The sequence below is a fragment of the Bacillus sp. FJAT-22090 genome (assembly GCF_007676755.1).
Lineage (GTDB): Bacteria > Bacillota > Bacilli > Bacillales_A > Planococcaceae > Psychrobacillus.
In genome coordinates this window covers 341,394-399,064 of the sequence record NZ_VEBK01000002.1, presented here as the reverse complement: position 1 = coordinate 399,064, position 57,671 = coordinate 341,394, and the positions used below count along the sequence as shown (strand labels likewise).

The following is a 57,671-nucleotide window of genomic DNA, read 5'->3' as shown; positions in this document are numbered from 1 at the left end:
CTTTTTGTTCCGGACAAGATTTAGCAGAAGTGGACAATCAAATGGATCATGGGCAAATATTAAGAGATTATTACGGTCCGATGATTAAACAAATTAGGCAATGTGAAAAGCCAATCGTTGCGGCAGTAAATGGAGTAGCTGCTGGAGCAGGCTTCAGTCTCGCACTTGCTTGTGACTTTCGACTTGTTTCAGACCGCTCTAGCTTTATAAATGCATTCATACATGTTGGACTGATTCCAGATTCGGGAAATCTTTATTATTTAACCCAACTAGTTGGCCAAGCTAAAGCAACAGAACTAGCTATTTTAGGAGAGAAAGTTTCAGCGGATGATGCTGTGGCTTTAGGTCTTGCAAATCGTCTTATACCATTCGAAAGATGGGAAGAAGAAATATCATTATTTGCAGCAAGTATTGCTACTAAGCCAACAAAGGCAATAGGACTGATCAAACGATCGTTGAAAGCGGTTACAGAACTTTCGTTTGAAGACTATCTAGAACAAGAAGCACAGGGACAGCGGATTGCTGGTCTTACAAAGGATCACCTAGAAGGTGTGCATGCATTTATGGAAAAAAGAAAACCTGTTTTTTCAGGGAAATAGGGAGAGCTGATCACATGGCAACAATTGGAGAAAATAAAGTCGAGCAAGAAGCGATGAAACGAGACTTTTATCATTTAATTATTAACGGTGAAAAAGTAAAGAGTAGTACAGGAGAAACGATTAAAACATACAATCCTGCAACGGGTGAGCTTGTTGCGGAAGTGGCAAAAGCTTCAAAGGAGGATGCGGCAAAAGCTATTACAGCCGCTCGTAACGCTTTTGATAATGGTAAATGGAAGATGTATCCTATTGGTCGACGAGCACAAGTACTGAACAAAATTGCCGCTATAATGCGAGCACGATTCAACGAACTTGTTGAACTGGAAATACTAGATACTGGTAAATCACTTCATGCAGCACAAGGTCAAGTGTCACAAGCAATCGAAGATTTTGAGTTTTATGCTGGTGCCATTGTGGGTCATCGTGGAACCGTAAACAATGTCCCTGGGCAATTTCACAACTATACAGAAAAGGAGCCTGTGGGAGTATGTGCACAAATCATTCCATGGAATTATCCATTGATGATGGCTGCCTGGAAAGTAGCACCTGCCATTGCAGTTGGCTGTTCGATAGTAGTAAAACCGGCATCCCTTACTCCACTCACTGCTATAATTCTGGGAGAAATTTGCCTTGAAGCAGGTGTTCCAGCAGGCGTTGTAAACATTTTGCCAGGTTCTGGATCTGAAATCGGAAATTATTTAGTAGAGCATCCGCAAGTGGATAAAGTAGCGTTCACCGGCTCAACCCCTATAGGTAAAGACATAATGGGGAAAGCGTCTCAAACATTAAAGCGTGTCACACTCGAGCTTGGGGGGAAATCTCCAAACCTTGTATTTGACGATGCAGATATTGATGCAGCAGTGGATGGTTCTTTGTTTGGTATTTTCTATAACTCAGGTCAATCTTGCGAAGCACGTTCACGCCTATATGTCCATGAAGCTATATACGATGAATTCATGAACAAATTTGTAGAAAAAACAAAAAAACTACAGCTTGGAAATCCTTTTGATAAAGCAACACATGTCGGAGCAATTATCGACCAAGGCCAACTTGATACAATCAATGGTTACGTTCAAACCGCACGTGAAGATGGTGCAGAAATTCTTGTAGGTGGCAATGTTGCGAAACCAGAAGGCTACGAAAATGGATACTGGTATGAGCCAACAATCATTACAAACGTTCAACAAGATATGACCGTAGTAAAAGAAGAGATCTTTGGTCCGGTTGTTGTTGTGATGAAATTTAAAGATGAAAAAGAAGCTATCCAACTGGCAAATGATACGCAATTTGGTTTAGGTTCTGCCATTTGGTCAAAAGATGGTGCGCGTGCTACGCGTGTGGCAAATCAAATCCAAGCGGGAATAGTTATGGTAAATTGCCCGTTTTCTGCTTTTCCTGGAACCCCATTCGGTGGCTATAAGCAATCCGGATTCGGGCGTGAGTTGTGCATCGAAACACTGGATCTCTATACAGAAACGAAAAGCATTTTATCTTATTATGGCAGTCGTCCTCTAAATCCGTTCGGACTGTAACATAAAGTAGAATTACGGACAGTGAATCTATTATAACCCTGTCCTTCTTCTTTCATATAAAAGGAGGTTTGAAATGATGATCCATCACATTGTTGTTATAGGTTCAGGTGTCATGGGAAGAGAAATTGCATATGTAGGAGCGATTGGCGGGTACACGGTAACAGTCGTTGACAATAATAGTTCTGCTTTACAACATGCAAAGCAGGAAATGAATACAATTTTAGAAAAAGGACTTGTGCGCGGTAAAATTTCAACTGAACAGGCTAAACAAACACGAAAAAATATAATTTATGAAAGTGATATAGCAAAAGCGATTGGAAATGCAGACTTAATTATTGAAGCGGTGCCAGAAAAGGTAGAGATTAAAAAGCTGGTGTTTGAAACAATGGAGGAACATGCCCCTACGCATTGTTATTTTGCTACAAATACATCCACAATGAGTCCGACGGAAATTGCCTCTTTTGGTAAACGTCCAGAGAAAACAATTGCGATGCACTTTTTTAATCCTGTACATAAGATGCCTCTTGTCGAAATTATTCGCGGACTGGAAACGAGCGAAGAGACAATAGACGCGATTAAAGAAGTAGCTATAAGAATGGGTAAAGAAACGGTCGTTATCAATGAGTTCCCTGGGTTTGTAACGAGCCGGATCAGTGCGCTCGTAGGCAATGAAGCCTTTTATATGCTTCAAGAAGGCCTAGGGACACCAGAAGAAATTGATAAAGCGATTAAGCTAGGTTTGAATTATCCGATGGGACCATTCGAACTAGTGGATCTCGTTGGGCTAGATACTCGGTTGAATAACTTGAAATATTTACATGAAAAGCTTGGGGAGAAATATCGTCCAGCTCCATTGTTAGAACAATATGTCAAAGCGGGGCGTCTAGGACGAAAAAGCGGTAAAGGGGTATACGACTATACAATAGAGGAAGAGTTGATGAAAAAGTGAGAGAAATTGTTATTGTGGATGCGGTCCGTACACCTATAGGAAAATATAATGGAGCATTAAAAGATGTACGCCCTGACGATTTGGGAGCTGTCGTTATAAAGGCACTTATTGAACGGAACCCAGAGCTCCCTCCACAGCAAATCGAGGAAGTCGTTTTCGGAAATGCTAACCAAGCTGGTGAAGATAACCGCAACGTTGCCCGTATGTCTGGCCTATTGGCAGGGCTTCCTGTAGAAGTGGCTGGCACTACTATTAACCGTCTTTGCGGGTCGGGTATGGACGCGATCATGTACGCTGCAAGAGCAATTGCAGTTGGAGAAGGGGATATTTTCATTGCAGGCGGTACGGAAAGTATGACTCGCGCCCCACTTGTCATGGCAAAACCTAATAGGGAATTTCCACGGGGCAATATGGAACTACGAGATACTACAATTGGCTGGCGTTTTACAAACAATAAATTGAAAGAAATGTACGGTGCACATACGATGCCGGAAACAGCGGAAAATGTGGCCCAGCAATATTATATATCAAGGGAAGATCAAGATATATTTGCATTTGAAAGCCAACAACGGGCAAAAAAAGCGATGGAAGCAAACCGTTTCGCTGAAGAAATTGTTCCGGTTATTTATAAAGATCAAAAAGGGAATAATATTATCGTCGATCAAGATGAACATCCCCGGACAGAAACAACGCTAGAGAAACTTAGCAAACTAAAACCATTATTTGATGGAGGCACAGTTACAGCAGGCAACGCTTCGGGCGTCAATGACGGTGCAGCTGCCCTTCTTTTGATGAGTGCTAATAAAGCAAAAGAATTGAATTTGAAGCCAATAGCAAAATATATAACAGGTGCAACGGCTGGACTTGACCCTTCGGTGATGGGACTCGGTCCTATTTTCGCTTCAAGAAAAGTGCTAAAACGTGCGAAATTAACTATAAATGATATTGGTCTAGTTGAATTGAATGAAGCATTTGCTTCTCAATCTTTGGAATGCATGAGACAGTTAGATTTAAATAGTGAAAAAGTGAATGTCAATGGTGGAGCAATTGCATTTGGACATCCTCTAGGTGCGAGTGGTGCTCGAATTGTGACGACACTTTTATATGAAATGAAGAAAAGAGACGTTCAATATGGATTAGCGACTATGTGTATTGGAGTAGGGCAAGGAATTGCAACAATTTTTGAGAATGTATTGGAATAGAAGGAAACATAAACAAACAAATAAAAAAATTGCTCTCCGTTTTCTTATTACAAAATAATGAAAGAAGGGTAAAATCGTGATATATTGGTAAATAGGTAAAAAGAAAAGAGTGAACCTTTATGTCGAATACACAATCAATGATATTTACCATATACGGTGATTATATACGTCATTATGGAAACAAAATATGGATTGGGAGCTTGATCCGGTTATTGAAAGAATTTGGCCATAACGAACAATCAGTGCGAGTTGCTGTTTCCAGAATGATGAAACAAGGTTGGATCGATTCAGAAAAGAAAGGAAATAAAAGCTATTACTTCCTGACAAGTCGGGGAGAAGCACGAATGGAAGAAGCGGCAATTCGGATTTTTAAAATGATGCCGAATGAATGGGATGGTAAATGGCGGATGCTTATGTATACAATTCCAGAGGAAAAACGGCAAATTCGTGATGAACTTCGTAAAGAGCTTTTGTGGAGCGGATTCGGCAGTTTTTCAAATGGATGTTGGATCTCCCCAAATAATCTCGAAAAAGAAGTAGAATATCTCATTGAAAAATACGATATTCAAAATTATGTAGATTTCTTTGTCTCGGAATATAAAGGACCACAAGCAAACAGAACACTTGTCGAAAAAAGTTGGCATCTTCAAGAGCTTGAGGGAAAATATCAAGCTTTTATCTCGACATACAGCAAACAGTATATAGTTCATCAAAGCATGATGAATAGTGGTCAGATGACTGATGCAGAGTGTTTTGTGGAGCGGACGAAGCTTGTGCATGAATATCGGAAATTTCTTTTTACTGATCCAGGCTTACCAAAAGAATTGTTACCCGAAATATGGAGTGGGAACCATGCCGCTCTGTTATTTGAGCAATATTATAAATTGCTCGCACCACCCGCAAGCCATTTTTTTGAAGAAGTTTTTCAAGAAGAGAATGATATGCGTCAAAAAGATAGAGAATATGACGCGGGGGATCACCCTTTATTTAATGATTGATGCTTTTTGTGCAATATAGAATGATTGTATAAGTGGGCAGACAGAAAGTTAATTTCTGCTGCCCACTTATCATTTATGAAGTAGGAAATCTACTTACCATCTAAAATTTCACGATAATCATATCCTTTTTGAACATATGTGTCGATGGAAAGTTGGATAATCTCAAAATCTTTTTCGTTCAATTCCCTCACTACCTTTCCAGGTGAACCGACGACTAGTGAACGAGACGGAATCTTCTTACCGGGTGGAACTAACGTGTTTGCTCCAATAATACACTCTTCTCCAATCTCTACGTGATCCAATATGGTAGAGCCCATTCCAATAATAGAGCGTTTCCCAACTTTACAGCCATGAAGAATTACATTATGTCCAACGGTCACCTCATCATCTATTTCAACTGGTGCATCTTCATATAAATGAATAGTCGAATTATCTTGAATGCTACACCTTTTTCCGATTTTGATAGAGCCTTCATCTCCTCTCAAAACTGAATTGAACCAAATAGTAGACTCATCTCCAACTTGCACATCGCCTATAATTTTGACACCTGGCGCAACAAAAACCGTCGGTGCAAGCTCAGGTTTTTTCCCTTTAAAATTGATAATCATCCATATAACCCCCATTTTTTAAAATTATCTAAAGAAGTCTTCCAGTTCCCCATCTTTATGTTACGGTTCGTTGATTAGGAATAATGCGATGATGCTAGTGACCGCTATGATTTTCTCTGCCCATGGACGCTCACTCTCCCTATACTAGGGCTTCGCATATCATTTTAAATATACTCCCAGTTTGGAAAATTTAATAGTTAATAGCTGAATTTTCTTAATTGTTATTCTTTAGATTTTACTATAACATATTTTAAGAGGGGTGGATAAAAAATGATATGTATTTGTGAGAAACTGCAAATAGACTATCCGATTATTCAAGGGGGGATGGGAAATATAAGTAATGCACAACTTACCTCAGCTGTTTCAGAGGCAGGAGGTCTCGGTACAATAGGATGCGGAACTATGACACCTTCTGAAGTAGAGACAATAATACTGAAAACCAAACAGCTAACTAAAAAAAGAATTGCGATCAACATAGCAATTAACGTCTCACCTTATGTTAACGAATTGATTGATCTTGTTATCAAACATAACATTCCAATTGTGTCTTTATCAGCAGGCAATCCTGCACCCTATATTCCTAGGCTGCATGAGCATGGCATAATAGTTATCTCTTTAGTGGCGTCCGTAAAGCATGCAAAAAAAGCCGAAGAAGCAGGAGCTGACATACTAGTGGCTGAAGGGTTTGAAGCAGCCGGCATAAACTCAAATTTGGAATTGACGACATTCACGCTTATACCACAAATTGTTAAACACGTAAAAGTTCCAGTGATTGCAGCAGGAGGTATAGCAGATGGCAAAGGATTAGCAGCTGCGATTATGCTTGGTGCCAGTGGTGTCCAAATTGGTACTCGTTTAATTGCAACAAAGGAGGCACCTTTTCATAATACTTACAAACAAAACCTTGTGAAAGCAAGTGATACAGAAACTTTAGTTATTGGACGTAGCTTGGGGCGTGTTCGAAGAATTTTAAAAACACCTTATGGAGTTGAGCTTGATAAATTAGATAAAAAGGGGATAACTCTTGAATTTTACAACGAAATAACTTCTGAAGAACGTCATATTAAAGGGGCAATTGAAGGTGATATGGAAAATGGGTTTTTAAATAGTGGGCAAATTGCGGGTCTTATTGAAGATATTCCAACAGTTAAAGAGTTGATAAATGAAATGATGGAGGAAGCAGAAAATAAGATGGCTAAATCTCTAGAAAGGATAAATAAAATACGAGCAAATAATAAGCATTAAAAAATAGTGAGAGTTCATCTCATTATTTTTTTTTCGATAAAGTCACAGAAAGATGTGATGATTATACACAATGCTTTCTTTTTTATAAATAAAGTTCAGTAAATTCAAAATAAATAGTTTTATATCAAAAATAGTATTGACTATAGTATTACAGATTGTTACGATTACGTTGTAATAGTGTTATGTAAATAAGAATATAGTTATTAATGTAAGCGGTTACACTTATTTGAGTAGGTAAACTAAGAAAACTTCATTCAGATTTACGGGCAATCAAGCATATAGTGAATAGAGGTGTTTTGGTGAAACACGGAATGGAAGTTGGAAGAGAAGAGACGATAGAAATTAAAGTAACGAAAGATATGTTTGCTTCTTTTGAAGGAAGGATCGTACATCCCGTTTATTCAACGGTAGCGATGACCTACCATATGGAATGGGTTTCTCGAAAAATAATTCTACCGTTTCTAGAAGACCATGAAGAAGGAATGGGCGCTTCGGTAAAGCTCAATCATATAGCGCCATCCCCACTTGGTTCCACAGTTACATTGAAAGCAACATTAGTAGAACTACATAAGAATGTTGTGGTGACAACAATCACTGCGTCTAATCAAAAGGGGATTATTGGGGAAGGAGAAGTAAGGCAAGTAATATTATCAAAAGAAATGATCAATGAAAAACTTAGAAGTGCTTCATCATTTTAAGAGGAAATAGATTCTAAAAGGGGGCATAACAGGTGATAATGGCTGAAAATCTATCAATGATTAAAGAATATGATCTTTTCGACAAAATGGCAAAACATGAACAAGTGGTATTTTGCAATGATCCTGCAACTGGATTACGTGCAATTATTGCGATTCATAACACTACTCTTGGACCAGCGCTCGGAGGATGTAGAATGCAACCTTATAGTAGCATGGAGGAAGCTCTGGAAGATGCTCTTCGCCTTTCAAAAGGAATGACCTACAAATGCGCAGCTGCCGATGTTGACTTTGGAGGCGGAAAAGCTGTCATTATCGGTGATCCTACAAAAGATAAGTCCCCTGAATTATTCCGTGCTTTCGGTCAATTTGTCAATTCACTAGGAGGCCGTTTTTATACAGGAACGGATATGGGAACGACGATGGAGGATTTTGTTCATGCTACGAAAGAAACTAACTTTATCAATGGTCTTCCAGAAGAATATGGGGGTGGTGGTGATTCATCCATACCAACGGCTGCAGGAGTTTTATACGGCATCAAAGCTACCAATCAGACGCTTTATGGTAATGACGAATTAGGTAAACCAGTCTATGCGATTCAAGGACTGGGGAAAGTTGGATTTAAAGTTGCATGTGGGCTGCTTGAAGCTGGTGCCAAAATTTATGTAACAGATATTAATGAAGAAAGTCTTCGGAAGATTGAAGATGTAGCATCAAAAACAACCGGAGAAGTTCAAATCGTTTTAAAAGATGAAATTTACTCTCAAGAAGCTGATATCTTCGTACCTTGTGCATTTGGTGGAATTATTAATGACAGTACAATTCCTCTGTTTAAAGTAAAAGCAATTGTAGGTTCAGCTAACAACCAATTACTAGAAGACAGACATGGTAGAATGCTACGAGATAAAGGGATTTTATATGCTCCCGATTATATTGTGAATTCTGGTGGACTGATTCAAGTTGCGGATGAATTGTACGGTATTAATCATGCACGAGTCCTTGCCAAAACAAAACATATATACGATTCGATTCTAGAAGTTTATAAAGAAGCTGCTAGTACAGATATGACTACCGAAGAATCAGCGAATGCTATGTGTGAAAAAAGAATAGAAAATCGTGGAAAAAGGAATAGTTTTTTCTCTGCACCAACGAAACCAAAGTGGACATTTAACAAACTAACTTGATTGGAGGGAGCCGAGTGGAACATAACTATCCAATAAAAAGAATAATAGATGACCAAGGCTTTCTTATTGATACCAGTTTTAAGGAACAGATAGATAGTCAACTTGTTCAAGATCTCTATTATCATATGTCCAGAATTCGTGCTTTTGATAGAAAAGCGATTAACTTGCAACGTCAAGGACGTTTAGGAACATATGCACCTTTTGAGGGGCAAGAAGCAGCACAGGTAGGTAGTTCACTAACTTTAAATACTAGTGACTGGGTTTTCCCGACTTATCGTGATCATGGGGCGACAATAACATTTGGTAAGAGTATGGTTCGAACATTTCTTTATTGGAATGGGCGTGTAGAAGGCTGTGTGGCTCCACCAGATCGAAATATGTTCCCACCTGCTGTACCAATTGCAACTCAACTTCCACATGCTGCTGGTGCTGCCTGGGCTGAAAAGAAAAAGGGAACTCGAAATGTATCCATTGCTTACTTCGGAGATGGTGCTACATCAGAAGGAGATTTCCATGAAGGATTGAATTTTGCGAGTGTACTAAAATTGCCTGTCGTCTTCTTTAATCAAAATAATGGCTATGCAATTTCTGTTCCAATTGAAAAACAAATGAATTCCAAAACGATAGCCCAAAAATCGGTTGCCTATGGAATTGAGGGAATTCGAATCGATGGAAATGATTGTTTTGCCGTTTATTTTGAAACGAAAAAGGCCGTTGAACATGCCCGAAATGGTAGTGGTCCGACTTTAATAGAAGCTGTTACGTGGCGAAAAGGTGCCCATACGACCGCGGATGATCCTTCAAAATACCGTCCAAAAGAACAAGGAGAAAATATTGTAGACCCAATCATGCGACTAGAATTGTTTATGAAAAATTACGGCTACTGGGATGAGGAGTGGATCCAATCTACTCATAAAAAAACGAACAACGAGGTGGAGAAGGCGGTTGAAGAAATGGAAAAGTTTCCACCGCCTAATGTAGAAGATGTTTTCAATCACATATATGCTGAAATGCCAGCTCAACTTGTTGAACAAAAAGAAGCATATCTCGCACATTTAGGGAGGCAGTGATGAATGACACAATTAAAAAGTACAGAGCACAAAGAGGAAACCACCAAACAATTAACATTGATACAAGCGATTAATGATGGTATGCGCGTAATGCTACAGGAAGATGAAAGAACCATCATACTTGGGGAAGACGTTGGTAAAAACGGCGGTGTGTTTCGTGCAACAGAAGGCTTGCAGGAGATGTTTGGAGAAGACCGAATAGTTGATACTCCCCTTTCCGAAGCGGGAATAATCGGTACAGCAATCGGTCTTGCAGTAAATGGTTTTAGGCCAATTGCTGAAATCCAGTTTCTTGGTTTCATTTATCCAGCATACGAACAAATAATGACACATGTTTCGCGTCTTCGCATGCGTTCGATGTCTCGGTTTACAGTACCTATGGTTATTCGGGCACCCTATGGAGCAGGGATTCGAGCTCCTGAAATACATTCAGATAGTACAGAAATCTTATTTACCCACATGCCTGGCATTAAAGTAGTCTGTCCATCCAACCCTTTTGATGCAAAAGGATTACTAATAGCAGCGATGGAAGATCCGGATCCTGTGTTAATTTTGGAGCCAATGAAAAACTATCGTGCAAACAGGGAGAAAGTTCCTAGTGGTAAGTATTCCGTCGAAATCGGAAAAGGAAAAATAGTACGGAAAGGTTCGGATGTCACGCTTATCGCTTGGGGGGCAATGGTTTCAATCGCGGAGAAAGCAGCAGAACAGGCTCATAACAAAGGGATTAGTTGTGAAATTATTGATTTACGTACATTGTATCCAATTGATCGTGACATAATTGCGGAGTCTGTGCAAAAGACAACAAGAGCAGTCATTATTCATGAAGCCCATCATACCGGGGGGCTTGGCAATGATATCGTATCAATCATAAACGATACCGCTTTTCTTTATCTGCGTGCTCCAATTGAACGTATTACAGGTTTTGACGTACCAGTTCCATTTTTTGCATTAGAAGAACATTATCTACCGACATCGGCACGGGTCGTTGAAGGAATAGAAAAAGTGGTTCATTTTTAAGGAGGAAATGGAATGATCGAAGTAAAATTACACGATGTCGGAGAAGGAATGACCGAAGGGGAAGTGATTAACTATTTGGTGAAAGTCGGTGATTCAGTTAGACTGGATCAGCCTCTTGTCGAGGTTCAAACTGACAAAATGGTTGCAGAACTAACATCACCCTGCTCGGGCATCGTGAAGGAAATCCCTATTGAAGAAGGAAAAGTTGTACAGGTCGGGACTAGTTTACTTTATATTGAAACGGATAAGACAGATCAGTCGGAAAATACATCAAAAGTAGAAAAGGATAAAAAGGACGCTCCAGTTCCTTCGAATGAGCTCCTTCCTACTTTTAATCGAGTGCTTGCTACTCCATATACACGCAAATTAGCGCGTGATAATAATATAAATCTGGAGCAGGTACATGCTACTGATCCCTCAGGAAGGGTAACTGAGGAAGATGTATTACGTTTAATAAAAGATTCAAAGACAATAAAGAAGCAAGAAACAGAGGTTAAGCAACTTACTGTCAGTCAGGGTATTTCTGATGAAATTCCTTTTAAAGGGATACGGAAAAAGATTGCAGAAAAAATGACAAAGTCTCTTTTTACCATTCCCCATGTCACTCATTTTGATGAAGTTAATATGACAAACCTGTTTGAACTGAGAAAAAAAATGAAAGCAGAAGGGGAAACAGTGGGGATTCCGGCTTTTCTAATGAAAGCACTTGCCATTTCACTGAAGGATTTTCCGATATTCAATGCGGAATTAGATGAAGAAAATAATCGAATATTGCTTAAGAAAAACTATCACTTCGGTATTGCAACAAACACGGAAAGCGGGCTTATCGTACCCGTTATCCATGATGTTGATAAGAAATCTATCAAAGAGATAAATAAAGAGGTAAAAGGGTTAACAGAAAGAGCAATTGCAGGTAAATTACAGCCATTTGAAATGCGAAATAGTACATTTACAGTGAGCAATGTTGGACCTTTGGGCAGCATTGGAGCAACACCAATTATTAACTATCCAGAGACGGCTCTTATCGCTTTCCATAAAACGAAAAAACAACCGATAGTCAATGACCGCGATGAAATTGTCATCGGCCATATAATGACATTTTCGTTTGCCTTTGATCATCGTGTTGCTGATGGCGCAACTGCAGTTAAATTTACGAATCGATTTGCAAGTCTAATAGAATACCCTCATAAATTGATGATGGAGATGATATAAAATGGTTGTTGGCGAAATAAGTCAGGAGCGAAATCTCATTATCATTGGTGGAGGACCTGGAGGGTACAGTGCCGCTATACGAGCCATACAACTTGGGCTATCGGTTACGTTGATCGAACAGTCCGATATGGGAGGGGTCTGTTTAAATGAGGGATGCGTTCCTTCTAAAATTTATACGCATGCAGCAGCCAAGCGCTCAGAAACGGCCCACTTAAATGATATAGGAATTAGCACAATGGATAATTCATTTGATTTTCATAAGCTAAGTGCCTATAAAGCGAAAGTTATTAATCAGCTTAAGGCTGGGATTGAAAATCTATGTAATGAAAATAAGATTGAAATTATACGTGGAAAGGCAACATTTCTTGCCGTCAACAAAATTGGTGTTGAAAATGGACATCAATTCGATATTTTTGAATTTAAACAAGCAATCATAGCAACGGGTAGCAATCCACAATTGCCAGCAGAGATGAGAGAAAAAGGGAATCGAATTTTATTGCCACATGAACTTTTTCAATTGGAAGAGGTACCTGTGCACTTAATAGTAAGGGGGCAAGATTATATTGCCCTTGAAGCTGCCTCTAGTTTTGCCGCATTAGGGGCGAAGGTCAGTGTTGTGAAGGATTGCGATGTAAATTACCTTTTCGATGATTCTATCAATAAAGAATTAGATCGTTTGTTTAAAAAACGAAAAATGAAAGTGTATAAAGAAAAGAAATTTATTTCAACTAAAGAGACAGAAGATGGGATTTACTTAACATTCCTAACAGACAAAGATGAAGAGGAGACAATACAAGGATCTCATCTATTTGTTTCAGGAACAAGGAAACCTGATTTAGAAACGCTTGGTATAAGCCGTTTTGGAATCGAACAGACGAGTGATGGCTTTATCAAAATTGATGGTAATATGCAAACCTCGATTTCTTCAATCTTTGCAATTGGGGATGTAGCGGAAGGTCCGATGCTCGCAGTAAAAGCCATTAAACAAGGAAAAGCAGCTGCCGCTTTTATTGCAGGGCAACAAGTGGAAGTAGATTTTACGTTTATGCCTGTTGTTGCACATACTATTCCACCGGTCGTTTCAGTAGGTCTATCGGAACAAAAAGCAAGGGATTTTGGGATGGAAATTCGTACAAGTAAATTTGCTTTAGGTAGCAATGGTTATGCAACAATTACCGGTAAAAGGGATGGTTTTATAAAAATTATTTCTGATGCTAATACAGAAGTTATACAAGGTATTCATATGGTTGGGGACGGGGCGGCTGAAATGTCAGGCTCCTTTGTACAGCTACTCGAAATGGCCGCAAAAGAAGAGGATGTAAAATTTCCTAATTATATTCATCCAGGAATTAATGAAGGTTTACTAGAGGCTGTAGAGGGTTTAATCGGACAGGCGATTCATAGTGCGCCTAATTTAGAATCACATAAATACAAAATAAAACATCGTTAAAAAGGGGGAAATGTAATGACAAGCGGATGGAAAAAAATGATGACTGTTTTTTTAAGTGGCACCTTACTACTTGGGGCATGTAGTGAAAAAGGCGAAGAAAAGGTGGAAGCCTCAAAGAAATTTAAAATAGGTGTGACTCAAATCGTCGAACACCCATCACTTAATGCAGCGTATGATGGTTTTAAAAAGGCATTAGCCGACGGGGGAATTGATGCTGAATATGTAGAGCAAAATGCGCAAGGTGATAATAGTGCTAATACAACAATAGCGACAAATCTTGTTAGTGAAAAAGTGGATCTCATTTTCGCTAACTCTACTCCTAGTGCTCAAGCAGTAGCTAGTGCTACAACAGAAATTCCGATTATATTCACCTCTGTAACAGATGCAGTTGGAGCAGAACTAGTTGATTCTATGGAAAAACCTGGAGGGAATGTAACAGGTACAATTGATGCACATCCAGATGCAATCTCTAATACGATGAAATTTTTAAAAGAAGAATTGGCTGCTAAAAAAGTTGGTATGGTGTTTAACTCTGGAGAACAAAATTCACGAGCTCAAGTAGATGCCGTAAAAGAAATGTTAAAAGACATGGATATGTCCGTTGTGGAAGCGTCTGTTGCTACCTCAGCAGATGTGAAACAAGCGACGGAATCATTGCTTGGAAAAGTAGATTCTATGTACATTATTACGGACAATACAGTAGTTTCCGCACTTGAATCTGTAGTATCCGTTGCAAATGACAATAAAATCCCAGTAATGGTAGGCGAATTCGACTCTGTAAAGCGTGGTGGCTTAGCAGCATATGGCTTTGAATACTTTGATATCGGGTACGAGGCAGGCCAAATGGCGGTCAAAATATTAAAAGGGGAAAGCAAACCAGCGGACTTACCTGTTCAAATTCCTCAAAAGTTAAAACTTATTATGAATAAAGAAACTGCTTCGGTATTGGGGCTCGACATCAAAGATGAGTGGAAAGCGGAATTTAGCGAATAAATAGGAGGTGATTCTACATGTTTGCAGCAGTATTTGGCTCTGTGGAGCAAGGAATCATCTATGCGATTATGGCACTTGGTGTGTATTTATCATTCCGTGTGTTAGATTTTCCGGATCTAACGGTTGATGGAAGCTTTGTAACAGGTGCTGGAGTTGCTGCCACAATGATAATTCTTGGTTATCATCCAGCACTTGCTACAGCAATAGCTATAGTTTGCGGGTTTCTTGCTGGATGCATAACTGGTTTTCTTCATACAAAAGGGAAAATCAACGCACTTTTATCTGGGATTTTAATGATGATTGCTCTTTACTCTATTAATTTACGAATAATGGGATTGACCTCACCTAATTCGATTGGTCGTCCCAATATACCTTTACTAAATGCTGACACACTATTCGCCCAGTTCCATTCTTTTTGGAGCCATTTAGGTATTGATACTGTTATTAATAACTTTTTTAGCATGTTGGGGGTTCAATATTTGCCCTCAACATGGGGTATATTGTTCCTTGTGATAATTATTGTTTTACTCATCAAGTTTATCGTAGATTGGTTTTTGAAAACTGAAGTAGGCCTTGCAATACGAGCTACTGGTGATAACAAGAAAATGATACGAAGTTTATCGGCCAATACGGACACACTCGTTATTGTTGGTCTAGGTTTTTCTAATGCACTTGTTGCCTTTTCGGGAGCTTTGATCGCGCAGTACGCAAAGTTTTCTGATATAGGAATGGGAATTGGAATGATTATTATCGGTCTTGCTTCCGTCATTATTGGTGAGGCAATATTCGGTACGAAAACAATATTGCGTACGACTTTTGCGGTAATTGCAGGAGCTATTATTTATAGGATTGTACTTGGCCTTGCACTTAGAGTGGACTTTTTAGACACGGGAGATATGAAACTAATTACCGCTGTAATCGTTATTTGTGCTTTAGTTTTGCCTCAATACTTTGAAAAGAAACGTGAAAAGAATAGAAAAGCTAAGCGGCTAACAGAACGATTAGCATACGAACATTTGCAAAGGAAGGAGGAGAAGGTCATTGCTAAAGCTCAGCCAGATTAATAAATTATTTAACGAAGCAACACCGGACGAAAAAATTGCTTTAGACCAAATTAATCTGCAACTAAATCCAGGCGACTTTATGACTGTGATCGGAAGCAATGGAGCTGGAAAATCAACAATGTTGAATATGATTTCTGGTGCTCTTTCTCCTGACTTTGGTGTAATTGAGATTGCCGATAAAGATGTAACAAAAGTCCCGGAATATAAACGTTCCCAAATGATTGGAAGGGTATTTCAAGATCCAATGGCAGGAACTGCACCGACCATGACTATTGAAGAAAACTTGGCGATGGCTTATTCCCGAAACAAAAAACGCAGATTAATAAAAGGAGTAGACAAAAAACGTCGGGAGTTGTTCCGATCATCACTTGAAACGCTTCACTTAAATCTTGAAAATAGATTGAATGCGAAAGTGGGAATGTTATCTGGTGGAGAAAGACAAGCGCTCTCATTATTGATGGCAACTTTTACCCAACCTTCTATTTTGCTTTTGGATGAACATACAGCTGCTTTAGACCCGTCACGTGCAGAACTAATTACAAACTTAACAAAGCAATTGGTCGACAAAGATAAGCTCACAACACTCATGATCACACATAATATGCAACAAGCATTAGACCTAGGGAATAGGCTGATTATGATGGATAAAGGACAAATCATTCTAGAAATAGAAGCAGAGGAAAAGAAAAAGTTAACAATCCCTAAACTAATGGATGAATTCCAACGTATTCGTGGCGAGAAACTAACAAGTGATAAAGCACTATTGTCAATCTGAAGGAGTGAGGCTTATTACTAAGGTAGAGATGAAGGTGTTGGGAGAACGTGAATTAGTAGCGGCCAATGTGAATTTTGAAACGAATACTGCTGAGATAAGTTGTAATGAAGTAAAGGTCAGTGAAATACAATTCGATATTCCCATCAAAGGTACAGTTTATAGTACATTGTTGAATTATAAAGGGGCGCTTGCAGAATTAGGAGATACAGTAAATAATACACCGTATAATTCGCCGCCTATCGCCCCTATCCTTTATATAAAACCAGCAAATACGTTCAATTGTCATAGAGCGGCAATTCCTATGCCAGTGGGTATAACGAAACTAGTAGTGGGAGCCGCTCTTGGAATAGTCATTGCTAAGAAAGCGATCGCTGTGAACGAAGCAAACGCTCTGAACTATATTGCGGGCTATATAATTGTAAACGATGTATGCATACCACATGACAGTGTTTATCGTCCAGCGGTTCCCTATTATGCAAGGGATGGATTTTGTCCTATCGGTCCTTGGATAATTGATCGCCATGAAGTGGTTAACCCAGATGATTTAGCTATCCGAGTATTCATCAACGATAAACTCCAGCAGGAAAATTCAACTGCTAATTTGATACGACCGATTTCCCGGTTATTGGCTGATGTAACCGAATTTATGACATTATATCCTGGAGATGTTTTACTTGTTGGAACACCTGAAAATGCCCCCCTAGTAGAGGTAGGGGATAAAGTCAGGATTGAAATTGCAGGTATTGGCATCTTGGAAAATGTTGTTATGGAGGAAAAAGAGAGAGTACGGTGGTTGGCGATATGAAAAAAGCTCGAATAGCATATGGTGGGTCAATCCATGAAGTAATTGAACGTGAAGGCGAACTCCTTTTAGATGATGGTCGCATAGTGGAAGAACAAAACGTAATTTGGCTACCGCCAATAGAGCCGCGTACGGTGTTTGCATTAGGACTTAACTATGCGGACCATGCAGCAGAATTGGCATTTGATGCCCCGTCCGAACCTCTTATCTTTTTAAAAGGACCTAATACGTTTATAGGACACTTAGCTTATACTCGTCGTCCCGGTGATGTAACTTATATGCATTATGAATGTGAATTGGCTGTAATTATAGGGCAATCCGGTAGGAATATAAAAAAAGAAGACGCTTATCAATATATTAAGGGATATAGTGTCGCAAACGACTATGCAATAAGGGATTACTTAGAAAATTATTATCGCCCTAACTTACGAGTAAAAAATCGTGATACTTGTACACCATTCGGTCCATGGATTGTTGATGCAGCTGATGTGTTAAATCCAATGAATTTAAAATTGACTACACATATTAATGGTGTGCTTGTTCAAGAAGGGTCTACAGCAAATATGATTTTTGATATCCCTTCTATTATTGAATATTTAAGCAGTTTTATGACGTTAAGTGAAAATGATGTCATACTAACCGGTACTCCTAAAGGATCAGTTGATACAGTCGTTGGGGATGTTGTTGTCACGGAAATAGAAGGAATAGGACGACTGACAAATACGATTATCGGTGATGAGTCCTTCTTAAATCGATAGAAAGGGAGGGATTGGTTTGCCACATTTTATTGTAGAATACACTGATAATATTAAAGATGAATCGAATATTCCTAAACTATTAGAAAACATTCATACAATTCTTATGGAAAATGATACTATTTTTCCGATAGGGGGTATTCGTTCGAGGGCAATTGAATTAAAAGATTATCGAGTGGCAGATGGAGCAGAGAATGATGCTTTTGTCCATGCAGTATTGAAAATTGGCGCTGGCCGTTCCGAAGAAACAAAGAGAGAAATTTGTCAGATGTTATTCACAGTAATAAAGAATCATTTCTCGGAATTAATGGAAAAGCGTTATTTAGCATTATCATTGGAACTAGTGGAGTTTAGTGAGGCCGGTACGTATAAACTTAATAATATTCATTCAAGATTTAAAGTCCGATAAAAACTACAATTAGATAAATTCGCATTAATAATTCTGAATATTTTATTTACTTTAATAGAAACCCTTAAACGAAATGAGGAGGGAAAAGAAATGGGAGCACGAACTGGACAGGAATATATAGAAGGTATAAAAAAACGTAAAACAGAAGTATGGATACACGGAAAGAAAGTCGATGATGTTACAACACATCCAGCATTTAAAAATGTAGTAGAAAGTGTTGCTGGTCTGTACGATCTTCAACACGAAAAACCGGAAAAAATGCTGTATACCTCTCCCACTTCGGGAAAAAAAGTGGGGCTTTCTTTTATTGCACCTAAAACGAAAGAAGACTTATTTAAAAGACGCGAAATGCATAGCGAATGGGCAACATTCTCAGGGGGGATGATGGGACGTTCCCCGGATTATTTAAACACAAGTATTATGGCATTTGGTACCGCTAACCAATTTTTTGCACAAGCAGGTGGAGGTAGTGCTCAATTTGCTAAAAATGCGGCGAACTACTATGAATATGCTCGAGAAAACGATATCAGTTTAACGCATACTTTAATACACCCACAAGTCAATCGATCAAAACTTACGCAATCAGAACAAAAAGATCCTTTTCTCTCTGCTCGCATTACGAAAAAAACGTCCGATGGAATTATTGTTAATGGTTGTCGCCTTTTGGCCACATTAGGGGGTATTACGGATGAACTCGTAGTTTTTCCTTCTACTATAAATAGGACTCCTGGAACTATAGATGATCCTTTTGCATTTGCGTTTGCTATTCCAAATAATACACCGGGGTTAAAATTCCTATCTCGTGAATCATTCGATTATGGAAAAAGCAAATGGGATCACCCACTCGGGGCTAGATTTGATGAAAGTGATGCAATCATCTCTTTTGAAGATGTGCTCGTACCTTGGGAAAGAGTTTTCGTTAGTGAAAGCACCGATATATGTAACCGAACGTATGCAGAGACAAATGCAGTTATCCATATGACCCATCAAGTCATTTGCAAAAACATTGTAAAAACGGAGTTCATTTTAGGCGTAGTTATCAGCATGATGGAAGCAATCGGTATAGATCAATTTATGCATGTGAAGGAAAAAGCAAGTGAGATCATGGTGATATTAGAAGTAATGCGTTCCCATTTATACAAATCGGAGCATAATGCCCAAATTGATCAATATGGTAATATGACGCCGGACTTTGAACCATTAAATGCGGCTCGCAATTGGTTCCCCAAAATGTACCAACGCATGAATGAAATTATTAAAATACTGGGAGCTTCTGGATTGATGGCTCTTCCAACCGAAGCGGACTTTAGTAACACAGACGTAGGTCCATTAGTGCATCGTTATACGCAAGGTGCAAATATAAACGGGGAAGAGAGAGTTCAGCTATTTCGCTTGGCATGGGACATTTCCATAAGTGCATTTGGTAATCGACAAGCACTCTATGAGTATTATTTCTTTGGAGATCCGGTGAGAATGTCAAATGCCTATTATGATGGATTTGATAAACAGCCATATAAAGACATGGTCACAAACTTTTTAAATAAAACAAAAAAAGAAGCAGGCATAGTTTAACATATTTTCGAAAGCAAGGAGGAGAATGAATGATACGGCAACCAGACCGGGAAATTGACGAGCGAATCTACCGGGATGTAATGGGTAGTTTTGCAACAGGCGTGACAGTAATTACAACTAAAGTAGATGAAGCAGTGTATGGTATGACTGCCAATGCTTTTATGTCCGTTTCTTTAAAACCAAAGCTTGTTGCGATTAGTATAGGAGAAAAGGCAAACATGCTACAGCACATAAATAAATCTAAACAATTTGCGATTAATATTCTATCGTCTAATCAACAAAATGTATCGAAGCAATTTTCGGGTCAGTTGGATACTGAAGCTAGTATTCTCTTTTCTACTTATAAAGGGTTGCCAATTTTAGAACAGTCTTTGGCTGTTATCACATGTGAATTGCATAGCCAATATGTAGTCGGTGATCATACAATTTTTATCGGTCTAGTTACGGGAGTGAAGCTAGAACCAAAAGATCCTTTATTATTTAGCCAAGGGAAGTATAGGGAGCTATCGGAAAAAGAAAGTTAAAAAGTTGGATACTAAAGGGGTAGATTCATATGGCATATGAAGAAGCAAAAAAGAAGTTAAGAGGCTCTATTTGTCCAGTAGTAACGCCTTTCACGGAAAATGGCATGATTGACGAAAAAGCATTTATCGAATTGATCAATTGGCAGATTGAAAGTGGGAGTCATGGGATTTCTGTTACTGGGACGAGCGGAGAACCAAGTTCCTTAACAATGGAAGAAAGAAAGAGAGTTATGTCCCTTGCGAAAGAGACCATTGATGGACGCGTGTTTTTTGCACCTGGTACAGGTTCAACAAATCACGATGAAACAATGGAGCTTACGAAGTACGCAGAAGTAATTGGTGCAGATGCCGCAATGGTTATCGTGCCATATTATAATCGACCAAATCAAGAAGCGCTTTATGAGCATTTTAAAACAGTAGCAGATTCTGTAGTAATCCCAATCATTATTTATAATATACCCGGGCGCTCTGCTGTCAATATGGAAGTTTCCACGATGAAACGTTTAGTGGAAGACTGTCCAAATATTATTGGAGTAAAAGAAGCGAATAAAGATTTTGAACATGTAAATCGTGTACTTTTGAATTGTGGAAGAGATTTTCTGCTGTTCTCTGGAATTGAACTACTCTGCTATCCGATGCTTGCAATTGGTGGTGCTGGATTTATAAGTGCAACGGCAAATGTAGAACCAAAGAAAGTAGCTGAATTGTATAATGCATGGGAAGCGGGAGATATTGTCAAAGCGCAAAATCTTCATTTTGAGTTAATGCCGTTAAATGATGTTCTATTCAAAGATACGAATCCCTCCCCTGTTAAAGCAGCACTTGGTATGATGGGGAAAATAACGCCTAAGCTACGATTACCTTTAGGATTACCTTCTTCCAAAATACAAGACGAAGTTAAAGAAACACTTATTGATCTCGCTATTTTGTCAAAGGAAGAAGCAATTATAAAGTAAAGACAAATTTTATGAGAAAATAGGTGATAGATATGGTATCTTCCAAAGAATTGGTTTCTTTAAAGCATGAAACCCAAAAGGATATATTACTTTATATAAATGGCGAATTTAAATCGTCTGTAAGTGACAAAACGATTAAAAATATAAATCCATTTACAAATGAACTAATTAACCAAGTTGCGGAAGGGCAAGTGGAGGATATAAATCTAGCAGTAGCTGCTGCAAGAGAAGCTTTCAATCACGGTCCTTGGAAATCAATGAAGCTTAATAAAAGAATGGAATATATTTATCGCATCGCAGATATAATTGATGAACAAGTGGAGAAAATTGCATACTTAGAGGCGCTTGATACAGGCCTTCCGATTAGCCAAACTAGAAAGATGGTAAGCCGTGCTTCAGAAAACTTTCGTTTTTATGCAGGCATGGTAGAAAATCGTCTAGTGGGTGATGCCTATCAAGTAGATGACGAGTTTATCAACTATACAATCCGTACTCCTGTTGGTGTAGCAGGTCTAATCACCCCATGGAATGCACCTTTTATGTTAGAGACATGGAAAGTAGCACCTGCGCTTGCGACTGGCAATACAGTTGTTTTAAAACCTGCAGAGCTTTCTCCCCTTTCAGCAAATTTACTAGCTGAAATAATTCATCAAGCAGGCCTGCCAAAAGGTGTGTTTAATGTTGTCCATGGCTATGGCGAAATAGCAGGGGATGCCCTTGTTAAACACCCAGATGTTCAGCTAATATCGTTCACAGGAGAAACAAAGACGGGTTCTACGATCATAAAAAATAGTGCGGATACATTGAAAAGCTGTTCAATGGAGCTTGGGGGAAAGTCGCCGATTATCGTTTTTGAAGATGCAGATTTTGAGCGTGCACTAGATGCATGTATTTGGGGAATTTTTTCTTTTAATGGGGAACGATGCACGGCTAACTCACGTTTGTTTTTACAAGAAGGAATTAAAGATAAATTTATTGATGCTTTAAAGATGCGTGTCGCAAATATTAAAGTTGGAGACCCGCTAGACGCTGGAACAGAAGTGGGTCCACTTATTGATAAAGGACATTTTACTAAAGTAAAAAGCTATCTGGAAATTGCCAAAGCTGAAGGTACGGAAGTTATTGGGGGAGATATCCCGATGGAGTTTGCGAGAGGGAATTTTGTAGCCCCGACGCTTATTCTAAACGCAGAAAACAATATGCGCGTTGCCCAAGAAGAAATTTTCGGTCCAATACTAACCGTTTTAACATTTAAAGACGAGGAAGAAGCGATTAAACTTGCTAACGATATAGATTATGGACTAGCTGGCTATGTTTGGACAAATGATATAAAGCGTGGCCACCGAGTTGCGCATAAAGTGGAAGCAGGAATGCTTTGGGTGAATGCGCAGAATGTTCGAGATTTAAGAACTCCTTTTGGTGGCTCAAAATCCTCAGGAATCGGACGTGAGGGTGGACATTACGGTTTTGATTTTTATACGGAGCAGAAAATTATTCACGTTTCAATTGCTGATCATCACATTCAGCAGTTCGGGAAAAAGTAAAGGAAAGTATGGTGAACACAATGGATTTCTCCATCATTCGAATCGCGAGGACTGTTCTTCATGTATTAGATTTACAAGCATCCAGAAAATTCTATGTGGATGGATTAGGTATGATTGAAACAGAAAGCGATGAAAATCATATCTATTTAAGAGGTTTAGAGGAACATTCCCATCATAGCTTACTTTTGAAAAAAGCTAATAAAGCAGTCGTCGAAGTACTTAGTTATAAAGTTCAAAAAGAAGAGGATCTAGATGAGCTTGAAAAGCTTTTCATTTCTATTGGTTTAAAAACAAAGTGGGTGCCTAAAGGACAGCAATATGCAATGGGGAGAACACTACGTGTCCATGATATTTCGGGCATTCCTTTAGAATTTTTCGCAGAAATGACTATAGTGGATCGGATGTTACAGCGCTATGATCTTTATACCGGAGCGAAAATTCAGCGAATCGATCATGTGAATTGCTCCGTACCTGATGTACAAAAAGCATATGACTTCTTTGTGAAACACTTAGGTTTCTCGTGTTCTGAATATACAGAAACAGAAGATGGGGATTTGTGGGCAACTTGGCTTTATCGAAAGCCGACTGTTCATGACCAAGCATTCATGAGTGGACCAGGACCAACTTTACATCATTTTGCTTATACATTATCAGATCGACTCAGTGTACTTGATTGTTGCGATGTATTGGCAAGTATGGGATATGCGGACTCCATTGAACGAGGGCCAGGCCGTCATGGACTATCCAACGCTTTCTTTCTTTACTTAAGAGATCCGGATGGTCATCGAATAGAGCTTTACACGGGCGACTATTTAACAAGTGATCCGGATTTAAAGCCGAAAAAATGGGATTTAAACGATCCACTACGTCAAACATTTTGGGGGCATAAAGCACCAGATTGTTGGTTTAATGAGACAAGTACATTTATTGATATTGAAACAGGGGCTGAAATTGAATGTACTGAACCTTATTTGAAACAGAGAAAACCTAAAATTATGGTTTAAGACTTGTACTAATTCAAATTAGAAAGACAATATAAACCACCTACGAAAATGTATCGTAACATTTTCGTAGGTGGTTTTGCATTAATGTTTATCTTGCTATTCATATTTCTAAAGCAGTAGTCAGTATTATACTATAGCTGGCTAGTTCACTAAGAGTTGGTTTTGCAGTAATACTAGTATTTCAGTTTTAAGAAAGGGGAAAAATAGTATGGTGAAGAAAAGGTTACCTCCTGTATTTATTTTTGCATTTCTAATCGGTATTTTTATTGTGATACCATTCCTTGAATGGCTTGGTATGCCTACATTTGCAAATGTATTATTTTTCTTATTTGGTGAGGCGGAGGGGCGGAACAGAATAGGGGCTGCTTTATTTACTCTATTAATTATTTCCGTAATAGTTTTAATCCCCTATATAAAATATAAAAGATCTTTATGACACTGAGGATGTTATTAAGGTATTGACCTCACTATTTCTTCCTGATTAAAACACAAAACCAAGTAAACCTTCCTAAGAATTTTTAGGGAGGTTTACTTGTTCTTTAGAAATGATTAATTGGTATGAATACTAAAATCCTCTTTTATACTGTTCTGGTGGTACCGTTTTTCCTGTAAGTGTTTCTTCCGCATGGAGTGTCCAATACGGATCTTTCAGCATACCACGACCTACAGCTACAAGGTCAGTGTCTCCACTTTCAATTGCCTGTTCAGCAAGATGAGGATCCTCCAATATTCCCACTGCTATTACAGGCACATCTAAAGATTTCTTAAATGCTTGGGCAAATGGAACCTGGTAGCCAGGCGTATTCGATGGTTTTACTTTTCCGGGAGGTGCTTCCCCACCACTTGATACATGAAAAACATCTACGCCGGCTTCTTTATATTTTTGGGCAATTTCTATAGAATGCTCCAAGTTGTATCCATCGTCCATATACTCGATGGCCGAGATACGGAAAAGAAGCGGCATTTCTGCTGGCATGACGCTACGAACAGCTTGGATGATTTCTACTCCAAATTTAGATAAATCTTTTCCATATTCATCGGTTCGATTATTAATCGCTGGCGAATGGAATTGATGTATTAAATAGCCATGTGCTCCGTGGAGTTCAATGGTATCGAATCCAGCTGCAACAGCACGTCTTGCAGCTTCTTTATACTTCATAACCATTTCCTTCACTTCATCGGTTGAAAGGATTCTCGGCTTCTTCCATTTTTCTGCAACCGGAATATCAGATGCTCCAACTGGTGGGTTTGCATCCTCAGCTTTTCTTCCGGCATGCGCAATTTGTATACCGATTTTAGCCCCATATTTCTGTACTTCCTTGACGATTCTTTTATATGCTGGGATTTGCTCATCAGACCATAAGCCTAAATCGTAATCTGTAATTCGTCCATCTGGTTCCACGTCTGTCATTTCCACAATGACAAGACCTGAGCCACCGATAGCTCTAGAAACGTAATGGACGAAATGCCAATCATTTGGGGTACCATCTTTTGCTTCCACTGAATATTGGCACATAGGGGGCATAACAACTCGATTTTTCAATGTCAACCCTTTTAGATTAATAGGTGAAAATAAATGACTCATTTTGACTCACTCCTTTCTTCTATTATCTTTGTTTCATTTATGGGAAGCAATTAATCTGTCTGTCAATTGAAAATGTCACTTATAATCATGAAGTTTTTGTTGTATTTATACATAAGGAATGATACATTATGTATATTAATACTAAATTAATGTATAAACATACATAGGAGGAATTGAGAATGAATAAAAAAGTAGTTTTAGCATATTCAGGTGGATTAGATACTTCCGTTGCCATTACATGGTTAAAAGACGAAGGGTATGACGTTGTAGCAGTATGTCTAGACGTTGGTGAAGGAAAAGATCTTCAGTTCGTCAAAAACAAAGCCCTTGAAGTTGGTGCGATAGAAAGTTATATGATCGATGCAAGAGAAGAATTTGCTAACGAATATGCATTGATTTCATTGCAAGCACATACATGGTATGAAAACAAATATCCACTTGTTTCTGCATTATCACGTCCGTTAATCTCTAAAAAATTAGTGGAAATAGCTGAACAAACGGGAGCAACTGCTGTTGCCCATGGCTGTACGGGTAAAGGCAATGACCAAGTTCGTTTCGAAGTTTCCATTAAAGCATTGAATCCAGATTTAGAAGTTATTGCACCGGTTCGTGAGTGGAGCTGGAGCCGTGAAGAAGAAATTGCATATGCAAAAGAAAAGAATATTCCAATTCCCATCAACTTAGATAGCCCATTCTCAATTGACCAAAACCTTTGGGGGCGTGCGAATGAATGTGGTATTTTAGAAGATCCATGGGCAGCGCCACCAGCAGATGCCTATGATTTGACGGTTGCACTTGAGGACGCTCCCGACGTTCCCGACATAATAGAAATCGAGTTCCAAAATGGTGTGCCAGTCGCATTGGATGGTGTGGAATATAAACTATATGAACTAATTTTGAAATTAAATGAATTAGCTGGTAAACATGGTATTGGACGTATCGATCACGTAGAAAACCGTCTAGTTGGGATTAAGTCTCGTGAAGTTTACGAAATCCCAGGTGCTCATACACTATTACTTGCACATAAAGAATTAGAAGATATTACATTAGTAAAAGAATTGGCGCACTTTAAACCAGTAATGGAGAAAAAATTGACGGAGCTTATTTACGAAGGACTTTGGTTCTCTCCACTAAGAACTGCTTTAGAAGCATTCCTAAAAGAAACACAAGTATATGTAAATGGAACGGTTCGTGTGAAATTATTTAAAGGGCATGCAATTGTTGAGGGACGTAAATCTCCAAACTCTTTATATAACGAAAAACTTGCTACGTATACAGCAGAAGACGAGTTCAATCATGCATCGGCGGTTGGTTTTATTGAGCTATGGGGTCTGCCAACAAAAGTTCACGCAATGGTGAACAAGGGAGCAGAGAAGGTGAAAGCATGACCAAACTTTGGGGAGGAAGATTTCAGAAATCTGCCGAACAATGGGTAGATGAATTTGGTGCTTCCATTGGTTTCGACCAAACATTAGTGATGGAGGATTTAGAAGGGAGCGTTGCACACGTTAAAATGCTTGGGGCATGTAATATTTTGCCTCAAGAAGACGTACAACAAATTCTAAATGGTCTGGAGCAACTAAAAAAGCTTTCTGCAGACAATGCTTTAGAATTTTTAGTTGCAAATGAAGATATTCATTTAAACTTAGAAAAAATGCTCATTGATTTAATCGGTCCAGTTGGCGGTAAGCTGCACACGGGTCGTAGCAGAAATGACCAAGTTGCAACCGACATGCACCTTTTCTTGAAAAATAGAGTAGGAGAAATCATCGAGTTAATTGAACTTTTCCAAAAAACATTAGTTGCACAAGCTAAAACACATGTAGAAACACTTGCCCCGGGCTATACACATTTACAACGGGCTCAACCAATATCGTTTGCACATCATTTAATGGCTTATTTTTGGATGCTTGACAGAGACAAGGATCGTTTTAACGATTCGCTAAAACGTATCGATATCTCTCCACTTGGAGCAGGCGCCCTTGCAGGGACAACATTTCCGATTGATCGCAAACTATCTGCGGAGTATTTGGGGTTTGCAAATGTTTATGCAAACAGCATGGATGCGGTCAGTGATCGTGACTTCATCGTTGAATTTTTAAGTAACTCTTCGCTACTTATGGCACATCTATCGCGATTTGCGGAAGAAATCATTCTATGGTCCAGCGCCGAATTTAACTTTATTGAATTAGATGATTCTTTCTCTACAGGTTCAAGTATTATGCCACAAAAGAAAAACCCAGATATGGCCGAGTTAATCCGTGGAAAAACTGGTCGTGTTTATGGGAACCTAATGGGCTTGCTCACGGTAATCAAAGGACTGCCGCTAGCTTACAACAAAGATATGCAAGAAGACAAAGAGGGCATGTTCGATACCGTACATACGATTGTCGGCTCGTTGAAAATATTTGAAGGCATGGTTCGCACAATGACTGTTCATACACAACGTCTACACGATACTGTGCACAAAGACTTTTCCAATGCGACCGAACTCGCTGATTATCTTGCTGCTAAAGGGCTTCCTTTCCGTGAAGCACATGAAGTAACTGGCAAATTAGTGTTCTTATGTATTCAACGTGGCTATTTCCTATTAGATCTTCCCCTAGATGATCTTCAAGAAGCAAGCGGCTTGATAGAATCGGATATTTATGACGTATTATCACCACTTGCTGCTGTGAAAAGAAGAAACTCCCTTGGTGGAACCGGATTTGAACAAGTTATCATTCAAATTGAAGAAGCTGAAAACCGCTTAACCTAATAACAGACTGTAGACACTCCGATTGTATTGAGCTGTCTGCAGTTTTTTTGTTGTTTTTAGGAAGAAATTTAGTCTTATAGATAGTTTAGTGAGAGAAATGAACGGTTTACTTGGAATAACCTCAAAAATATGTCCAAAGGATTTCGAAAAAATTAAGTATAATTAAGAATCTTACTTTTGATATAATATTCCTAAAAGTTCGATTTTGGGAGTGGGAATTATCATAGATGTAAGAAAACTACAATTAGACAACACAAAACGTGCAATAGTCATATCAGATATACATGCCAATCTAATGCTATTCAAAAAACTACTACAAAAAGTAGATTATACAGAAGATGACTATTTATTTATAAATGGAGATCTATGCGAAAAAGGTCCAAATAGTTTAGCAGTAATAGAATTTGTAAGAGCTTTATGTGAACATTCCAATAAGGTTTATGTAACAAAAGGAAATTGTGATGTGGTCCATCGTTCTATTTTCAACAAAAGTGATGGAATCATTCCATACATGACTAGACAAAAGAATTCAGTATTAAATGAAATGCTAGCAAAACATAATAAAACATTAAAAGAATTTCCGAAGCTAGAAGAACTTGGTCATTATTATCTTCAATATTTTCGAGAAGAAATAGATTGGATAGAATCATTACCGATTGCTTTTGAAACGGATGATTTTATAATCATTCATGCAGGTATTGAAAACAAGGAAAATTGGAAAGAGACAACAGAAGAGGTCGCTTTATGCACGCAAGAATTTTATAAACAAGAGCATCTAGCCGAGAAAATGGTTATTGTAGGTCATTGGCCTGTCGTTAACTATCGTGCAAGTCAGGTTAGTTCGCATAATCCGATTATTGACACAGATAAAAAAGTTATTGCGCTGGATGGTGGAAATCAGATAAAGAAAGATGGACAACTTAATGCACTCATTATCCAAAATGGAGAGTATACATATACATATGTTGATGAATTAACAAACGAACTGATTGTGAAAAAAGAATACAACGATTCGACGAATAGAGTAGGCACCATTACATATCCAAATTATGACCTACAAGTGATACGCCAAGAGGAATACTTTACTCTGTGTGAAAATACGAATCTCGGTATAAAACAATGGATAAAAAATGAATATTTACTTATTGATAATGAATCGGTGAGTTCTAAAACGGACCTGAGTACCACTATTCTATCGGTCACAAAAGGCGAAAAAATATGGTTGGTTGATCAGAAATGTGATGGATATATATTAGTGAAGAGAGAAAATGGCGAAGTTGGTTGGATACCGAAAGACTGCTTAGAGATATGAGATGATTAGTGTTAATGTTGTCAGAAAAATGAAACTTCTATTGATTCTATATATCTTGAATGGTATATTCAAAATATATGAAACTCAAAAGGGGTGCTTTAATGGAGGTCTTGAATCTTACAAGTAGGAAAAAAGAAACGTATAAAGTTCAATTGAAATACTCTGTTTTATGGGAATGTGCATTAGGAATAGCGGCAATTACGAATACGCCACTTATTAAAACACTAGAAAAACCGGTAGAACATTGGAAAGAAATAAAAGAATCTTTACCTGTGAAATTATTAGTAGAATTGGATTTTGTAGAAAACAAAAACACTTGGAAAGCCTTACTTCAGTTACTACATCAACGTGATTTTACTGATCTTACAGAATTCACTCATTATATTCAGGAACTTTCCATGCCAGATCTTACTTTTATTTGTTTGCCGTTTATCGGAAATAATTATCAACAATTAAGAAGAAATGCATCATTTGGTGAACAGTTGGCTATGAAGGAAATGATGGAAATTACCAAAGAAAACTCTTTTTTCCCTCGTTATATTGAATTCATATGTCATGCTAATGGCAAGCGTTTAAAAGAACATCTTATTAATGTGATGACCGGATGGTATGAGGCAGCTGTTAGGAAGGAAGAGGAACAACTTCATGCCATTTTGCAAACAGATTATAAAATGAAGAGAGAGATGAAAGATAAAATGTCGGCGGAAGAACTTGTAGAATGGACGACGGGAGGCATCACATATTCGCCTGAACTTAATGTCTCCCAAGTATTATTAATCCCACAATACATCTATCGACCTTGGAATATTGAAGCGGATTTAGAAAATACAAAAGTATTTTACTATCCTATTGCAAATGAAAGCATTATACCAAATGACCGCTATACCCCAAATAATTTTTTAGTATTAAAGCATAAAGCATTGGGGGATGAGGGGCGTCTTCGAATTGTTAAATTACTTTTCGAACAAGATCTTACGTTACAGGACATTACGGAGCAATTAAATATGGGAAAATCAACTATCCATCATCATCTAAAAATATTAAGAGCAGCTAAGTTAGTAGAGATTATCGAAGCAAAGTATTCCCTAAAAAGAAAATCACTCGAAATGCTATCAAAAGAATTGGAATTTTATCTAATTCAATGAGTAGGCGTAGAAGCCATAATTTATGGAAAAACCGTCCCTTTTTAATCGTATGGCTAGGGAATGTCATTTCTGAATTAGGCGGGGCATTTGGTACTTTTTGCAATTCAATTCTTATTTATCAACTGACCAATTCTACGATGGCATTAGGTAGCATGTGGTTATTATATTTTATACCATCTCTTATTTTGCAATTATTTATTGGTCCATTTATTGATCGATGGAGCAGAAAGTGGATTATGGTATTTTCACAGTGGACAAGAGGGTTAATTTTCCTTATACCACTTGGTTCATTGGCGATTGGGAATTTAGAAGCATGGCATATTTATTCGGTCCAAATTGTAGTAGGGTTAATCACCCCTGTTTATACACCAGCAAACCAAGCAATCACACCAACAATTGTATCTAAAGAACAATTAGCAGAAGCGAATGCATATATAGATGGAACAGTACGATTAATGACTTTTCTAGCACCTATTTTGGGAGGAATCGTCATTGAGTATATTGGCATTATGCCAACTTTACTATTTGTATGTAGCTTCCTAATAACAAGTGGTGCACTTTTATTTTTTATTCAAGAAAAAAGAAATTCTCTAAGTGTACGGAAATCATGGTTAGAACAATTCTTGGAAGGAATATCTTATTTCTTTAAGCAAAGGCTTATTGTGTGGTTAGGAATCTTTCTAGCATTCGTCCAGTTTGGAGTAGGCGTGACTATGGTTGTTACCTTACCTTATATAACAAAAGAATTATCAGGAAGTTACGCTGAATACGGTTATTTTATGGCTAGTTTTCCACTTGGCTATGTAATTGGGTCACTATTGATAGGGAAAATAACATATAAGAGTCGTAGGGTTTTGATGTTGGGAGCATTGGTAATTGGTGGTCTAACCTTTATTTCACTAGGTTTTAACCATAGCATTGTTTTTGGCATAATAACCGAGATGGTTGCTGGAATTGCGATGGCTTTCTTCGGGGTCCATAACATAACAATATTTCAACAAACTGTTCCAAATGAATTGATCGGTAAAGTAGCATCTGTCCGACTTTTTATCATTCGTGGGGCAATGCCGCTAGGTGTACTTATTGGAGGTACTTTAAGTGAACAATGGGGGATACGTCCTCTTTACTTTTTAATAGGAGCTATCATTTGTATCGTTTCCTTGTTAGGTATAGTTCTTCCTTATTTTAAATTTATCGATGAAACCTCAAATTTAGCTGAAAATAGACAACATAATTAGGATTTGGGAAATTAAAATAACTGCAGCACACTGGTTAGAAATTTTAAAAAATGAATATCCAACGGTGCAAAGGAGAAACTGATAAAGAATAAGAATGAAAGGAGCGTTTTATATGAAGGATCGAAAACCACCACATGAGCAACTAACAATGAAAAATAACGGTTTGACAAAAACACAGGAAGTTTTATATCAAGAAGAATTTAAACATGCTGACAAAGAAATACGTAAGAAAAACCAAAATAAAAAGTAATTTAATATCGAACCCCGAATTAGGTCACCTATTCGGGGTTCATTTATTCTTACGGGATTCAATGAGTTTTTAAGTAAATTACTTAAGTATTCGGTTGTACAAGACACTCACGTTGAATAAGATACAAAGATATCTTTATGGACGGAGGACTTACAATGTATTCAATAATTACGTATATATTATTAGGAATTTCTTTAGCTGCACCAGTTGGTCCAGTTAACGCTGCACAATTAGATGTTGGAATCAAAAATGGTTTTTTTCATGCACTTATTTTTGGAATTGGAGCTTTGACTGCGGATATCATCTATATGATTATGGTTTATTTTGGAGTAGGTCAATACATGGATTCTCCTTATATCAAAATATTTCTTTGGTCGTTTGGATGTTTTGTTCTAACCTACACAGGTATTGAAAACTTACTAAGTCTAAATAAAATTAAACTTGATATGAAGTTTGGTAAAAGAATCCGTCTTAGACAGGCTTTAATTTCCGGTTTTTTGATTTCACTTTTGAATCCTTTAACTATTCTTTTCTGGTTAGGTATATATGGTTCGGTACTTGCAGCTACATCAAATAGCTCTCAAGAGAATCAGCTGATAATTTTTAGCTTATCAATTGTATTTGGTATTATTTTATGGGATACATTTATGGCTTTCCTTTCAAAAAGTGCAAGAAAGTTTTTATCGGCTAAATTCTTAATTATAATTTCGCTCATTTCGTCTCTATGCATGATTGTATTTGGAATTTATTTTGGTATTATGGCGTATTCTTCTCTTTTTTGAGCTCTTCGCTTTTCCATCGTTTCCGCAATACTAGTATGACGATTGCAATGACTGCAACAAAGCCCAAGCTTATGAAAAAACCAGGCCGAGTTGTTGCATGTAGCAGGGACCCACTTACTGCAGCAGCTACTAAAACCATTCCAATAACTTTTTTGATTTTATCTGCTTTAGTAGCCTTTACCAATTTTTGATAAAAAGTTAAAATAAAAAACCAGTTGTAAAGCAGCAGTAACGCAGCGGCTGTAGTTATATATTCATATACTTTATTTGGTAATACTAATGAGGTAACGATTGATATTATTAGTCCTAATGAAGTTAGTGCAATTGCAGGTAATGGCATTTTAAACTTTCTTTTCGTTTGTTTACTGAATATTTTTGGAGCATCGCCTTCCTCTGACAACGTCGTAAGGATGGTAGTGACTGAAAAAAGGGAAGCTGACATCGTTGAAAAACCTGCAATAATAATAGCAGCAGTAAAAACATGAGGAAAAAAATCCAAATCAAAATCCGCTAAAGCAGTTACAAACGGACTCTTCTTATCTTTAAATTCGTTATAAGGAATGAGCAATAATGCTAAAGTAAGGGAAGTTACGTAAATTAAACCTAGTAGTGCTAACATTACTTTTCCTGACTTTGGTGCATCTTCTTTCTTTTTCAGATGAATAGCCATCACACCCATTACCTCTATACCTCCATGAGCGAAAAAGGCAAACAAGAGAGCACTCCAAAACCCAAAAAGCCCCTTAGAGAAAAATTCACCCAATGATTTTGGAATCTCTCCTTTTGGGTTGCCATCCAATACACCAGTTAGTGCTAAAACGGCAATAATGATAAACATAAAGATTGCGGCGATTTTCATAATCGCAAAAAAACTTTCTACTTTCCCAAATGCTTTTGCACCTATAAAAAGTACAAGCAATCCTAAAATTGCATAGATTAAAGCAAAAATCCATAAACGGACACTTGGAAACCAGAGCTTTGTAAGCAGTGAAATCGCAGTAAGCTGACTGCCTATTATTAGTATCTCGGAACACCAGTATACCCATCCGCTACTAAAACCTGCCCATCTACCATACGCCTTTTTGGCATACGTTCTAAACGTTCCCTTTTGTGGATCTTTTGCTGACATTTTTGCTAATGCTTCAAAGACTATGTATGTAGCACATGCAGCTAATATAAAAGCTAAGATAACAGATGGACCAGTCATTTGAATGGCCATACTGGACGCTAGAAAGAATCCGGTTCCAATGATACAACCTACCCCAATTAGTGATAACTGCCACCAAGCTAAATGACCTTCGCCTTTATTTTTATTAGATGATTTATTAGCCAAATTGGTACCTCCTTAAGGTTTACTTCCCAGCTAGTTAAAAGGGTATTAATATTATTTGGTGAATTACAAAGCTTAGCTAGTGGCAAGTTATCTAGCTTAATTTTTTAGAAAAAAACTAGTTATGGGGATATATTATTCTTATTTATTTTTGTAATTTTGCTGTTCATTTTTTTTATTAGGTTGATTTGCTACAAGCTCTTCAGCAAATTCTTCACGACCATTATTTCTTGAATTTGGTTCTTTCTTTTTAAAGTTCGGTTTGCTTTTCTTAGCCATTAGATTGTCACCTCCTAAAGATAATTGTGCTCATTATAGTTGGATTTATCCTAATTGATTGTAGAACTTGAAATCAGCGGGAGTTTTAGGTACCCATTCATTAGTGGCAACAGTTCTAGGAAACCATGCTACGCAAGCACAAAAAGAATATTACTTACCAAAAATGGCAACAGGTGAATTGTGGGGAGCATTGGCATTAAGTGAACCAGATGCGGGTTCAGATGTACAAAGCATTAAAACTATCGCAACAAAAGATGGTGATAATTATATTATTAATGGATCGAAAACATTTATCACAAATGCTGAGTATGGAAATTTGCTATTAGTATTGGCTAAAACAGATCCGAAGGCAATACCAGGTGCTAAAGGTATTAGTGCATTTTTAGTAGAAAAGGGACATCCAGGGTATGCGATTACAAAGAAAATGGAGAAGCTAGGATATAAAGGTCTAGATACTTCAGAGCTTGTTTTTGAAGACTGTGTTGTACATAAAAGTCAACTGGTTGGTGAAATTGAGGGTAAAGGTTTTACACAAGTAATGGCAGGCTTAGAAGTAGGACGTATTAATGTTGCATCCCGGGCTGTGGGTGTAGCGAGAGCGGCATTTGAAGAGGCGGTGAAATATGCTCAGCAACGTCGAACATTTGGTAAACCAATTGCTCAACACCAAGCGATTCAATTAATGCTTGCAGAAATGTATACAAGCATTGAAGCTGCTCGACATTTAGTTATTGCAGCCGCGGAAAAGAAAGATCGTGGCGAGCGATGTGATTTAGAGGCAGGTATGGCCAAGCTATTTGCAAGTGAAATGTGTGTAAAAGTTACAATGGATGCGATGCGTGTTCACGGTGGATACGGCTATTCTAAAAAATTTATTGTAGAACGATTATATCGTGACGCACCTTTAATGATTATAGGAGAAGGAACTAGTGAAATTCAGAAACTTGTAATCGCTAAAAATTTACTGAAAAAATATCAAATTTAATATTAGCTAAATGAATAGAAAATCTATTCAACTAGGACCGTCACTATCTTTTCTTGAGAAAGGTAGTGACGGTCTTATCAGTGTGAATATGAAGTTCCATATTAGATGGTGGAAAAGAACATCGACGCTTATAAAAGTAATAGAAAGAATGCATGAGTTATTTAATTTTTTCTGCAGAGTTACATAATGATAAAGGAGGAAGATTTAGTTGAATGATCCATATTCAAATATACTGGAGACCTCTTTAGATACACAATTAGCATTAGCAAATAGTTTAAGTAAGAGATCTAATGATGAAGAATACTTAACTTTATATACCCAAGCATTAAACTTCCTGAACTTGGATAAAAAATTAGTAATCCTTGATGTAGGTTGTGGCACAGGTGAACTTTCTAGAATAATTTTTCAAACATTAAATCCTGAGTATATGTTAGCTATTGACCCTTGTGAAACATTTATAAAACTAGCTAAAAATCTCAGCAGTACTGTTGAATTTTCAACTGCTACTTTAGAGGATATTGGCTCTTCCAAGAAATTTGATATTGTTTTCTTTAATACTGTTTTATCTCATGTCCCTGAATATAAGGAGCTTATAATGCAAGCCTCTAGTAAATTAAATAAGAACGGGAGCATTATAGTCTTTGAGGGGGATTACGAGAAACGTTCAATTGCTAATCATTTGTATGATCCTTTGCAACAATTTATTAAAGCGATGATTGCTAACAATAGTTCTAACGCAGCAGAAGTTTCTAGATTTCCTAACGTATTTAAGGAATTGGGCTTTTCTTTATTGAATAGAACGGAGATTGAATATAGAGGGTTCGAACCTACTTATATATCGAACTATTTATATCGTGGGATAGATAGCTTGGTAACTGCGCACGCTATTTCTTCGTGCTTTGCTTCTTGCTGCAAAAGTGAATGGGAAAGAAGAGTTTTTAACAATTCTCTTACTATTTGTTTTCCTTTCACTATGACTCAATATATTAAGATTTAACACATGGATAATCTTTTGTCACATATTAAAAGGTTGATCTCATGCGGAAGACAATGATGCTCGCTGTACTAGCGGAGGGATATAAAATGAAGAGTAAGAAACATGTCGGCTTAATTGTTAATAGGAACTATTATTTCTACAGTTTCCTTATTCGACATATTTCTATTGCGCCAGAGAGGTATGATAGCAAAGAGGTAGCATAATATCTTATTTCCTAATATTAATTTATTTATAAAATAAAGGAGAAATTTGTGATAAGTAGAATGTAGAAAGAAAGGAGGAGAGATAGTGAAAACAAAAGTATATTTTTCTATAGGAGTGCTTATAATTTTTCTAGTGGTTGGAGGTTTTTTTATGCTAGAGAAAGAATCAAAGATAGCAGAAGTAGGACCAGAAGTGAAAGCATTAGACATACCATCAACGAATAAATTGAGCAAGGTAAGTGAGACAGCACTTCCAGGCTCTAGAGGAACTTATAAAATAGATATCCAACAGACGGAAGATTTGCGTTTCCATATAACTGCAGAGATAGAAGTTACCAATGAATCCGATGATGTATGGAAGGATGTTGGTTTTTATTTTATTCCCAATATAACTACTGTAGAGAACAAATACTATATGTTGTCGACTCCGGGAGAAGCGGAGATAACATCTATTAAAGGCAAAGATGGTGAAGAATTATCCTACACATTAGAAAATACTATGCTATATGTGACTCCAACAACTAACGTTAAACCAGGGGAAAAAACAAGTTTAATAGTTGACTACTTATTGCTGCCGCCAATAAATGGGCAACGGCTATCGAGAATAGACAATAACTTCTATTTGGCATTATGGTATCCAATGCTAGGAACGTATTCAGACAAATGGAATTTACATAATTATTACCATGAAGGTGAATTCTATGATACAGGGTATGGAGATTATGAGATTACCTATAACTTAGCAAGAGAATATTTAGTTGCCAGTTCAGGAGAAGATGGGGCACCTAAGTCTACAAAGAGCGGAAAGATAGAAGGGACAAACATAAAAGATTTTTATATAGCTTTGCTTGATCCAGAAAAGTGGATTAGTTCAAAAGTGAAAGCAAATGATACAACGATTAGATACTTTTATCCTTATGATGTACCCGTTGTATTAAATCAAATGATTTTAGACGCTAAAAATGTATTTTTGTTTATGGAAAAAAATATAGGGGATAATCCGACTAAAGAGTTAGACGTTGTTGCGAATAACTCGGGAATGGAATACCCGAATATTGTAGAAGTGTGGATTGATCCAGGTCGACATGAGAATGTCCTCATTCATGAAATAGCCCATCAATGGTTTTATTTCATGGTTTCAAGTGATCCCTATGAAGAATCATGGTTAGATGAGAGTTTAACAGCATTAATGGAAGGAACCTATCGTACTTTAAAATATGATTCTAGTCAGGATGGTGAAGAATTAGGCTTTCGTGAGATAAATATTTTTGCCGAAAGGAACAAAGTTATAGAGTTTGCAAATATTCCAGTTACGGAGTTTGGTTCAGAGCATGGGCCTATACTATATGGAAAAATCCCAGCAATCCTGAGAGATTTTTTTCTAGAACAGGGTGGACATGAAGAAACAATAAAATTTTTATCAGCTTATTTTAATAAATATAAATATCAATATGTGGATACAGAAACGTTTGTAGAATTCTTTAATGATTACTATCAGGAAGATCATACGGAATTTTTTAAAGAGTGGCTCATATTGGAATAATTTGGTCACTCCCAAATTTAATTGGGGTTATACTTTGGTCATTAATGAAAAAACAATATAGGTTGAAGAGTAAACCAAAAGCCTTTTCAAAAATTTAATCAAAAGGGTTGCAAAATATGTATAGAAGGAATACTATACATATAACAAGTAATTCATAAATTACAAATTACTAAAAGGAACGAGGAACATTTATGACAGAGTACAAGACAGAAGAGGAATTTATAAAGAATTATGATTCCTCTAAGTACCGCACCCCGGATGGTTATACATCGGATATTGCTATTTTTACAATTGTATCTGAAAAAGTATTGGAGAAAGCGCCCCCGAAGATGACACTTAATATCATGTTAATCAAACGAGCTGAAAAAGATAGCGAAAATAATCCTAATATTGAGGGAGGAAAATGGGCGCTTCCCGGTGGTTTCGTAGATGCACCAAAAAAAGAAACGGCTTACATGGCAGCTAAAAGGGAATTAAAAGAAGAAACAAATGTGGACGGCTTACACATTAAGCATTTTGGTGTTTATGACGAGTTCGGACGTGACCCTCGTGGTTGGATGATTTCAAATGCCTTTTACGCTATTGTTCCAGAAAAAAACATAGGACATCGGCAAGCAAATGACGATGCGGCGGAAGTAGAATTATTCGATATTGAGGAAGTATTCAAATTGGATTTAGCTTTTGACCATCGAAAAATTATTACAGATGCTTTGAAGTTTATAAAGAAAGAGATGATCCAATCAACTGTAGCTAAAAATTTTCTACCGAAAGAATTCACCTTGTCCGAATTACAAAGGGTACTCCTCACAGTAGGAGAGGATCCTCGAATCTCCAACGATTCGGTATTCTTTACTAAAGCACCAAAGCTACCCTTTATCGAAAAGGTAACGGATGAAGAAGGAATACCGAAAAAAACAAATAGAAATTCATTTAGACCGTCACAATTATACACATTTAATGACTTTGAGATTATTGAGTCCATCTATCATTAGGAAAGTTGTTTTCTTTCCTAATCATTTTAAAATATGTAATTTGTAATTTAAGATTTACAAAGTAAAGAATAATAGGAGGAGAAGATATGATGCAAAAACGTGCGCTTATTAACATCGATTACACGGAGGATTTTGTAGCTACTAACGGTTCTTTAACTTGTGGGGAACCTGGTCAAAAACTGGAATTTAAAATTACTCAATTGACAGAGGAATTTATCGCTAACGGAGATTATACAGTGTTTGCTGTGGATGTCCATGAAGAAGGAGACAAATATCATCCTGAAACAAAGTTATTTCCACCTCATAATATTAGAGACACAAAAGGTAGAAATTTATATGGCACTTTAAAAAATGTATACGATTTAAATGAAGGTAAGGATAATGTCTACTTCATGGATAAAAAAAGATATTCGGCTTTTGCCGGAACAGATTTAGAAATTAAATTACGTGAACGTGGAATTACAGAGGTCCATTTAGTCGGTGTTTGTACAGATATTTGTGTACTCCATACTGCTGTAGACGCTTATAACAAAGGGTTTCAAATCGTCATCCATGAAGGAGCAGTAGCTTCCTTTAACCAAGCGGGACATGATTGGGCATTAGGGCATTTTGAAAATTCACTTGGAGCAAAAGTGATATAAATGTTGAAGGGATATAAGGAGGAAAATAAAATGAATTATGCTGACGATAGTTTCATGTTACACACAGATCTTTATCAAATTAATATGGTGGAGACTTATTGGAAGGATGGAATTCACAATAAAAAAGCAGTTTTTGAAATGTATTTTCGAAAACTTCCATTTGGAAATGGTTATTCACTGTTTGCGGGACTACAGCGTATTATTGAATTTATTGAGAGCTTTGGGTTTTCCGAGAGTGATATCGCATATCTTCGTGAGGAAGGGCATTATTCAGAGGAATATCTTGAATACCTTCGTAACCTAAAATTTACTGGAACGATTCGTTCGATGAAAGAAGGGGAATTGGTATTTGCAAATGAACCAATTCTGCAAATAGAGGCCCCATTAGCAGAAGCTCAATTGATCGAAACAGCTCTATTAAATATCGTGAATTTCCAGACATTGATTGCAACAAAAGCTTCACGTATTAAACACGTCATTGAGGATGGGACCGCTATGGAGTTTGGTACAAGACGCGCTCACGAATTCGATGCTGCTATTTGGGGCACTAGGGCTGCTTATATCGGAGGATTATCCGGAACCAGTAATGTGAGAGCAGGAAAATTATTTGGTATCCCAGTGGTTGGAACACATGCACATGCAATGGTGCAAGCTTATCTTGATGAATATGTAGCATTTACAAAATATGCAAGTGCACATAAGGATTGTATTTTCTTAGTAGACACATACGATACACTACGTTCGGGTGTTCCAAATGCTATTCGTGTTGCAAAGGAATTTGGAGACAAAATTAACTTCATAGGTATCCGTTTAGATAGCGGAGATATGGCTTACCTTTCAAAAGAAGCTAGAAAAATGTTAGATGAAGCTGGTTTTACAAATGCAAAAATTTCCGCTTCTAATGATTTAGACGAATACACGATTATGAACTTAAAAGCACAAGGAGCGAGAATTGATAATTGGGGTGTTGGGACAAAATTGATCACTGCTTATGATCAGCCTGCTCTTGGCGCTGTATATAAATTAGTTTCTATTGAGGCTGAAAATGGAGAAATGGTCGATACCATTAAAATCTCTGCGAATCCAGAAAAAGTAACAACTCCAGGTCGTAAAAGAATATACCGAATTATTAATAACGTCAATGGTCATGCCGAAGGAGACTATATTGCTTTAGCGCATGAAAATCCACAAGAGGAAGACCACTTGAAAATGTTTCATCCAGTACACACCTACATTAGTAAATTCGTAACTAATTTTACCGCAAAAGAGTTGCATATAGATGTGATTGTCGGTGGTTCTGTTGTTTATGAACTCCCGACTATCCAAGAAATACAAGTCTATGCAAACGAAAATCTAAAATTATTGTGGAATGAGTATAAACGTACAATGAATCCAGAAGAGTATCCAGTCGATTTAAGTCAAGCTTGCTGGGATAATAAGATGGAACGGATTCATGAAATAAAAGAAACGTTGCGAAGGTAACAACAAGAGAAAAATAGAATAATGAGTATGGAGGGAATATATAATGGCCAAAATCGGTATTTATGGGTCTTCATTTGACCCAATAACAAATGTACACCTATGGACAGCAAGCACAGTTGCGCATCGATGCAAATTGGATAAGGTGATCTTCCTACCTTGCTCTAACAAGCGAAAAGATAAACGGATGAAAACGGGAGATGAGCATCGTTGGCATATGCTACAAATGGCTATAGAAGATGATAGTCGTTTTATTGCAGATGATCATGAGATGATGCAAGATGCATGGAATATATATACGTATGACACAATGACACACTTTAAAAAGAAATATCCAAATGATGAAGTGTACTTCATTATGGGAGCAGATTTGTTAGTGGATATTGGGAAAGGTGAATGGGTTAAAGGGAAAGAGTTAGTTTCCGAAAATAAATTCATCGTGATGGCAAGAGATGGAGTAGATATGCTCTCAACAATTAGCCGCTCTGCTATTCTTAGGAACAATGATGATGGTTCAACCTTCCATTTAGTTGATAAGGGATTAGCTATGGAAATAAGCTCTACGTATATTCGGGAAGAATTTGCATTAGGAGGAGAACCAAAATATTTATTGCCTGCTCAGTGCTATGATTATATCAAAAAACATAAATTGTATAGTCAAGGTAGTTGAGATACAAAGATGTTGCACGTTGAAAAGTTCTGGTGGAAATCAACTAAGGAATAGAATCACGATTTTACCTATATTACATCTGTTTGTTATCCATATTATTGCATTTAGCGAATAGGATGAGCGCTTACCGCTTTATGTTTCGGTTCGTTTATTAGGGACAATGCGTCTTAGTAGGTAGACTATTGACCGCTAAGATTTTCTCCGCTTGCGGACGCTTTCCGCCGGGTGAGCGATGAGCCATTCCCGCCGCTTGCGCGTTCGTTGGAATGTCTCATTAGCCCACTCATCCGGCAGGAGTCGCCGCCAGCAGAGAAAATCAAAGAAAATTGCTTCAATCCCGACCAAAGAATGTTGTTATGCGGGCATAACGAGGTAGCATACGAGCCTCAAAGTTCGATCTGTCCCAAATGTTGCGAGTAAGTAGGTAAATATTGCGCATCCGGTTTATAATGTTGCGAGTAACGACTGATATGTTGCGTAAATTTAAATGGACGATCTAATCCATTTAAATTAAGTAGATTCTTCATGGAAAGTGCATAATAATTAGTGTCCTCTAGCCTTTCCTTGGAGAATTGGTTGCGCTCGTTGCCAATTTGGTTGCTTTCAAGCTCTAACTGGTTGCGTTGCCTGTTGAATTGGTTGCTTTCACGAGCTATTTGGTCTCGCTAAGCCATTTCCTAACTTTTAATGGCTAATAAATACAGATAAAAGGTCTATTTTGATGGATTAGAGCTGCAGACGGCGACTCCAGTGGGATCAAGTGAGTAAGATGAGACTTCACAGGCGGCCGAGTAAGCGGACGGTGAAGGCTCATCACTCACCCCACGGAAAGCGTCCGTCCTGCAGCGGAAATCCAAGCGGACACTTCCTTAAGACGCATTATCCCTATAGTAAAGCGTCGCAGTATAAGCAAACTGAGGTGGTACCGCGAATTCAAACTCTCGTCCTCAAGATGAAAATCTTGGGAGGTGGGAGTTTTTTTATTTTTTGTGAAAATAGTGGATTAAAAGAGGTGGAGTGAATGCACTGGGCACTAGTTCTAGGGCAAAGTAGCGGCCCCCGGTTGCCTTTACTTATAAGTGCAGTTGGTCGAGAGAAAATGATAAAATTACTTACTTTTTCCTAAATGGATGTTCTTAAATCAAATACAATTCCGTCCAATCAATTAATAGTGGATGTTTGAAATTTCATGCTTGTTCCTAATAATTTAGTTTCATATCTAAATCTACCTAAATAACCACCATTTTCTTTCACTGGTGGTATAAGAGTCGTAATACAATTAATACAAGTTACACCTAAAGGATCGTTTTAGTGAAAATTGCAACTTCTCTCTTTACCTTCAAGTATAAAAGTGGAATATTATAACTATTGATAGGTTACTAGAGGAGGAGAAGAATGTTCACCTGTAATGTATTATTGTATAATAAAGAATATTGGTATCATTCAAAAGTGATTGTTTCGAAACACTTGATGAGGAATTGCCTATGAAAGTTTTAGACGTAGATTTATTTCAAGATGGGATACAGCGTAACATTGCTTTGTTAGGCAGGATAAGAAGTGAAATAGATACAATCTACCAGACAGTTTTAGGACTTGTTGATATGGAAGATCAATTGAAAGGAGCAGGGGGTAATGCCATTCGCTCCTTTTATAGGGAATGCCATGTACCATTTCTCCAATTTTTTCTTCTGTTTTCCGAAAACTTTCAACAAGTGCTGCAACAGATGGAGGCAGCACTTCACTCGTTCGAACCAGATTTAGCGGGCCATATACTGGAACAATTTCTAGAAGGCGAACTGGAACAAGGACTGACACTTATCAGTCAGCTAACAGCAAGTTTAACGGACGAGACAAACAGTATTATGGATCAAGTGAGTGATATTGTCAGCCTCCCGCACCTGGATGATAGTGGAGTGCAGGAGGGAGTCATTCAGTCTAAAAGAAAGCGTGATGACACGGTCACTGGCCTTCATGAATTTGACGCAACCCAGACGACCGCACTATATTCCATCGAACAAGATATGCAGGCGATGGACACATGGCTGGCGGATTTGGAAGGACTGTTCAAAGCGGGGACCAAGGACATTAACTTTGTACAAAGCCAATGGGATGTCCTTACGTTAAGAAGTGACATTAGAACGGAACTGTTCCCAAAAGTGTACTTAAACCCTAGTGACTTATGGGTAGAAAAACAGGAACAACTGATCGGTACGATGATTACCACAGCCACTTTTCAAAACCTTGAAGGGAAAAAAGTGTACACGGTCGAAGAAAACGTCGAAGAAAATGTAAAATACCATCAGTATGAAAATGGTTTACTCATTAAAGAATATATGGTAGGAGAAACAGTTTTCTATGAAGTTGTTTCTAAAGTGGAATATAAACAAGAGATTGTTCAAGCAGACATACCGAAGGGAAATAAAGGATTAGATATTTTTCAGACCGTGTTAGATGTGGCCGGTCTTATCCCAGGAGTTGGAGAAATAGCAGATGGTGTAAACGGGATTATTTATTCAGCTAGAGGAGATACAACGAATGCGGCACTCTCCTTTGGCGCTATGATTCCCTTTGCAGGATGGGTAAGTACAGGTGGGAAATTCGCCAAAAAAGGCAGCGATTTATATCAAGCAAGAAATGTCGTAAGCACGGAGAAGATGGCATCCATCTATACACCCATTTACCGAGACGTCGTGAACAGTCCACTTGGCAAAACTCAAAATCAGCTGGATATTTTATCTAACACTCGTTACCAATTAGGTACGCCAAATGCCCTTTCATTCAATATGCCACCAGCAAAAACAGAGATTCCTACGACGATCAAAAGTGGAGATGTGGATGTTTATGGTCCATATTATGATGAAGCCAAAAAATTATATGAAAATAATCCTGATTGGTATCCTAACCCTGATGAATCTACTATAGTAAAGGGAATGGAATTAAAGGAAACAAGAGCGGACTATCAAGCATTGGTTAGAAGAGGAGAGCTTGAAAAGGGACATCATAAACAAGGTTTAGCTTTTGGAGGAGAAAATGTAAATTATAATATAAAGAAAACAGGAGAATCAACTATTCGCCGTGAGCAACTTGATGATTTGAACTTGGATTTTTATCATGAGATGGGTTATGGTAAAAAGGAGGCAAAGGTATTAAAAATACATGAGAATGAAGATGGCGTTTTTATATTTGGTAATAATCCACAACATACCGAGGTTACTACTTTCCAAAATAAAGTTTTGAAATGGCAACGAGAAAATGGAAAAAGATAATTCAATGAATGAAAGTGGGGGTATTTATGAGTGGAACAGTAAATCTTATGAATAGTATATGGTTTGGAGAAAAATCAACTCTTTCCCAATCTGAAATCAAAGAAAACATTTTAAAAGCTGTTACAGAATCGGAAGTTTTATTTAACTTGATAGAATTATATAAAATGGGGGATTTTTCTCAAAAACCATTACTGATTCAATTAATGAATCAGACCAAAGATGAAGCTGCCTTAAATTTATGTATTAGAGTATTTTTAGATGTCGCAACACATGATGACTTAAGGGATTCAAGTAATCTTCGATTTCTTAGTAAGGGCACAGAAGAAACGGTAAACACTTTTGCTTCAGCAGCCATTACATCACTCTCGCTTCATATAGTCCCTTACTTATTAGCATTGCTAGAAGAGTGGGAAGATATTAGTGATACAGCTCTTATTATAAAAGATTCTATTGGTTTCTTCCTTAATTTTGAAGAGCAAATTGGAGAAGAGGCAACTGTGGATGATATTGGGGATTTTTATTATAAATATTGTGATGAAAATGACACCGAAAGTTATTACTATCAACAAAATTTAGCTTTTCCTGGGGACTTAGCAAAAAAAATAATGCAAAGAGTTATGATTGCTGCAAATAATGAAGAGCCATTAGGTATGGAATTAATTCCATCTTTATTATCAATTTGGACTGGTGAAAAAGTACCTGGAGAGTATAACACGATTATCAGTGGAGGTAACTATAAAAGTTTTATTGATTATATAAATGAACTTTCAACTCAACACTGGGAAAAGGGAAGAAAATATTTCTACGGACATAAGCTTTAGACATTAGATTGTGGTAAATGATAAACATACAAACTTAAAAAAAGTTCAGAGGATAAGTAATCATAGAATTGAATGAACTTAAAGCACTTGTCTACTATAAGTGACAAGTGCTTATTTGCATTTTTTGTCAGCCTACCCGACTTGGACAACTTCGAGAAGAAATAATGGGATGTCCTTACGTTAAGAAGTGATATTAGAACGGAACTGTTCCCAAAAGTGGACTTAAGCCCTAGTGACTTATGGGTAGAAAAACAGGAACAACTGATCGGTACGATGATTACCACAGCCACTTTTCAAAACCTTTAAGGGAAAAAAGTGTACACGGTCGAAGAAAACGTAAAATACCATCAGTATGAAAATGGTTTACTCATTAAAGAATATATGGTAGAAGAAACAGTTTTCTATGAAGTTGTTTCTAAAGTGGAATATAAACAAGAGATTGTTCAAGCAGACATACCGAAGGAAAATAAAGGATTAGATATTTTTCAGACCGTGTTAGATGTGGCCGGTCTTATCTCAGGAGTTGGAGAAGCTAGAGGAGATACAACGAATGCGTCCACAATGGCTTTTATTTTTATCCAAGTCCGGCTATGGGCTTAGTTCCTTTAGAAGATGTAACTTTTTTTGATGATGATGAGTGGGGGATAATCGAAGAGTTAGAGGAACCTTTACAAATTAATCTTGAAACTACGTTCGGATTCTTTAAAAGTGGTATGGGCGGCTATGTTGCAATAGACTACAACAACTGCCAAAATGATAATGCCGTTTTATGGTGGACGAATAAAGAGCCTAGATATAACATGGATTTTTGGGATTTGGTTGACAAGTGGATTGTCATTGGTTTTGAAGCTTAGTGAAAAGGACATCAAATAGTAGTTAAACACTCTTAGTTATGAAAATAAGAATGATGCTATTGGGAGATAGTAATGTTACAAGAAACAAGCCGTAAACATTTCAAATGGAACAAAGGCATATGTTTAATCATAATATTTGCAACGAAATACTTATAAATCTAATAATGAAGCACTTGATTGTCAAATAGACAACAAGTGTTTTTTTATCATTTTTTGCAACGTCTAAATCATAAATTTTTTACAATATATCGTTTGAGATTGAGGGTGAAGTTTTGCAAATCAAATAGCAATCAGAAGTTGATAAGGGATTCGGAAAGAACAGTTTATTTTTGGTTAAAAAGAAGGATGAAAAAGATTTCGACACAATTGATTTACACAATAATGGAGAAACAGATCATTTTAACAATGTTTTTGTTAAATAGTATCTGCATTATGAAAATCTTGGGAACAAACGCTCATATACACATAGGTGAGTTTTCAGTATAATTAGTTAAATTATACTTTTAAAGTAAAGAGGGAAAAAATATGTCTATTTCTCGCCGAACAAAGCGCAAGTCAAAGAAAAAGAAAAAAATTTTATATATATTACTCGTTCTATCCATGGTTCTATTGTCAGGTGTTGTCGTTTTTGCAACAAATCTTTCCCTTGAAGCAAAACGTGCTGCTTCTAAGATGTATGTGCCGTTAGAAGGGGATAAAGAAGAGTCGACGAACACGGATAGTATAACAGACGTGGATTCTCCGTTCACCATGTTATTAGCGGGCATTGAACGAAAGGAAGAAGAAAAATACGGACGTTCGGATATGCTTCTTATAGCAACGATTAACCCAAAAACTCAAAAAATATCGATGGTCAGTATTCCTAGGGACACAATAGTAGATATAGAGGAAATAGGAATGAAAGATAAAATAAATCATGCGTACTCTCATGGGGGTATGAAGTATACGATTAATACGTTAGAAAAATTATTAGAAATTCCAATAGATTATTATGTTTCGACAGATTTTCAAGGGTTTGAAAATATTGTGGATACAGTGGGTGGTGTCAACGTGGATGTACCGTTCACTGTCGATATCCAACTTGCAGATACGTTAAAATGGAAAACGTATACAAAAGGCCCAATGCTCTTACAAGGCAATGAAGCACTTGCATATGTTCGAATGAGAAAAAGAGACACAGAGGGAGATAGAGGACGCAATACTCGTCAAAAACAAGTAATACAAGATATTATAAATAAAGCGACAAGTTTGAACAATATAACCAAAATTGACGACATGATAAAAGACGTTGGAGAGAATGTTCAAACAAATATTCCCTCATCCAAGTACTTAGGATTCATGAAAATGTATCAAAAGATGAAAGCTAACCCAATTGAACAATTACAACTTGTTGGTGAAGATAAGAAGGTATATAGTGAGATAGAAAGGAAAGATATATGGTATTTCTTCCCTGACGAAGATTCTTTAAAAGAATTAAAAGATAGCTTAAAATTAAAACTAGATAAAAATGACTCTGAAATCTAGTATACGAACCCGATCACAAACTCGTTAAAATAAAATATTTCTAATTCAAAACGTAAGCTATTACCACTCACTGGTAATAGCTTACGTTTCTTATTTAAAAATAGGTATTTTTTTCAGTACAATACAAACTGGAATAGCTACGCAGATCCCTACAACATTTTGAACGATATTACCAGGGATAGAGGCCACAGGAATAATCCAGCTACTAAAAAGCACTCCCTCACAAATATAGTAACCACCTAACATAAAGGGGATCGAAACGATAGTTGCCAGCAAGTTAAATACAATGCTATTTCCTTTGCGACCGTTTGACCAGGCGATTTTTCCAACGATATAACCTTGCAAGCCGCGAGCTAAAAAGGTGAAAGGTGCCCACAAAGTCCAGCCAGATACTAGATCAAATAATGCCATCCCAATTGCACCAGCCATAGCGCCTTTTTTAGGACCAAATAATATAGAGGAAATAAACAGCATAGCTGTTCCCAAATGAACCAAACCACCATTCGCCGTGATTGGAAGTTTGATATTTAATAATATCGTGGCAACGAATACGAGCGCAATTAACATAGATGTAATAATTAGATCAAATGTGCGTACGTTTGAATAACTTGTTGTTTTTTGCATAGTCTGTAACCTTCCTTTTTCGAAATTACTGATAATATTAGCAAAGGATTGGTACTTTTAAAAGTGTCAATATTTAAAAAAACATAGTGGTCAGTTTGTGATGATGCCGAGCGTTTATCCTAAATGATTGGTTCTATCTTTGTTTTTAATTGATTACACTAAATGTAAGAAGTGTGAATGGAGTTGAAGTGGATTTGGCGAAAAAATACGGTATTACCGCTCTTTTATTATTTGGGGTATATGCATTAGTGATGTATGTATATATTTTTCATAGTAACAGCGGAGGGATACCAGAAACTTTGAAGGGTACTGTTGCGGATCCCCATGTTTTTATGTCCAAGCAAGAATTGTACCTTAGTGAGGAGTATTCCAAAATAAAGAATTTCCTCTTTTTTGTTGTAACGCCGTTCAAATGGTTAGTCTATGGTTTTATACTGATAACAGGACTTTCTCAAGCGTTTGAAAAATGGCTTCCTTTGCAAAATAAATGGGCGATCGTACAAAATGCTGTATATTTATTTTTGCTTTCACTTTTTATATTTATCGTATTCTTACCTATTGACTACTACGGTTATTCCTTAGGGAAGAATTATGGGATTAATACTCAGGTCTTCTCTTCTTGGATGCGAGATAATGTGATCGAATTTTGGGTGGATTTTGGAATGACAGTATTAATTGTCACCGTTCTTTATTGGCTTATTAGAAAAAGTCCTAAAAAATGGTGGTTATTTGCTTGGTTATTAATGATTCCTTATTCCATTTTCCTTATGTTCATTCAGCCAGTAGTAATCGACCCATTGTATAATGATTTTTACCCGTTAACGAATAAAGAATTAGAATCGAAGATACTATCGCTGGCGGAGCAAGCAAATATTCCTGCTGAGCATGTATATGAAGTGAATATGGCAGAAAAGACAAATGCGCTAAATGCCTATGTCACAGGGATTGGTAGCAATTCTAGAATTGTATTATGGGATACGACGTTAAATCGTTTATCTGAAAATGAAATTCTCTTCATTATGGCTCATGAAATGGGACATTACGTGGAGAAGCATATATATTTTGGAATAGCAGAATATATATTAAGTATGCTTTTAGGACTTTGGTTAACTGCGAAAATAATGCCTTGGATCATCACTCGTTTCGGACGAATATTAAAAATAAAACGAATAAATGCTATTCACTCATTACCATTGTTTTTTCTAATTACATCTGTTCTATTGTTTGCATCAAGCCCACTGTCCAATTACATTTCAAGATATCAAGAAACTAGGGCAGACCAGTATGCAATTGAGTTAGTCACGGATCCAAGTGCAGCCGTCAGCACATTTCAAGAACTTACTAGAGCAGGTTTAAGTGAAGTGAATCCTCCACTCCTTGTAAAATGGTTTCGCTATTCCCATCCGACTATGCTAGAAAGAATTAACAAAGTAGCCAATGAGATTGATACAAAAGAGAAATGAAGACAATAAAAGACTTGTCCTTTAAAAGGCAAGTCTTTTAACTTTCCAACTATACGAATTATCGTTTTTTCTTTTTGCCTAAATCATTTAATGCAGCCTGACTTTTATTCACTACTTTCTCAAACTCTACATAAACATGAAATATGTTCTCTTCAATTTCCAAAACGCTAGTAACTTTTCCTTTACGGCCTTTAATTTTTAAATCTTCATCGACGGTAGGAATTCTTCTTAACGCTTGAGTTAATACGATTGTTTTATTTTCAACAAAATGAACAGCAAACATTCTCTCATCCCCTTTATCTTTGCAAATATATTTCTAATAAATTAGAGTCTATTTATTTTATGTTAATCTTGAAAATTTAGAACTTTGGAAATCAGTAATAATGAGATATGCTACAGTCAACAATGATTTTAAAGTTGCGTAATCATATTAATGGCAAGCTGACTATTTGTGAGGAGGAGAAGTATGACTAAAAATGCTCTATTGATTATTGATGTTCAAAATGGAATGTTTCAGGAAGGAAATCTTGTGTACAAAGGGGAATCTTTACTACAAACTCTAACTGCTTTAATAGAAAAAGCTCGTTCTGCAAATACCCATGTTTTTTATATCCAGCATAATGCTCCTGTTGGAAAACTTTTAGAATCTGGCACAATGATGTGGGAAATCCATAACGCAATAACTCCAAAATCAACAGACGTAATTATTCAAAAAACAACACCAGATTCGTTTTTTAACACTATCTTAGAAGATGAGTTAAAAAAGCAAGGTGTTGATCATGTGTATCTAGCGGGAATTCAAACAGAGGCTTGTGTTGACACGACTTGTAGGCGAGCGTTTAGCATGGGATATAAGGTAACATTAATTTCAGATGCTCATAGTACGTGGGATGCTGAGGAAATAACCGCCCAACAGATCATTAATCATCATAATAATGTTTTAAGCTGGTTTGCCGACGTTTGTCCTACAAACCAATTAAATTTCAATAAGGGCTCTAGTCTTTAATAAAAGGGTGTGAACTCTATGAAGAGATTTAGACGAGAAAATTGCTCGGTGCAGTATTAATCTGATAGCAAATTGTACCGAAGTGAACAAGATCGCTATTAGATTTACTGCACCATTTCTCATTGTGATAAATGAAGAAAAGGAGCGGTCGATATGAATTTGATAGATTTGAAGAAAAAGAAAGTTTTAGTGGATGGGATTTTACTCACTTACAAGGACGCTGGCAGGAGTAGAAACTTCCTTGGGATTATAAAGAATGGGTAATGTATTATTTAAGCTCTGAATATAAGTTACTAGATCTGGGAACAGGAGGAAGAGAATTTTTATTAACCTTGGGGCATCTTCCTGACAAAATCTTTGTCCCAGAAGCATGGAAACCGAATGTAGAACTTTGCAAAGAAAAACTTGAGCCTCTAGGAATTTGTGTGAAACAAGTTGTAGATGATGACATAATACCATTTCCCGATAATACCTTCGACATGATTATCAATTGTCATGAGTGTATGATGTAAGTGAAGTGAGGCGGGTATTAAATAGAAATGGTTTGTTTATCACTCAACAAGTTGATGGTAAGAACAAGGAATCTCTTTCTAAAAAACTAATTCCTAATTTTCAACCATTCTATTCCGATTTACTGCTAGATAATGAAGTTGAAAAGTTAAGGGCTGGAGGGTTCACTATATAACTTGGAAATGAATATTATCCCTATTTACGCTTCTATGATGTAGGAGCATTGTGTTTTATGCAAAAATAATGAAGTGGGAATTTCCAGGATTTTTAGTTGTTAAATGTTTTGAGAGATTATGTGAATTGCAGAGGGAAGTTATGGATCAAAGATATATTGAAAGCTTTGAACATCGATTTATCATCATAGCACGAGAAACATAAACTGTGAGAATATAGACACCAAGTTAGGAGAAAGAAACTTGGTGTCTTTTTATTTTTGTAGCAGCCGTATTTTAGATGAAAGAACTTGTCTGCTAGCAATATGCAAGACAATATTATAGAAAATTAATCCCAAATAACTGGTCTTGGAATACCAGATGTTCTTAAGTAATCAAGTAGTTGGCCAGTATGGATAGATTCGTGGTAAGCAATTCTCAATAACATGTCACCTAAGTCTCTTATGTAACCTGAATCGGAACGGTCAATATTTATATTGATTAAATCTTCTTCAGTTAATGATCTAATTGTTTCTATGAATTGATTTCTATATGGTGCTGCAAATTCCAGTTCAGCATTAACTGTAGTGAAAGTCCGGCCCTCAAAAGGAGAATCAAATACTGGAAGACTGCCGTGATTTAGGATTGCAAGATGATAATAGTGCTCACTTTCTAGAACATGACGAATCATTTCGAGGCAAGTCATTGCTTCATCATCAGGTTTCCATTGTAGTTTCTCAACCGGAATAGATGTCCAAACCTTAATACTTCTTCTTCGTACTTCATTAAAATTTAAAAGAATTAAATCAATTGAGTTCAAAATTTTCCCCCCTGTATTCGTATAAATTAAATATACACGAATAAATGTTCGGTGAAAAGAGAATTTTTAGAATAATATTTTTATAGTAATTAAAGCAATTGAATGAAGAAAATATGACAATAATAGCTAGGTTTCTTTCATTAGTTATTTAATAAGCTACTTTAAACTTATTAACAAATAAATCGCAGTACCCCATATAAAAACGGCAGAGCATTTATTGAAAATAACCATCCATTTACCTGTTCCGTCGATTTTTTTCATCGTAGCCCCGGCAAACGTCAGCCCCAAAAACCAGCTCCAAGATACTGCAATACAAGCTATCGTAAATAACAATTGCTCTTTTCCTCCGTATTTTAAAGCACTAGTCCCAATCACTCCAATAGTATCTAAAATAGCATGGGGGTTTAACAAAGAAACAGACATCGCAAAGACGATTTGTTTTTTCACCGTTAAACTTTTCCCTGTTACCATTGTTGCAGGCTTTGACTTCCAAATTGAATATCCCATATACAGTAGAAAAAGGATGCCCATAATTAGGAGAGCTAATCGTAAGCCTTCTAATTGTAAAACTATGATTGATAAGCCTAAAACAGCCAGCAGTATCAAGATTGTGTCACAAATGGCTGCGGTGATTGTTGCGGGAAATGCCTTCAAAACGCTTGGCTGGGTAGCTCCCTGAGAAAAAATAAAAATGTTTTGTACTCCTAATGGTAGGATGAGGCCAAATGCTAATAAAATCCCGTGTAATATAGCTTCCACTTTCAAAACTCCCTTCCATTCCTACTCTACCTATTCTACAATTAAAAGAAAACAACCAATTGGATGGTTTACTGACCAACCAGTTATATATCGTTTAAAAGCTAAAGCCCTTAAGGAATGTCAGAGATATAGGAAAAATACTTCTAAAGAATATTTAAGGAGGGGTCTATCTTGCAATGGAAACCTGATCGTCATTCACATTTATCTCTTCATATTCAAATCGTTGAATGGATAACGATGCTTATAAGTCGTGGTGAATGGACGGTTGGAACAAAACTTCCGCCACAACGCAAACTGGCTGAGCTGTTAGGGGTCAATCGAAGTACGTTAGTAGATGTTCTCGATGAATTAAAAGCAGACGGACTGCTTGAAACGAAAAAAGGTGCTGGTACTTTTGTATCGAATAATTCATGGAATGTTCTTTTGAATAAATCACAGCCAAATTGGCATAATCATATTCAGGCTAGTATCCATAAACCCAATTACCATACAATCCAGCTAATTAATGAATATGAACAAGATACAACCATAATTAGACTAGGTACTGGGGAGCTTTCACCAGATTTACTACCTACTAAATTGTTAGAGCATTCGCTTCACTCTATTTCACTAAATGCTCGAGATATTGGTTATTCCGAACCAAAAGGGAGTAAAAAACTACGTGAAATTCTAAGTGGATATTTAAAAAAACGAGGGATACATACTTCTCCTGAAAATATTCTGCTCGTTTCAGGGGCATTACAAGCTTTACAATTGATATCCGTTGGTTTACTAGAACAGCAATCGATTATTTTTCAAGAGCATCCATCTTACTTAAATTTGGTTCATCCGTTTCAATCTGCCGGTATGCAAATGGTTTCCGTTCAGCGAAACAAGCAGTTATCGGAAACATTGAAAACAGCGAAAAGAAAAAAACAATCGCTTTTTTATACTATACCGACTCTTCATAATCCTACTGGGAGCAATATGACAATAGCTGAACGTAAAGAATTACTGCAAGTATGTACAGAATTACAAATACCAATTGTAGAAGATGACGTTTATCACGAAACTTTGTTTGAAGATTCACTACCCACCATGAAATCCATGGATCAAGCTGGGCAAGTTTTGTATTTGGGAAGTGTCTCGAAAACACTGAGCCCTGGTCTAAGGATTGGCTGGGTGGTAGGACCTGAACCAGTCATAAATAGACTAGCGGACATTAAAATGCAAACCGATTATGGGTCGAGTGCTTTCTCACAAGAAATTGTAGCATACTGGATGTCTAAAGGATTGTATGAACAGCATATTGTAGAATTGCGACAACAGTTAAAAAAGCGTGCCATGTTCGTAGAGGCAATTCTAAAAAAAGATTTTAGTCAAGTAGCCACATGGGAAACTTCAAAGGGTGGTTTTTATATTTGGCTTCGTTTCAATGAACCACTTGTGAATAAAGCATTATTTTTAAACCTCATAAAGCAAAATGTACTCATCAACCCTGGCTACATATACGATCCGAACGATTTACATCATATCAGGCTTTCGTATGCGTATGAACCGTACAAGCAATTAGAAGAAGGATTAGGAATTTTATTAAATTATATAAGTTTCACTTAAATCGACGCTTTTACATGAATTTTAATACTCCTAGTGTTATACTGTATTTTATAGAAGAATAATCCTTCGGGGTCGGGTGAAATTCCCAATCGACGGTGATGAAGAAATTCTAAGCCCGTGAGCCTTTTTAAGGCAGGATTTGGTGTAACTCCAAAGCCGACAGTATAGTCTGGATGGGAGAAGGATGATAGTAAGGCTTATTTCCTTATGGAGAAAAACAACCTCCAGCGGGTTTATTTGTCGATGCTTATAATTTAACTTTCCTAACGACCCCTTAGAGACAAATCTATGGGGTTTTATTGTTGCAATAAAACCTATTTAAATTTCATAATTGCTATCCTTCGGGGTCGGGTGAAATTCCCAATCGACGGTGATGAAGAAATTCTAAGCCCGTGAGCCTTTTTAAGGCAGGATTTGGTGCAACTCCAAAGCCGACAGTATAGTCTGGATGGGAGAAGGATGTGCGAGTAGGTTTATTTACCTATAGGGAATATTATATTTCCCCTAGGTTTATTTGCTGATGGTTATAACATGAATTTCCTAAGTCCCCGTAGAGATTGTTCTATGGGTTTTTTTTGTTAGTAAAACCGTTCAATACTCCATATTTGAAGAGAGGTGTAATAATGTTCACAGGTATTGTGGAAGACTTGGGTAAAGTAAAATCGATAAACAGCGGCTCAAGAAGTATGCAGTTAACATTGGAATCCCCCAAAATTGTCGAAGACATTCATTTAGGGGACAGTATAGCAGTAAACGGCGTATGTTTAACGGTTATTTCGTTTTCGAATAATCATTTTACTGTAGATGTTATGCCAGAAACCATTAAGTCGACTAACATTCAAGCTTTGCAAATAGGGAATTACGTTAACTTGGAACGTGCAATGCCGGCAAACGGTCGGTTTGGAGGCCATTTTGTTTCCGGACATGTAGACGGAACTGGGACAATTTTAAGGAAAAGAAAAGTAGAAAATGCAGTATATGTTGATATTGGTATCAGTGAAGAACTAAGTAAATACTGTATGCTAAAAGGATCAGTTGCTATCGATGGCATTAGTTTAACTATTTTCGATATCACGTCAAAGCAGCTAACGGTTTCTCTAATTCCGCTTACATTCAGTGATACCATCTTAGGTATTAAAAAAGAGCAGGATATAGTGAATATCGAGAACGATTTGCTTGGAAAATATGTAATCAATCAGTTGGAGCGTAAGAAAGAAAATGCTCCGATTACGTTGGATTTCTTAAAAAAGAATGGATTTTAAGTGAAAAAATAATAGAAAAGGCGGTGTAATGTACATGTTTCATTCGATTGAAGAAGCAATAGATGCATTGAAAACAGGAGAAATCATTATCGTAGTCGATGATGAAAATCGTGAAAATGAAGGAGATTTTTTAGTACTTGCAGATTATGCAACACCTGAAAATATAAACTTCATGGCCACATATGGCCGAGGATTGATTTGCACGCCAATAACACAAAAGTTGGCTGATTGTCTTGATCTACAACCCATGGTTCAACATAATACGGATAATCATCAAACGGCTTTTACGATTAGTATCGATTATAAATCGACTGAAACAGGAATCAGTGCATTTGAGCGTTCAGAAACGATTTTACAGCTACTAAATGAAGAATCAGTTAGTTCTGACTTTCGTCGTCCAGGACATGTGTTTCCACTCATAGCAAAGGGAAAAGGAGTATTGGAAAGACCAGGTCATACTGAAGCGGCAGTGGATTTCGCAAAGCTTTGTGGTGCTCAACCAGCTGGAGTCATTTGTGAGATTATGAGCAAAGATGGTTCAATGGCAAGAGTTCCAGAATTACATAATATTGCTGAGACTCATAATCTAAAGTTTGTGACGATTGAAGCATTAGTGAAATACCGTCAGAAACAAGAACAACTTAGTAAGACAACTATTTAATA

Annotated in this window: 55 protein-coding genes, 2 pseudogenes and 2 riboswitches (1 of these 59 only partly in view); of the genes and pseudogenes, 49 read left to right on the top strand and 8 right to left on the bottom strand. The window is 37.1% G+C overall.

Annotated features, from left to right (window positions below; all coding sequences use genetic code 11):
- From FS486_RS04770 to paaX, 5 genes are all read left to right on the top strand, one after another.
- Positions 1-599, top strand: the 3' portion of a protein-coding gene (locus tag FS486_RS04770; RefSeq protein WP_144510161.1) for an enoyl-CoA hydratase-related protein. Its footprint begins 175 nt before the window's first position; 599 of the gene's 774 nt are visible here — the last part of the coding sequence; its start codon lies beyond the left edge, outside the window; it ends in the stop codon at positions 597-599.
- A 14-nt stretch (positions 600-613) separates the two neighbouring features.
- Positions 614-2,131: an aldehyde dehydrogenase family protein gene (locus tag FS486_RS04765; RefSeq protein ID WP_144510160.1), complete on the top strand. Its 1,518-nt coding sequence runs from the start codon at positions 614-616 to the stop codon at positions 2,129-2,131.
- A gap of 76 nt (positions 2,132-2,207) precedes the next feature.
- Positions 2,208-3,080: a 3-hydroxyacyl-CoA dehydrogenase gene (locus FS486_RS04760; RefSeq protein WP_144510227.1), complete on the top strand. Its 873-nt coding sequence runs from the start codon at positions 2,208-2,210 to the stop codon at positions 3,078-3,080.
- Entirely contained in the window at positions 3,077-4,282 is a 1,206-nt protein-coding gene (locus FS486_RS04755) for an acetyl-CoA C-acyltransferase (protein WP_144510159.1), read from the top strand. Before FS486_RS04760 ends, FS486_RS04755 begins: the two co-directional genes overlap by 4 nt.
- A 119-nt stretch (positions 4,283-4,401) precedes the next feature.
- Positions 4,402-5,280 (top strand): phenylacetic acid degradation operon negative regulatory protein PaaX, encoded by an 879-nt coding sequence (gene paaX / locus FS486_RS04750; protein ID WP_144510158.1) that lies wholly within the window; start codon positions 4,402-4,404, stop codon positions 5,278-5,280.
- Positions 5,281-5,369: 89 nt separating this feature from the next.
- Here paaX and FS486_RS04745 read toward each other — a convergent pair whose 3' ends face one another.
- Positions 5,370-5,888 (bottom strand): gamma carbonic anhydrase family protein, encoded by a 519-nt coding sequence (locus FS486_RS04745; RefSeq protein ID WP_144510157.1) that lies wholly within the window; start codon positions 5,886-5,888, stop codon positions 5,370-5,372.
- Between the two features lie 270 nt (positions 5,889-6,158).
- Between FS486_RS04745 and FS486_RS04740 the strand changes: the two genes are divergently transcribed.
- The 19 genes from FS486_RS04740 (at position 6,159) to FS486_RS04650 (ending at position 24,598) form a co-directional block, all read left to right on the top strand.
- Entirely contained in the window at positions 6,159-7,133 is a 975-nt protein-coding gene (locus FS486_RS04740) for an NAD(P)H-dependent flavin oxidoreductase (protein WP_144510156.1), read from the top strand.
- A gap of 299 nt (positions 7,134-7,432) precedes the next feature.
- Positions 7,433-7,831: a thioesterase family protein gene (locus FS486_RS04735; RefSeq protein ID WP_144510155.1), complete on the top strand. Its 399-nt coding sequence runs from the start codon at positions 7,433-7,435 to the stop codon at positions 7,829-7,831.
- 38 nt (positions 7,832-7,869) lie between these two features.
- On the top strand, positions 7,870-9,012 hold the full coding sequence (locus tag FS486_RS04730; RefSeq protein ID WP_144510226.1) for a Leu/Phe/Val dehydrogenase: 1,143 nt from the start codon (positions 7,870-7,872) through the stop codon (positions 9,010-9,012).
- Between the two features lie 14 nt (positions 9,013-9,026).
- The gene (pdhA, locus tag FS486_RS04725) at positions 9,027-10,082 is read left to right on the top strand and encodes a pyruvate dehydrogenase (acetyl-transferring) E1 component subunit alpha (RefSeq protein ID WP_144510154.1); all 1,056 of its coding nucleotides are present in this window, start codon (positions 9,027-9,029) and stop codon (positions 10,080-10,082) included.
- Positions 10,083-10,085: 3 nt separating this feature from the next.
- A complete protein-coding gene (locus FS486_RS04720) occupies positions 10,086-11,102 on the top strand; it encodes an alpha-ketoacid dehydrogenase subunit beta (protein WP_144510153.1) in 1,017 nt (338 codons plus the stop codon).
- Between the two features lie 12 nt (positions 11,103-11,114).
- Entirely contained in the window at positions 11,115-12,314 is a 1,200-nt protein-coding gene (locus FS486_RS04715) for a dihydrolipoamide acetyltransferase family protein (protein ID WP_144510152.1), read from the top strand.
- Position 12,315: 1 nt separating this feature from the next.
- Positions 12,316-13,764 (top strand): dihydrolipoyl dehydrogenase family protein, encoded by a 1,449-nt coding sequence (locus FS486_RS04710; RefSeq protein WP_144510151.1) that lies wholly within the window; start codon positions 12,316-12,318, stop codon positions 13,762-13,764.
- Positions 13,765-13,779: 15 nt separating this feature from the next.
- The gene (locus FS486_RS04705; protein WP_144510150.1) at positions 13,780-14,757 is read left to right on the top strand and encodes an ABC transporter substrate-binding protein; all 978 of its coding nucleotides are present in this window, start codon (positions 13,780-13,782) and stop codon (positions 14,755-14,757) included.
- 17 nt (positions 14,758-14,774) lie between these two features.
- Positions 14,775-15,821 (top strand): ABC transporter permease, encoded by a 1,047-nt coding sequence (locus FS486_RS04700; protein WP_144510149.1) that lies wholly within the window; start codon positions 14,775-14,777, stop codon positions 15,819-15,821.
- Positions 15,799-16,596, top strand: a complete 798-nt coding sequence (locus FS486_RS04695) for an ABC transporter ATP-binding protein (protein WP_144510148.1) — start codon at positions 15,799-15,801, stop codon at positions 16,594-16,596. The genes FS486_RS04700 and FS486_RS04695 overlap by 23 nt, the downstream gene beginning before the upstream one ends.
- A 28-nt stretch (positions 16,597-16,624) precedes the next feature.
- The gene (locus FS486_RS04690; protein WP_144510225.1) at positions 16,625-17,401 is read left to right on the top strand and encodes a fumarylacetoacetate hydrolase family protein; all 777 of its coding nucleotides are present in this window, start codon (positions 16,625-16,627) and stop codon (positions 17,399-17,401) included.
- Positions 17,398-18,156: a fumarylacetoacetate hydrolase family protein gene (locus FS486_RS04685; protein ID WP_144510147.1), complete on the top strand. Its 759-nt coding sequence runs from the start codon at positions 17,398-17,400 to the stop codon at positions 18,154-18,156. The genes FS486_RS04690 and FS486_RS04685 overlap by 4 nt, the downstream gene beginning before the upstream one ends.
- A gap of 16 nt (positions 18,157-18,172) precedes the next feature.
- Complete coding sequence (locus FS486_RS04680) at positions 18,173-18,562, top strand: 5-carboxymethyl-2-hydroxymuconate Delta-isomerase (protein WP_144510146.1); 390 nt, start codon at positions 18,173-18,175, stop codon at positions 18,560-18,562.
- Between the two features lie 90 nt (positions 18,563-18,652).
- Positions 18,653-20,134, top strand: a complete 1,482-nt coding sequence (gene hpaB / locus FS486_RS04675; protein ID WP_144510145.1) for a 4-hydroxyphenylacetate 3-monooxygenase, oxygenase component — start codon at positions 18,653-18,655, stop codon at positions 20,132-20,134.
- Between the two features lie 29 nt (positions 20,135-20,163).
- Entirely contained in the window at positions 20,164-20,658 is a 495-nt protein-coding gene (locus tag FS486_RS04670; protein WP_260858014.1) for a flavin reductase family protein, read from the top strand.
- A gap of 29 nt (positions 20,659-20,687) precedes the next feature.
- Positions 20,688-21,614 carry a 2,4-dihydroxyhept-2-ene-1,7-dioic acid aldolase gene (hpaI, locus tag FS486_RS04665; protein WP_144510144.1) on the top strand — a complete coding sequence of 309 codons (927 nt, stop codon included), beginning with the start codon at positions 20,688-20,690 and terminating at the stop codon, positions 21,612-21,614.
- A 32-nt stretch (positions 21,615-21,646) separates the two neighbouring features.
- Complete coding sequence (gene hpaE / locus FS486_RS04660; protein ID WP_144510223.1) at positions 21,647-23,158, top strand: 5-carboxymethyl-2-hydroxymuconate semialdehyde dehydrogenase; 1,512 nt, start codon at positions 21,647-21,649, stop codon at positions 23,156-23,158.
- Between the two features lie 20 nt (positions 23,159-23,178).
- The gene (gene hpaD, locus FS486_RS04655; protein ID WP_144510222.1) at positions 23,179-24,162 is read left to right on the top strand and encodes a 3,4-dihydroxyphenylacetate 2,3-dioxygenase; all 984 of its coding nucleotides are present in this window, start codon (positions 23,179-23,181) and stop codon (positions 24,160-24,162) included.
- Positions 24,163-24,370: 208 nt separating this feature from the next.
- Positions 24,371-24,598, top strand: a complete 228-nt coding sequence (locus FS486_RS04650) for a hypothetical protein (RefSeq protein WP_144510143.1) — start codon at positions 24,371-24,373, stop codon at positions 24,596-24,598.
- Between the two features lie 129 nt (positions 24,599-24,727).
- On the opposite strand, the gene FS486_RS04645 is transcribed toward FS486_RS04650, so the two are convergent.
- The gene (locus tag FS486_RS04645; RefSeq protein ID WP_144510142.1) at positions 24,728-25,747 is read right to left on the bottom strand and encodes an NADH:flavin oxidoreductase/NADH oxidase; all 1,020 of its coding nucleotides are present in this window, start codon (positions 25,745-25,747) and stop codon (positions 24,728-24,730) included.
- Between the two features lie 173 nt (positions 25,748-25,920).
- Between FS486_RS04645 and FS486_RS04640 the strand changes: the two genes are divergently transcribed.
- From FS486_RS04640 to FS486_RS04610, 7 genes are all read left to right on the top strand, one after another.
- On the top strand, positions 25,921-27,135 hold the full coding sequence (locus tag FS486_RS04640) for an argininosuccinate synthase (protein ID WP_186321359.1): 1,215 nt from the start codon (positions 25,921-25,923) through the stop codon (positions 27,133-27,135).
- Positions 27,132-28,505: an argininosuccinate lyase gene (argH, locus tag FS486_RS04635; protein ID WP_144510140.1), complete on the top strand. Its 1,374-nt coding sequence runs from the start codon at positions 27,132-27,134 to the stop codon at positions 28,503-28,505. The genes FS486_RS04640 and argH overlap by 4 nt, the downstream gene beginning before the upstream one ends.
- A gap of 211 nt (positions 28,506-28,716) precedes the next feature.
- A complete protein-coding gene (locus tag FS486_RS04630; protein WP_260858022.1) occupies positions 28,717-29,817 on the top strand; it encodes a metallophosphoesterase in 1,101 nt (366 codons plus the stop codon).
- A gap of 101 nt (positions 29,818-29,918) precedes the next feature.
- On the top strand, positions 29,919-30,962 hold the full coding sequence (locus FS486_RS04625; protein ID WP_144510139.1) for an ArsR/SmtB family transcription factor: 1,044 nt from the start codon (positions 29,919-29,921) through the stop codon (positions 30,960-30,962).
- Positions 30,959-32,200: an MFS transporter gene (locus FS486_RS04620; RefSeq protein ID WP_144510138.1), complete on the top strand. Its 1,242-nt coding sequence runs from the start codon at positions 30,959-30,961 to the stop codon at positions 32,198-32,200. The genes FS486_RS04625 and FS486_RS04620 overlap by 4 nt, the downstream gene beginning before the upstream one ends.
- A 112-nt stretch (positions 32,201-32,312) precedes the next feature.
- Positions 32,313-32,450 (top strand): YfhE family protein, encoded by a 138-nt coding sequence (locus FS486_RS04615; protein WP_144510137.1) that lies wholly within the window; start codon positions 32,313-32,315, stop codon positions 32,448-32,450.
- 155 nt (positions 32,451-32,605) lie between these two features.
- A complete protein-coding gene (locus FS486_RS04610) occupies positions 32,606-33,232 on the top strand; it encodes a LysE family transporter (RefSeq protein WP_144510136.1) in 627 nt (208 codons plus the stop codon).
- On the opposite strand, the gene FS486_RS04605 is transcribed toward FS486_RS04610, so the two are convergent.
- Both FS486_RS04605 and FS486_RS20055 read right to left on the bottom strand, forming a co-directional pair.
- On the bottom strand, positions 33,207-34,565 hold the full coding sequence (locus tag FS486_RS04605; protein WP_144510135.1) for an amino acid permease: 1,359 nt from the start codon (positions 34,563-34,565) through the stop codon (positions 33,207-33,209). The genes FS486_RS04610 and FS486_RS04605 overlap by 26 nt on opposite strands.
- Before the next feature lie 138 nt (positions 34,566-34,703).
- On the bottom strand, positions 34,704-34,841 hold the full coding sequence (locus FS486_RS20055) for a hypothetical protein (protein WP_186321358.1): 138 nt from the start codon (positions 34,839-34,841) through the stop codon (positions 34,704-34,706).
- 67 nt (positions 34,842-34,908) lie between these two features.
- Between FS486_RS20055 and FS486_RS04600 the strand changes: the two genes are divergently transcribed.
- The 12 genes and pseudogenes from FS486_RS04600 (at position 34,909) to FS486_RS04545 (ending at position 48,816) form a co-directional block, all read left to right on the top strand.
- Positions 34,909-35,826, top strand: coding sequence for an acyl-CoA dehydrogenase family protein (locus tag FS486_RS04600; RefSeq protein WP_144510134.1), 918 nt, complete (start codon positions 34,909-34,911; stop codon positions 35,824-35,826).
- Positions 35,827-36,034: 208 nt separating this feature from the next.
- Positions 36,035-36,823: a class I SAM-dependent methyltransferase gene (locus FS486_RS04595; RefSeq protein WP_144510133.1), complete on the top strand. Its 789-nt coding sequence runs from the start codon at positions 36,035-36,037 to the stop codon at positions 36,821-36,823.
- 288 nt (positions 36,824-37,111) lie between these two features.
- Positions 37,112-38,569 (top strand): M1 family aminopeptidase, encoded by a 1,458-nt coding sequence (locus tag FS486_RS04590; RefSeq protein ID WP_144510132.1) that lies wholly within the window; start codon positions 37,112-37,114, stop codon positions 38,567-38,569.
- 191 nt (positions 38,570-38,760) lie between these two features.
- Complete coding sequence (locus FS486_RS04585) at positions 38,761-39,561, top strand: NUDIX domain-containing protein (protein ID WP_144510131.1); 801 nt, start codon at positions 38,761-38,763, stop codon at positions 39,559-39,561.
- An 89-nt stretch (positions 39,562-39,650) separates the two neighbouring features.
- The gene (locus tag FS486_RS04580; protein ID WP_313956972.1) at positions 39,651-40,202 is read left to right on the top strand and encodes a cysteine hydrolase family protein; all 552 of its coding nucleotides are present in this window, start codon (positions 39,651-39,653) and stop codon (positions 40,200-40,202) included.
- A gap of 30 nt (positions 40,203-40,232) precedes the next feature.
- Positions 40,233-41,684, top strand: coding sequence for a nicotinate phosphoribosyltransferase (locus FS486_RS04575; protein ID WP_144510129.1), 1,452 nt, complete (start codon positions 40,233-40,235; stop codon positions 41,682-41,684).
- 43 nt (positions 41,685-41,727) lie between these two features.
- Positions 41,728-42,351, top strand: a complete 624-nt coding sequence (nadD, locus tag FS486_RS04570; protein ID WP_144510128.1) for a nicotinate (nicotinamide) nucleotide adenylyltransferase — start codon at positions 41,728-41,730, stop codon at positions 42,349-42,351.
- 1,484 nt (positions 42,352-43,835) lie between these two features.
- On the top strand, positions 43,836-45,617 hold the full coding sequence (locus tag FS486_RS04565; protein WP_144510127.1) for a T7SS effector LXG polymorphic toxin: 1,782 nt from the start codon (positions 43,836-43,838) through the stop codon (positions 45,615-45,617).
- 26 nt (positions 45,618-45,643) lie between these two features.
- Entirely contained in the window at positions 45,644-46,438 is a 795-nt protein-coding gene (imm47, locus tag FS486_RS04560) for an Imm47 family immunity protein (RefSeq protein ID WP_186321357.1), read from the top strand.
- Between the two features lie 315 nt (positions 46,439-46,753).
- The gene (locus tag FS486_RS04555; protein WP_144510125.1) at positions 46,754-47,038 is read left to right on the top strand and encodes a hypothetical protein; all 285 of its coding nucleotides are present in this window, start codon (positions 46,754-46,756) and stop codon (positions 47,036-47,038) included.
- Positions 46,990-47,292 (top strand): annotated as a pseudogene (locus FS486_RS04550) (SMI1/KNR4 family protein); the annotation flags it as partial. The gene FS486_RS04555 and the pseudogene FS486_RS04550, both read left to right, overlap by 49 nt.
- A gap of 525 nt (positions 47,293-47,817) precedes the next feature.
- Positions 47,818-48,816, top strand: coding sequence for an LCP family protein (locus FS486_RS04545; RefSeq protein ID WP_144510124.1), 999 nt, complete (start codon positions 47,818-47,820; stop codon positions 48,814-48,816).
- Positions 48,817-48,906: 90 nt separating this feature from the next.
- Here the strand turns inward: FS486_RS04545 and FS486_RS04540 are convergent, their stop codons facing one another.
- On the bottom strand, positions 48,907-49,440 hold the full coding sequence (locus FS486_RS04540) for an ECF transporter S component (RefSeq protein ID WP_144510123.1): 534 nt from the start codon (positions 49,438-49,440) through the stop codon (positions 48,907-48,909).
- Between the two features lie 194 nt (positions 49,441-49,634).
- Between FS486_RS04540 and FS486_RS04535 the strand changes: the two genes are divergently transcribed.
- Positions 49,635-50,903 (top strand): M48 family metallopeptidase, encoded by a 1,269-nt coding sequence (locus tag FS486_RS04535; protein WP_144510122.1) that lies wholly within the window; start codon positions 49,635-49,637, stop codon positions 50,901-50,903.
- Between the two features lie 58 nt (positions 50,904-50,961).
- Here FS486_RS04535 and FS486_RS04530 read toward each other — a convergent pair whose 3' ends face one another.
- Positions 50,962-51,186 (bottom strand): hypothetical protein, encoded by a 225-nt coding sequence (locus tag FS486_RS04530; protein ID WP_144510121.1) that lies wholly within the window; start codon positions 51,184-51,186, stop codon positions 50,962-50,964.
- 183 nt (positions 51,187-51,369) lie between these two features.
- On the opposite strand from FS486_RS04530, the gene FS486_RS04525 reads away from it, so the two are divergent.
- Both FS486_RS04525 and FS486_RS20280 read left to right on the top strand, forming a co-directional pair.
- Positions 51,370-51,909 (top strand): cysteine hydrolase family protein, encoded by a 540-nt coding sequence (locus FS486_RS04525; RefSeq protein ID WP_144510120.1) that lies wholly within the window; start codon positions 51,370-51,372, stop codon positions 51,907-51,909.
- 263 nt (positions 51,910-52,172) lie between these two features.
- Positions 52,173-52,421: a class I SAM-dependent methyltransferase gene (locus FS486_RS20280; RefSeq protein WP_222122577.1), complete on the top strand. Its 249-nt coding sequence runs from the start codon at positions 52,173-52,175 to the stop codon at positions 52,419-52,421.
- Between the two features lie 499 nt (positions 52,422-52,920).
- Here the strand turns inward: FS486_RS20280 and FS486_RS04515 are convergent, their stop codons facing one another.
- On the bottom strand, positions 52,921-53,391 hold the full coding sequence (locus tag FS486_RS04515; RefSeq protein ID WP_144510119.1) for a DinB family protein: 471 nt from the start codon (positions 53,389-53,391) through the stop codon (positions 52,921-52,923).
- A gap of 156 nt (positions 53,392-53,547) precedes the next feature.
- Positions 53,548-54,150, bottom strand: a complete 603-nt coding sequence (locus tag FS486_RS04510) for a LysE/ArgO family amino acid transporter (protein ID WP_144510118.1) — start codon at positions 54,148-54,150, stop codon at positions 53,548-53,550.
- Positions 54,151-54,321: 171 nt separating this feature from the next.
- Here FS486_RS04510 and FS486_RS04505 point away from each other — a divergent pair, with 171 nt between their 5' ends.
- From FS486_RS04505 to ribB, 3 genes and pseudogenes are all read left to right on the top strand, one after another.
- Positions 54,322-55,746: an aminotransferase-like domain-containing protein gene (locus tag FS486_RS04505; RefSeq protein ID WP_144510117.1), complete on the top strand. Its 1,425-nt coding sequence runs from the start codon at positions 54,322-54,324 to the stop codon at positions 55,744-55,746.
- Between the two features lie 58 nt (positions 55,747-55,804).
- A riboswitch (FMN riboswitch) is annotated at positions 55,805-55,935 on the top strand.
- Between the two features lie 144 nt (positions 55,936-56,079).
- Positions 56,080-56,210, top strand: a riboswitch (FMN riboswitch).
- A 159-nt stretch (positions 56,211-56,369) separates the two neighbouring features.
- Positions 56,370-57,008, top strand: coding sequence for a riboflavin synthase (gene ribE, locus FS486_RS04500; protein ID WP_144510116.1), 639 nt, complete (start codon positions 56,370-56,372; stop codon positions 57,006-57,008).
- Positions 57,009-57,042: 34 nt separating this feature from the next.
- A pseudogene (ribB, locus tag FS486_RS04495) lies at positions 57,043-57,633 on the top strand (3,4-dihydroxy-2-butanone-4-phosphate synthase); the annotation flags it as partial.
- Between the last annotated feature and the right edge of the window lie 38 nt (positions 57,634-57,671).

Coding starts and splice junctions, on each gene's coding strand:
- hpaD (WP_144510222.1), top strand. CDS start 23,179: ATGGATTTCTCCATCATTCGAATCGCGAGGACTGTTCTTCATGTATTA.
- imm47 (WP_186321357.1), top strand. CDS start 45,644: ATGAGTGGAACAGTAAATCTTATGAATAGTATATGGTTTGGAGAAAAA.
- FS486_RS04730 (WP_144510226.1), top strand. CDS start 7,870: ATGGCTGAAAATCTATCAATGATTAAAGAATATGATCTTTTCGACAAA.
- hpaI (WP_144510144.1), top strand. CDS start 20,688: ATGGCATATGAAGAAGCAAAAAAGAAGTTAAGAGGCTCTATTTGTCCA.
- FS486_RS04610 (WP_144510136.1), top strand. CDS start 32,606: ATGTATTCAATAATTACGTATATATTATTAGGAATTTCTTTAGCTGCA.
- FS486_RS04650 (WP_144510143.1), top strand. CDS start 24,371: ATGGTGAAGAAAAGGTTACCTCCTGTATTTATTTTTGCATTTCTAATC.
- paaX (WP_144510158.1), top strand. CDS start 4,402: ATGTCGAATACACAATCAATGATATTTACCATATACGGTGATTATATA.
- FS486_RS04715 (WP_144510152.1), top strand. CDS start 11,115: ATGATCGAAGTAAAATTACACGATGTCGGAGAAGGAATGACCGAAGGG.
- nadD (WP_144510128.1), top strand. CDS start 41,728: ATGGCCAAAATCGGTATTTATGGGTCTTCATTTGACCCAATAACAAAT.
- FS486_RS04765 (WP_144510160.1), top strand. CDS start 614: ATGGCAACAATTGGAGAAAATAAAGTCGAGCAAGAAGCGATGAAACGA.
- FS486_RS20055 (WP_186321358.1), bottom strand. CDS start 34,841: ATGGCTAAGAAAAGCAAACCGAACTTTAAAAAGAAAGAACCAAATTCA.
- FS486_RS04670 (WP_260858014.1), top strand. CDS start 20,164: ATGATACGGCAACCAGACCGGGAAATTGACGAGCGAATCTACCGGGAT.
- FS486_RS04615 (WP_144510137.1), top strand. CDS start 32,313: ATGAAGGATCGAAAACCACCACATGAGCAACTAACAATGAAAAATAAC.
- FS486_RS04760 (WP_144510227.1), top strand. CDS start 2,208: ATGATCCATCACATTGTTGTTATAGGTTCAGGTGTCATGGGAAGAGAA.
- FS486_RS04625 (WP_144510139.1), top strand. CDS start 29,919: ATGGAGGTCTTGAATCTTACAAGTAGGAAAAAAGAAACGTATAAAGTT.
- FS486_RS04685 (WP_144510147.1), top strand. CDS start 17,398: ATGAAAAAAGCTCGAATAGCATATGGTGGGTCAATCCATGAAGTAATT.
- FS486_RS04620 (WP_144510138.1), top strand. CDS start 30,959: ATGAGTAGGCGTAGAAGCCATAATTTATGGAAAAACCGTCCCTTTTTA.
- argH (WP_144510140.1), top strand. CDS start 27,132: ATGACCAAACTTTGGGGAGGAAGATTTCAGAAATCTGCCGAACAATGG.
- FS486_RS04580 (WP_313956972.1), top strand. CDS start 39,651: ATGCAAAAACGTGCGCTTATTAACATCGATTACACGGAGGATTTTGTA.
- ribE (WP_144510116.1), top strand. CDS start 56,370: ATGTTCACAGGTATTGTGGAAGACTTGGGTAAAGTAAAATCGATAAAC.
- FS486_RS04705 (WP_144510150.1), top strand. CDS start 13,780: ATGACAAGCGGATGGAAAAAAATGATGACTGTTTTTTTAAGTGGCACC.
- FS486_RS04720 (WP_144510153.1), top strand. CDS start 10,086: ATGACACAATTAAAAAGTACAGAGCACAAAGAGGAAACCACCAAACAA.
- FS486_RS04565 (WP_144510127.1), top strand. CDS start 43,836: ATGAAAGTTTTAGACGTAGATTTATTTCAAGATGGGATACAGCGTAAC.
- hpaE (WP_144510223.1), top strand. CDS start 21,647: ATGGTATCTTCCAAAGAATTGGTTTCTTTAAAGCATGAAACCCAAAAG.
- FS486_RS04575 (WP_144510129.1), top strand. CDS start 40,233: ATGAATTATGCTGACGATAGTTTCATGTTACACACAGATCTTTATCAA.
- FS486_RS04690 (WP_144510225.1), top strand. CDS start 16,625: ATGAAGGTGTTGGGAGAACGTGAATTAGTAGCGGCCAATGTGAATTTT.
- FS486_RS04545 (WP_144510124.1), top strand. CDS start 47,818: ATGTCTATTTCTCGCCGAACAAAGCGCAAGTCAAAGAAAAAGAAAAAA.
- FS486_RS20280 (WP_222122577.1), top strand. CDS start 52,173: ATGTATTATTTAAGCTCTGAATATAAGTTACTAGATCTGGGAACAGGA.
- FS486_RS04700 (WP_144510149.1), top strand. CDS start 14,775: ATGTTTGCAGCAGTATTTGGCTCTGTGGAGCAAGGAATCATCTATGCG.
- FS486_RS04525 (WP_144510120.1), top strand. CDS start 51,370: ATGACTAAAAATGCTCTATTGATTATTGATGTTCAAAATGGAATGTTT.
- FS486_RS04540 (WP_144510123.1), bottom strand. CDS start 49,440: ATGCAAAAAACAACAAGTTATTCAAACGTACGCACATTTGATCTAATT.
- FS486_RS04530 (WP_144510121.1), bottom strand. CDS start 51,186: ATGTTTGCTGTTCATTTTGTTGAAAATAAAACAATCGTATTAACTCAA.
- FS486_RS04745 (WP_144510157.1), bottom strand. CDS start 5,888: ATGATTATCAATTTTAAAGGGAAAAAACCTGAGCTTGCACCGACGGTT.
- hpaB (WP_144510145.1), top strand. CDS start 18,653: ATGGGAGCACGAACTGGACAGGAATATATAGAAGGTATAAAAAAACGT.
- FS486_RS04585 (WP_144510131.1), top strand. CDS start 38,761: ATGACAGAGTACAAGACAGAAGAGGAATTTATAAAGAATTATGATTCC.
- FS486_RS04740 (WP_144510156.1), top strand. CDS start 6,159: ATGATATGTATTTGTGAGAAACTGCAAATAGACTATCCGATTATTCAA.
- FS486_RS04645 (WP_144510142.1), bottom strand. CDS start 25,747: ATGAGTCATTTATTTTCACCTATTAATCTAAAAGGGTTGACATTGAAA.
- FS486_RS04710 (WP_144510151.1), top strand. CDS start 12,316: ATGGTTGTTGGCGAAATAAGTCAGGAGCGAAATCTCATTATCATTGGT.